The following is a 57671-nucleotide window of genomic DNA, read 5'->3' as shown; positions in this document are numbered from 1 at the left end:
TACGGTTTGCAGGAAAACCTCAAGACCATCGAGACGTTGGAAGCCACGGCGTTCAAGCAAGGTCTCACGCCGCGTCGCATGTCCGTTAGCGAGTTGTTTGTAGACCCGCTGGCCCGCTGATCTGACCTGACCTGAGAGAAAAACAATGATCATCGATTGTCACGGCCATTTTACGACCGTACCCGCATCGTTTCGCGCCTGGCGCGCGAAGCAGGTCGAGTTTGCCGACGACCCGGCCAACGCCCCCTCGCGTGACGGCGCCTTTGTCAGCGACGACGAGATTCGCGAAGCGATCGGCAACGGTCAGCTCAAGCTGCAACGCGAGCGCGGCAGCGACCTCACGCTGTTCTCGCCGATCGCCGGCCTGATGAGCCACCACCTGGGCAACGAGCGCACCAGCCAGGAATGGGCCGAGGTCTCGAACGATCTCGTCTACCGCGTGACGGAACTCTATCCGGACAACTTCGCGCCGGTTTGCCAGTTGCCGCAATCGCCGGGTGCCGCGCCCGCCAATTCCATCCGCGAGTTGCGCCGTTGCGTCGAGCAACTGGGCTTTGTGGGCTGCAACCTGAACCCCGATCCGACCGGCGGCTACTGGACCGGCACACCGGTGACCGATCGCGAGTGGTATCCGCTTTACGAAGCGCTGGTCGATCTGGACGTACCCGCCATGATCCACGTGGCCGCTTCGTGCAATCCGTGCTTCCACGGCACCGGTGCCCACTACCTGAACGCGGATACGTCGGTGTTCATGCAGATTCTGCAATCGGACCTGTTCAAGGACTTCCCGACGCTGCGCCTCGTGATCCCGCACGGCGGCGGCGCGGTGCCGTATCACTGGGGCCGTTATCGCGGCATGTCACTCGAGATGCGCGACCGTCCGCTCGAAGGCCTGCTGGACAACATCTTCTTCGACTCCTGCGTGTACCACAAGCCGGGTGTCGAGTTGCTGACCAAAGTGATTCCCGCAGACAACGTGCTGTTCGGCTCGGAGATGATCGGCGCCGTGCGCGGCAAGGATCCGGCAACCGGCCAGTACTTCGACGACACCAAGCGCTACATCGACGCCTGTACCGCGTTGTCGGACGAGGATCGCTACAAGATTTTCGAGGGCAATGCGCGGCGCGTCTATCCGCGTCTCGATGCGCGCCTGAAAGCGCGCGGCAAATGACATCGGCGCGAGCCGCATGCAACGAACAGGCAGAGAGACAGGCACAGAGGCACTATGACTTCCTCAATTGTTGATATTCACCCGCACATCATCTCGGACGACGAGACCCGCTATCCGCCGGCGCCGCTGTTCGGCAAGCGCTCGGACTGGTCGAAGGAGCGTCCGACGACGGTCGAAACGCTGATCGCGGCAATGGACGAGGCCGGTGTGGCCAGGGCCGCGGTGGTTCACTCTTCCACGACCTACGGTTTCGACAACCGCTATGTCGTCGAAGGATGCGGCAAGTATCCAGGCCGCCTGGTCGCGGTCGGCTCGGTCGACGTTCTGCAGCCGGATGCGCCGGAACGCATTCTCGAATGGGTCAAGATGGGCCTCGCGGGTCTGCGCCTCTTTACAGGCGGCAGCACCAAGGAGTTCGACCCGAGCGAACTCGACGATCCGCGTTCATTCCCGGCGTGGGAGCTATGCGCCGAACTCGGCCTCACCATGTGCATCCAGACCGGCCCGATCGGACTGCCGCAGGTCACGACACTGGCGCGGCGCTTTCCCAAGGTGCGCATCATCCTCGATCACCTGGGACGCCCCGAGGTGGCGGATGGCGCGCCGTATGCAGCGGCACAAAGCCTGTTCGAGCTGGCGCCGCTCGAGAACATCTATCTGAAGCTCACGCCGCGCATCTTCGGCGATGTGAAGAAGGAAAAGGCCAGTGCGGAAACGTTCTTTCCGAAGGTGGTCGAGGCGTTCGGTGCGCAACGGATGGCCTGGGGTTCGAACTATCCAACCTCGCCGGGCAGGCTCTCGGAGATTCTCGCGACCGCTCAGGCAGGGTTGGCAAGCCTGAGCAATGAAGATCGCGCGTGGATCTTCGGCAAGACTGCGCAGCAACTGTATCCGGGCCTCGCCTGAGCGTGCGTCGCATGTGCGCCGGCTACTCGAGGTGCCGCGGCGAATCGGGCGGCCGGCGCGCGGAACTCATCATCATAAAGAGAAACAGGCAGATGGAGACAGGCAAACCTGCACGACCCGGGACCGCGAGCCGCTGGGCCATTCTCACGCTCCTTGCGATCGGTGTTCTGATTTCGTTTGTCGATCGCACCAGCATCTCTTCCACGCTGGCGGACGCAGGCTTCGTTCAGCATTTTGCGCTCACTGACGTCGATCGTGGCTGGATCAACGCGGCCTTCTTCTGGTCGTACGGTCTGTTCCAGGTCCCGATGGGTTGGGTGGCCGACCGCTACGGCGTGAAGTGGCCCTACGCGATCAGCTTCGCGCTATGGTGCCTCGCCACCGCGTTGATGGGGGCGGTGACGGCGCTCGCGAGTCTCGTCGTCATGCGGTTGATCATCGGCATGGCCGAGGCCATTGTGATCCCGGCGAGCTATCGTTGGATTCGCAACCACTTCGGCGAAAGCCAGAACGGTCTTGCCGTCGGCATTCTGGCGATGGGTAACAAGTTCGGGCCCGCACTCGGTGCGCCGGTCGGCGCCTGGTTCCTCGTGAATTACTCGTGGCAGGTGATGTTTGTCGCGACCGGCCTGGTGGGGATGATCTGGCTGGCCCCATGGCTGCTGATGGTGCGCAACGACTTGCCATCGAAAGCCGAACTCACGCTGGCCAATCGAAGCGCACGTACCGTCAGCCTCGGCAGCATCCTGGCCAGCCCGGTTGTCTGGGGCGGCATGATCACCAACTTTTGCTACGGCTATTTCACGTTCTTTTGTATGACGTGGATGCCGGCGTATCTGGTGGAACAACGCAACCTGTCGATTTCACGCTCAGGACTCTTCACCTTCTTCAGCTTCGCCGGCATCGCCATCGTCGCGGCGCTCGCAGGCTGGGCCGCGGACCGCATCATTGCCCGCGGCGGCAACCCGATTCTGGTCCGCAAGATCTTCACCATCGCGGGCTTTGTGGGCGGCTGCACCGTACTGCTCGGCGCCTATGCCCACTCGCTCAATGTGGCGCTGTTCTGGAACGTGCTTTCGCTTTCGCTGCTCGGTCTTGCGACCGCAAACAACCTGGTGTTGTCCCGGCTGACCTTGATCCCCAAGCAGGCGATTGGTCTCGTCACGGGCGTGCAGCAGGTTGCCACCAGTCTTGCCGGCGGCGTGGCGGCGAGTCTGTCGGGCTGGTTGCTCCACGTCAGCGGGAGTTACGACTTGCCGATGCTGGTGATCCTGGTCTTCCTGCTGATCGGCGCGTTGGCCACGGCGACCCTGTTCCGTCCCGAATGGGCGCCCAAGGTGACCGAAACGCATGGCTCGCTGCGGCAAGCCTAGCAATCAAGGCATGGCCGTATAGCAGGACTAGCCGGCTGTGTTGAACATATTAATTTACTGAGAAATCCTAAATGGCGAAGATTGTATTCGGGATGGCGGTGCCGCATAGCGGCATGCTGGGTCAGGCACCGGAAGACTGGCTCAAGAACGGGGAGCGGGACCGCAACAATCCGGAATTGTGGTTTCGCAACCAGACCTGGACTTACCCCGATCTGGAAGCGCACCGCGGCGCAGCGTTCGAGCCATTCCTGACGCTCGAGGAGCGCACTGAGCGCGCCACGCGCTGCCGTACCGCGCTTGACGAGATGGCTGCAGCCTACCGCGCCGCCGACATCGATGTCGCGATCATTCTGGGCAAGGACCAGAAGGAGATCTTCACCGAGTTCTCACCGTCGATCGCCATTTACAGCGGCGCGGAAGTGCACAATGGGCCGCCGCAGCGCGCCGTCTATGCACCCGACCACCACGTCACGCACAAGTGTCATCCGCGGCTGGCCACCTATCTGATCGAGCACTTCCAGGGCGAAGGTTTCGATTTGACCGACCTCTTTGCATGGCCCGACAACGTGTGGATGAAGCCGTTGCCGGAGTATCCGGTGGTGCCGCATGCGTACAGCTTTGTGTATCACCAGATCATGGGCGACAACCCGCCGCCGCATGTGCCGATCATCATGAATTGCTTCTATCCGCCGACACAGCCTTCGATGTCGCGCTGCATCGAATTCGGCCGTGTGCTGCGCGATGCCATCACGGCATGGCCGGAGGATGTGCGAGTGGGCATTTTTGCGTCGGGCGGCCTGTCGCACTTCGTCAACGACGAGGAATTCGACCACAGCATCATGAAGATGCTGGCCGACTACGACTACGACGGTCTGGCCGCAGTGGATAACCGCTCCTACCAGTCGGGCACATCCGAAATCAAGCTCTACGTCAGCGTGATGAAAGCGGTGCAGGAAACCGGCGCCGAGATGACGCTGGTGGACTACGTTCCCTGCTGGCGGACGCCCGCCGGCACCGGCGAGGGTATGGGTTTCATGTATTGGAAAGCGGCCGACTGAACCGGCTTCATGCAGCCCCTCAGTGCGGCCCCTTAAGCACCCCATCAACGAGAGAGAACGACCATGAGCGATACCCGACTCAACAGCATTATTCGCGCTTTCGAATCCGGCAAGCCTGCTTTCGCCGCGTTTTCCAAACTGGACAAGCAGAACGCCATCGAAATGAGCGATGCGCCGTATGACGGCCTCGTCTTCGAAATGGAGCACAACCCGTATGACGTAACGGCATTGGGCGATGCGTTGCAATACATGCTGAGCCGCAAGCAGATTGCCGAGTCCGCATCGGTGGCGCCGCGCGTCACGCCGATTGCGCGTATTCCCGCTAACGGCGCCGAGATGAACCAGTCCTTCGCCAAGCAGGTGCTCGATCGCGGCGCCTATGGCGTGGTCTGGCCGCATGTGTCGACCGTGGAGCAGGCCTATAACGCAGTCGCATCGTGCCGTTACGCACGGCCCAAGGACGCACCGCTGTACGAGCCGAAGGGCATCCGGGGCGATGGTCCCGCCAACGCGGCCCGCTACTGGGGTTTGAGCATGGCGGATTACTACAGGAAGGCCGATGTCTGGCCGCTGGCCCCTGAAGGCGAAATTCTGGTCGGCTTGATGTGCGAAAGCACCGAAGCGATTGAAAACCTCGACGACATTCTGGCGAACGTACCTGGCATTGGCTTCATCCTGATTGGTGAGGGCGATCTCAGCCAGCAGCTCGGCTATCCGCGCCAGTATGAGCACCCGGTCGTGGTCGACGCGATGCGCCAGATCGTCGAGACCTGCCACAAGCACAACGTGGTGGTCGGCAATCCGCACGTCAATGCGAAGAATCACAAGCGGCTGCTCGAAGAGGGTTACCGCTTCCTCATCTCGGCGCCGTTGAAGAGCTATGGCGTAGTCGGCATGGCGCGCGAGATGGCGGGGTACTAAGCAATGAACGGAGCCGAAAGCCTGGTTCAGACGCTTGCCGATCAGGGTGTCGACATCTGCTTTGCGAACCCTGGCACCTCGGAGATGCACTTTCTGAAGGCGCTCGAGAATCCGCTGATGCGTAGCGTCCTGTGCCTGTTCGAAGGTGTCTGCACAGGCGCTGCGGACGGCTACTACCGGATGAAAGAAACGCCGGCATCGACGCTGCTGCATCTCGGTCCGGGCCTCGCGAATGGGCTGGCCAACATCCACAATGCCAAACGGGCGTCGTCGGGCATGGTCAACATCGTGGGCGAGCACTCGGCCGCGCACCTGAAATACGATCCGCCGCTGACCTCCGACATCGAGGGTCTCGCGCGGCCCTTGAGCCATTGGGTGCGCCGCGTCGAGTCGCCGAGTGCGGTGGCGTGGGACGTGGCGACTGCGGTGAGCAAGGCAAGCGAACACCCAGGGCAAATTGCGACGCTCATCCTGCCCGGCGATACCTCGTGGCAGGACGCGGGCGAGCGAGTCGTACTGCCGCGCACGCCTGCCAGGGCGAAGGCGCCGGATGCCGCGCGTATCGAACACATTGCGCAGGTGCTGCGTTCGGGCGAGCCGACGCTGATCGTGCTGGCGGGGCGCTCGACACGCGGTCGTGCGCTCGAATGGGTGGGCAAGGTCAAGGCGGCGACCGGCTGTCGTGTTGCGACGCAGTTCTTCAGTTCGCGAATCGAACGCGGGGCAGGGCGAGTCACGCTCGAACGCATTCCCTATGCGGTTGGCCTCGCTGTCGAGTATCTGAAAGGCTTCAGGCATATCGTTACCGTGGAGACGACCGAGCCGATTGCCTTCTTCAGCTATCCTGACAAACCGAGCCTGCTTAAGTCGCCCGGAACCAGCGTTCATGCGCTGGTCGAAATTGGCGAGGACGGTGCGGCCGGTCTCGAGATGCTGGTCGAGGCGCTCGGCGCGGCCAGCAGCGCGGCCGTGCTCCAGCAGCGTTCGGACGCCCCGCCGCCGAGCGGCGCATTGACGCCCGCCACCATCGCCCAGGCGCTGGCCGCCGCGTTGCCGGAAAACTGCGTCCTCGTCGACGAATCGCTGACCACCGGTCGCGAGACGATGGGACTGACCGTCGGCGCGGCGCCGCATGACCTCATCAATAACATGGGCGGTTCGATCGGCTATGGCACTCCGGTCGCCACCGGCGCCGCGCTCGCCTGTCCGGACCGGCGCGTGTTCTGCATGGTCGGCGACGGCAGCGCCATGTACACGATCCAGTCGCTGTGGACCCAGGCACGCGAAGGCCTGAACATCACGACGATTATCTTTGCCAACAACAGTTACGCCATTCTCAAGGCCGAGTACGCCAACATGGGCGCCGGTGCGCCGGGGGTGCGTGCGCTGGCCATGATCGATATCGATCGGCCTCGCATCGACTGGCTGGCCATGGCGAAAAGCATGGGTGTGCCTGCGCTCGCCGTCGATACCGCCGAAGCGTTCCACAAGGCCATGGCCGACTCGGTGAACGAGCCGGGACCGTGCCTCATCGAGGTCAGGCTGTAAATCTATTCAAGCGTAAGGAGAGACATCAATGACAACGACGCTAAACGAGGTGCCCACCGGGGTGCCCACACTCAGGACCAATCTGGCCGATTACCCCGTCACCCAGGCGATGAAAGACGGGCGCGTAAAGTCCGATCTCGTCGACCTCGACTACTGCGGACCGACGCCAGCGCATAACGGCTTCAAGGCGATGGTCCGCGAGAACAGGTTCGACGCAGGCGAACTGGCGATCGTCACCTTCCTGCAAGCCAGGGCCTACGGCAAGCCCTACGTGCTGTTACCGACGCCGATCTCGGGACGTTTCCAGCATCATTGCGCCGGTTTCAACATCGACTTTGGCGATCTGAAGCCGAAGGACATCGAAGGCAAGAAGGTCGGCGTGCGCACTTATACGCAAACGACTGCGCTGTGGATTCGCGGCATCCTGCGTCACGAATATGGCGTCGATCTCGACAAGGTCACCTGGATGACGCTCGGCGACGGACATCTCGCCGAGTATCGCGATCCGAACAACTGCGAGCGCCTGCCCGCCGGTGCGTCGATTCCGCAGATGATGCTCGACGGTGAGCTGAGCGCGGCCTTGCTCGGTGAAGACATGCCGAAAGATCCGCGCGTGCGTACGCTGGTTCCGGATGCACAGGCCGCCGCGAAAGACTGGTTCGCGCGCGAAGGCGTGGTGCCGATCAATCACATGTTCGTGGTACACGCCGACGTGTCGAAGAAGCACCCGGAGGTGGTTCGCGAACTGTACCGGATGATCGTCGAAAGCCGGGCGCTGACTGAAGGCGGCGTGCCGGCCATCTTCCCGCCCATTGGCCTGGAGGCGAACCGCAAGGGGATCCAGTTGGCGATCGACTGGGCGCTCGATCAGAAGATCATTCCGCATCGCCTGTCGGTTGACGAACTGTTCGACGACGTTACTGGTAATCTGGGTTGATCGACCACGGGGAAAGCGTCGAGGGCCCGGAAACAGCGGTAAGCAACAGAAGCACGATGCGTTGACGAAAAGCGCAACGCGGGAGCAGTTCAGCGGTTGAGCGGTTTCACGCCGTTCACCTACGCATAATTAATGGAGGCATTAGGCTGTGCATCTGACTACATCTTTGAAAAAACTCCTGGCGTGTGTGGCCATCGGGGGAGCCTGGATGCTCATTCCAGGCGGAGCCGGGGCCGCAACGAAAGGCACCTTGTTGCTCGACCGCGTGGGCCCCGTGACATCCGAGCTGTATGTCGCCAATGCGGACGGCAGCGACGAACACCGGCTGCTCCCAACCGACGGTTTCGACTATCACGCCTCGTTCTCGAAAGACGGGCAGTGGATCGTGTTTACGTCGGAACGCGATGGCCTCGGCCAGTCGAACCTCTATCGCGTGAAGGTGGATGGCACGAACCTGCAGCGCCTTACCGATCACCCCGGCGTGTCCGACGCCGCTGTCTTTTCGCCGGCCAACCCGAACCTCATCGCCTTCGTGTCGTCGCGCAGAGGCGAGAAGGATTACGGCACGGTCAACATCTGGACGCTGAACATTGCGACAGGCGCGCTGAAAAACGTCACGGGTGAACTGAAATTCGATCCGAGCAAACCGCATAGCTACTTCCGGCCCTCGTGGTCCCCGGACGGCAAGTGGCTCGCGCTTTCTTCCGATACCGGGTCCGATTGGCGCGGCCACAATCTGCCGGTGGGGTGGGAACGTACACAGGAAAGCAGCATTTACCTCATCAAACCGGATGGTTCGGGCTGGAAGAAAATTGCCAGCAAGCCGGGCTTTGACGAAGGCTCGCCTTCCTGGTCGCCGGACGGCAAGTCGGTGGTCTTCTACGAAACGCCGGTGGAGTCGACGTGGGGGGCGCACCGTCCGGAAGGGATCAACAAGGTGAGCTCGCAACTGGTTTCGGTGGACGTGTCCACGCTTGAGCGGAAGGACCTGACGTCGACGCCCGGTTTCAAGGTGTTCCCGCAATATCTGAGCGATACCAACGTCGCGTATCACGTGAAGGGCGGTGACACCGAAGGGTTCTACACCACCGCCGGTACGTTCCGCTCGACGGCCAACTCGGGTATTCGCTCGCCGCGCTATTCGTCGGACGGCGGCAAGGTGGTCTACGAAAAAATCGCCATGCGTCCGGCCCATACGAACGGCACGCCGCTGTATAGCTTCGACCCGGACTGGAACTATCGTTACATCGACGTCTTCCCGCAACTGTCGCTGGATCGCCAGAAGCTGGTGTACACGGAAAAGGCCATCAATTCTTCCATTGCCATCATGAACCCCGACTTCACGGGCTATCAGCGGATCTACGATCCTGCTAACAGCGGCCTGGATCCGGTCATGATCAAGCAAGGTCTGGCCGGTGCATTTCAGCCGACCTGGTCGCCGGATCGTCAGTGGGTGGCCTTCGGTGTGGGCGACTGGTTCTTCACGCGCGGTGCCGGTCCTGGCCGCATCATGCGTATCAAGACCGACGGCAGCATGAACGGCAAACCGGAAGTGCTGACCGACGGTTCCATCAATGCGGGTTTCCCGAGCTACTCGCCGGATGGGAAGAAGATCGTCTACCGCGTGTGGAGTCCGAAGGTGCAGGGTCTGCGTATTCTCGATCTGGAGACGCACGTTGATACCGTGCTGACCACCGATCCGGACAACCTGCCGGGCTGGTCGCCGGACGGCAGCAAGATCGTGTTCACCCGCAAGGAAGTCAACCCGACGGACCCGAACAGGTTTCATTACGACGTCTACACGATCCATCCGGATGGATCGGGCCTAACCCGTCTGACGACGCCGGGGGCGAATCAGGGCCACGCCGTGTGGACCTACGACGGCCGCATTGCGTATAGCTCGGGTGTGTATGGTTTCCGTGACGAACTCGCGCTGTACGACAACAGCTTCCAGCCCGATGGTCAGAACTGGGTGATGAACGCCGACGGTAGCGACCAGCATCCGATTACGGACACGCTATGGGAAGAGGCAATGCCGCTGTACATTCCCAATCCGTAAGTCTCTTTTTGCGTTGACCATTGCATTGGTTTGACGAGGGCGCTGCGCGAAAGCACAGCGCCTTTTTGTTCATGCTCGCCATCCGGCATGGGGCGGCTCGAGAGCGATCTCGTTGACTTTCGGCGCCCATTTGCGCTGGAGTAGAACCAGGGTGCTGGTTGCGCCGATCAGCAGGAAGGCGAAGATCGCCATCATGGGCAGGGTGTAGCTGCCGCCAAGATGGAGCAGCCAACCCGAAAGACTCGCCGACACACCGCCCGCAAGACTGGTGGCAACCTGCTGCAGGCCCGTGTTCAATCCCACCGCCTGCTTGGGGATCAAGGTCAGTTTGCACAGCGCGAGGTTATTCGCCGTGACGAGGCCGAGGAGCGACAGCGAGAGCACGTTCCAGAACAGCGCCATGTCGAGCGATGGCGCATAGGCGCCGAGCAGAACCGTTGTGCCGCCGATAAAGCCCGCCACGATAAACGCCTTGCGCACCATAACCGCGTCGTGACCCCGGGCGATGATCCGGTCCGCTGCCCAGCCGGCAAGCGCCGCAACGATGGCGATGCCGGCAAAGCTGAAGAAGGTATAGAGGCCCGAGCGCTCGAGAGAAAGGCCGCGCTGCTCGACCAGATAGGCCGGCATCCACGTCATGCAATAGAAGGCGAAATAGCTGTAGCAGAAGTTATTGACCAGCCCACCCCAAACCACAGGGCTCGCGAGCAGGTTTTTGAGCGGCACCGTAGAGGCCCGATGGATGGCGGCCGCAAGTTCCTGCCGTGACGGATAGTCGTTTCTGACCATCAGCAGCCAGGGCACCAGCCAGATCAGTCCGACGAGGCCGGTTGCGATGAACATCACCTTCCAGGAATACGTGACGATCATCCACGCCGCGATAGGCGCGCCGAGCGCGGGCCCCATCTTGCCGCCAATCGAAAAGATACCGAGGGCGGTGCCTTTCCGGGTTTCCTCGAAGTGGTTCGCGAGGTAGCGATAGGTAGCCGGCACCACCACCGCTTCGGCTACGCCGATCAGCAGACGCATGACGATCAGCGCCGAGAGCGTGGTCACCATGCCGGTGGCTGCGGCGGCCATGCACCACAGCGCGAAGCAGATCGTGTAAGGCCATTTCACGCCGTAGCGATCGACCAGCCAGCCCATCGGCATCTGAACGAAACCGTAGGACCAGAACACGGCGGAGTTGAGCCAGCCGCGCTCCACGCTCGTCAGCGCAAACTCTCGAATGAAGCTTGCGTCCGCCAACGCAGACGACAGGCTGGTACGGTCGACAAACGAAATCAGCAGGCCGAGCGAGAGAAGTACGAGAATGCTCCAGGGATTCTCGGTCGCCGGTCGTTTCAATTGATGCGTCTCCATCGCGTTCACTTCGAGAAGACAGGCTGAGCCAAAAATCTCTTCATGTAAAGCGGGTTCCGCCACAACGTTCTTCGCACGGGGGGCGCGCGTGTACTGGGCATGGCGACCCGCCTGCAGGGTCGCCAATGCAATTGTTATCGAAGACGGTCGATCAGAAATGAACCTCGGCCACAAACATCGGTGCCGACGTAATGGTGCCCACCGTTTCGTTAGTCGGCGAGCCGTACATGTGATGCCAATACTCGTAACCTACGCCCGCGTACACCACACGCGGGTGGCCGGCAAACGAGCCAAGATCCGCCAGCAGTGAGCCGCGAGCGAGAAACTCGGTGGTGGTCTCCACGCCGAAGCCATCTCTGCCTTTAGGCCCGGTCATGCTGGCAAAACCTTTGAAGACCAGCGGCAAGGGCCCCACCTGGAACGGAACCAGCCACGAGCTTTCGACGTGCCACGCGGGATTGAAATGCACGTCCACGCCGGTAATGCCGTTGTGGTTACTCTCGGTACGTACCCCGGCCGTGACGTTCCAGAAGCCGCGCGGTACGGCAAATTCGATGGTCGGGCCGAATACCAGCATCCGGGCGCGCTCGCCGTATGCATCGTTCTTGACGCCGAACTCGTAGCCGCCGGTCAAGCCAAAGTCGCGGATGAAGCCGTAACCCATATACCGGCCAAGAATCTTGCCGGCACTCAGTTCGACACGGCCGATGCTATAGATCTCCTGCGCTCCACCATTGGACGGGCCGCCCGCTTCCGGGTTGGCGGAATTCGACACGAGGTAGTCCACGTTGAACGCGTAGCTACCGTACTTGAAACCGCCTATCGTCGAAAGATAACCGATGTTCTGCGCGACCTTGTCGGGTACACCCGGATAGTGGAAGTCGCTGCCATAGCGGTAGCCGACAAACGTATCGTTCCACGACACAGGCGGCGCGCCGAATTGCTCCGCCGATTTCAGATCCGGTGCACTGAGCGGCGCGGCGCCGTTCTTTAGGGTTGGCGGTGTTTGCGGGGTTTTCTGGTTCTGCTGCTGCGTTTGCTGGACTTGCGGCGGCGCGGAGTCGCTCGGTGCAGTGATGATTTCCTCAGCATGGCTGAACTGGCTCAAACAGCAGAAGAGGGCGGCGCCGAGAAGCGGGTTGCGCAAAGCTACTGATATGTTTTGCATGTCTCCTTCCATATGGTTTTTTATCAGCCCGCGGCTGTTCAACCTTCTTCTGGATGAACAGGGAGCCAGATTTTTCTGTCGCGGTGGGGAGGATAGTATTGGATGCCCGAGCGCATGCCTTTACACAAAAACTAGATTCGCTTGCATTTTTTGTTGCGGCGGCGCGGGAATCTACGAGGCGTGTGCGGCACTCAACGCATCGAGCCGAAAAGTGCCAGTGAATCTCAGTTTTGTGTAGGGACGCCCTGGCGGACATCTCATACCCTTGCTCCAGCATGACCATGCGTCCGGCGGCCTGTTTGGTCTGAAACGCCGGGTTCGTCAGCGCTTTGAGCGCATGACATGATCCTGCCCGCTCGCCAGAACAAGACGCATTCCAATAAAAATTAGGCATCCAAAATATGAATGTGAGTGTCCTGAATCGAGCAACTTGCGTGATGAATTTAATAACTAGATTGACTCGGAGACTGCGTGAAAAAACTGATTATTCTTGTCACTGGGGCGGCATCGGTATGCGTCCTCAATTCTGCGTACGCGCAGTCGTCGGTGACGCTGTACGGCGTCATCGACAACGGCGTGGAATACCAAAACCCCGGTTCTTCCCCGGCAACGCTCCGCGCAATCTCCGGTGGACTGTTTGCAAGCCGATATGGTCTGAAGGGTAGCGAGGACATCGGCGGCGGTCTTCACATCAACTTTCAGCTGGAACAAGGCTTCTCCGGCGCGACCGGTGCGGCGTCGAATGCCGCTGAGGCTTTCAGCCGTCAGGCATGGGTTGGAGTATCGGGCAATTTTGGCGAGGCGCGTTTTGGTCTGCAGAACACGCCTCAATACATTTTCATGAACCCCGAGCTCGACCCTGTGGCGGTGATGAGCATGGGTTCGCCGATGAATAACTTCAACAGCCTGACCGTTCGGGTCAATAACGCGATTTCGTATTTTACGCCCACGGTGTACGGCCTGACGGCGCAATTCATGGTCGCCATGCGCGATCAGACGACCAGGCCGACCAATGGATTGCAGTTCTATAACGCGGCACTGCGTTACGTGAACGGACCGTTTCGCGCGGCGGCCGGCTACGAGCAGGCAGCCAATGCGACCGGCACTTCGATCCTGAAGGTGTTCAATGCCGGGGCGTCGTTTGGTGTGGGGGCTGCGCGGTTTTATCTGGCTTATCACACGGAACACCAGACCGATGACAGCGAGAAGCGTGACGTCTACGAAGCATCGGGTTCATATTCGTTCAGTCATGCCGATCAGCTTTCGCTGATGTATGGCTATGAGCACGATCGGACCGGGCAGGGGAACAACGCACAGCAGGTGGGTTTGACGTATGAATACTTCCTCTCCAAGGCGACCACCTTATACGCCGCAACCGGGTTTATCCAGAACCGGAACCAGGCGGACTTCACCCTTAACGGCACGTCGTATGGGGGTGTTGCGGTCGCACCGGGCGCCAATACGCGCGGCGTGACGCTTGGAATGGTGCACATGTTCTGAGGGTGCCGGCGCCTGCATCGCCGGATGCGGCGCCGATCGTCGGGGTAAATCGCAAGTGACGCCCGACGGAAATGTATGGAAAAATACCCCCGGTTTCCGCGACCCATCGAGAGGATTATCATGGTACGCGGTGCAGGGCGGCTCTAATGAGGGAATCCGCTGAAATAGCAGTTAAGCGGCCCTATCAGACGATCTGTTCGACGCTTCGCAGCAGGATGGCAAAGCCTCCAACCGTAGTGCCCCGATCTCCATCGCCGCGATCGCGACCGCCGCGCAACATCGCGATCTCGCGCGGCGGCTCACGGCCCGACGTCGCGCCGACCACGGCAGCGGTTTGGGCCGTTGCCAGATTGAAGAGACAAGGCCCGCGCGACACCCGCGCCAGAGAACTTCTGCGTAAGGCCGGAATATCAAGGACGGCCGCTACCTAGTCGATTCGGCCGCCAAGGAGACTTTATGACACACAGTGCCGTGGCAAAGTACCAGCCCAAATCGATTCCTAAAGCGAAGCAGGCCACCGTTCCCAAGGTCCGCCTGTACGTTGAGCGCCCTGAAGCGGAACACTGGTTTGTGCATGTCGGGCATGTCACCGACCGGGGCCGCTGGCGCACCGAGCCTCATGCGCATCCCGCCTATGGCCAGGTGATCTTTGTCCGCAGCGGGCGCGGCGTCATGAATCTCGAGGGTAGCAGCGTGCCGTTCGAGGGCCCTTGCGCCTTGCTGTTGCCGACCGAGTGCGTGCACGGTCTTGACTACGAGCTTGATGCCGACAGATGGGTCGTCACGATCGAGGTCGCCTATCTGACCCAGGTGAACGCCAAGCTGCATGAATTCATCGCGCTCTGGGCGTTGCCCCGGATGATTTCCCTGGCCTATTCCGCCGAGGCAGGCATCGAGTTCGGCAACCTCATCAAAAGCCTTAAGCACGAGGTGGAGTCGGACGCCGTGGGCCATGTGGTGGGCACGGAAGCGCTCCTCACCAGTCTTCTGCTCATGCTGGTTCGCGAAGCGCATTTGGACCAGGCCGGCAACGAAGCCGCAACACGCAACGACATTCGCCAGGTGGATCGCTTCCGCAAGCTGATTGACGAACACTACCGGGAGAATTTGCCGCTGCAGGACTATGCGTCGATGATGGCGGTGTCTCTGGTACAACTGCGTGCGGCCTGTGCCTCCGCCACCGAGCAAAGCCCGACGAAAATGATTCACGCCCGCATTATCACGGAGGCCAAGCGCAACCTGATTTTCGGCGATATGTCTGTGGAGCAGATCGCCTTTGGGCTTGGTTTTGCGGATGCCGCGTACTTCACGCGTTTCTTCCGGCGAGAAGTCGGCCAGGCGCCAAGCCAGTTTCGCATCGCGGCGCGACAATAGCCGCATCGCAAGGTCCTGTCACAGTAGGCGGATTGGGGGTGGCGACGAAGCGTGCATGATGCCGCTGTCGCGAACCGGTGTCCTCACGGAGCGGCTCAAAAAGTACCAGCGAATCCCACTTTTGTGCAGGGACGCGCGCGTGTGAATCGAATACCCTTAGCCAACCCGTTCACCCCGCTCACGCATGCCGAATGCGTCGCTCGCCTTGCCGAGATTGCACAGCTACCAACAATGACACAGCTGCCCCTCCAGAGAAATGCATTGACGCGGTACGGAGCGATGGCGGCAGCCAGCGTGCTTACGTTGCTAGCCGGTATGCACAGCGTGCGCGGCAATGCCGCGACGCCGCCGGAAAGTGCACAAACGGAACTGGTCTACGTGGGGACGCAGAAAGGTCAGATCGACGCGCTGCGCCTCGACACATCCACCGGCAAACTGACGGCGATCGGCGCTGTTGCGGAGGGGCCGAAATCCACATGGGTGGCCGCGCATCCGCATTTGCCGATGCTTTATGCGGTCGACGACGACAACACCCACGAAGGAAGCGTCACGGCTTATGCCGTGGATCGCGAGACCGGCTCGCTGACCAAGGTGAACGCGGTCGCCACGGGCGGCGCCGGCAGCACGTACCTGGGCTGGGACATCCCCTCGATGACCTTGCTCGACGCCAACTACGCCAGCGGCTCCGTATCGAGCATCGCAGTCAATCGCGACGGCAGTCTGGGTTCACTCGTCTCCACGATCAAGGAGACCGGTTCGGGACCGAACCGGCGGCAGGCAAGTGCCCATGCGCACAGCGCCGTGATCGATCCCTCGGGTCAATACGCACTCGTCCCCGATCTGGGTGCTGACCGCGTGTTCGTATATGGCTTTGACCGCGCAAGTCACGCGGTGACAGCGGGCAACGAGGTCAATCCGCAGTCCTTCGTTACGCCGCCCGGCAGCGGCCCTCGTCGTATCGCATTCGGTCGGAACGGTCAGTTCGCGTATGTGCTGACTGAACTGAGCGCGGAGATCATGGTCCTGCACTGGGATGCCTCGCAAGGGCATTTGACGTTAGTGCAATCCGTGCCGACCAGCACCGAAGAGTTTCAGGGTGTGAAGAGCGGCGCCGAACTGGCGCTCAGTCGTGATGGACGTTTTGTTTATGTGGAAAATCGCGGACAAAATGCACTCGTGGTGTATCGCATTAGCCCCGATTCGGGTGAGCTGTCTCTGGTTCAGCGAACGTCTGCAGGCGGTGTGAAGCCGTGGGGATTTGCCATCGACCCGTCGGGCAGATGGCTGCTGGTCGCGAACCAGCAGAGCGGGACAGTCAACGCATTCAGTATCGATCCTGAATCGGGCATGGTGGCGGACAGTGGCCAGGCGGCCGACATACCGACCGCGGTCAGCGTCGCTTTTGTGAAGTGAGGCGTTGCGATTGCCGGTGCGTACGCTATACGCGGAATTGACCCACCTGGCGCAATACAGTCCACGCCAGCGACAGCGAAAAGGCAGCCAGAATGATCGACGCACAGCGCTGCAGATGGACCGGACTGATCCGCATCAGCCGGCCGCTGCCGAGCGCCGCGCCAAAGGCGATCCATGCCAGCCCGGTTGGGATCAGTGCGGCGGTAAAGATGCCCATCGCTTCAAGATAAGCGGGCAAACGTTCGAACGCAATCGCGGGAAAGATCGTGCCGGCGAACAGGATGGCTTTCGGATTGAGCAGCGTGGCGACGAACAGCGTGCGCAGGCCGATCGCCTTTTGCGTGGACGAAGGAAATTCGCTCGCGGTTTGCCACATCCGAACCGCGAGGACTGCCAGGTACAGACTGCTTGCAATGCGCAATAGCGCGGGTATCCAGGTGAGCGATGTCGCCGCATGCGAGAGAAAGCATCCCAGCACGGTAATCGACACGAAGTAGCCGGCAAATTCGGCGCCAATCAGATGAGCCGAGCGCCGCACGCCGCGCTGCAGACCGGCGGTCGCGAACAAGGTGTTGGTGGGCCCTGGCATGATCAGCAGGATCACAATACCTAACGTCAACAATGCAGCGCTGGAAGTCGATAGCATGAGTTGGTGTCAGTAAGGGATGAGCCGGGTTAGCGGCGGTTGTGAAGACACGGTACAGCGCGGCAGGCGTATGGCAAGCGAAACAACGCCGACGGATCTTACCCGCCGCGAGCGAGATACTGATGCACTGCCTGAATGGCTGCCGCCCCCTCGCCGACCGCCGCCGCCACGCGCTTGACGGAGCCGCTGCGCGCATCGCCGGCTGAAAAGATGCCGGGCCGGCTCGTCTCGAGATCGTGCGGCGGCCGCTCCGCAGTCCACGCGTCGCCGGTATCGGCACCTGTCAGAACAAAACCGTCCTTGTCGAGCACCACACAATCGCCCAGCCAACGGGTGTTGGGCTCGGCCCCGAGAAAGAGAAACACGTGCCGAATAGGCTTCTGTTCGATCTGCCCTTGCCGGTCCCAACGTATCGCCTCAAGTTTCGATTCGCCGCATAGCTCGACGACCTGTGTCTTCGTATGCAGCGTGATATTGGCTGCCGCGTTGATTCGTCTGATCAGATAAGCCGACATGCTGGCGCTGAGTCCGTCGCCGCGAATCACGACGTGGACATGACGCGCGAACCTCGCGAGAAATACCGCAGCCTGTCCCGCCGAGTTGCCGCCGCCCACTACGATCAACTCTTCGTTGCTGCAGAATGCGCCCTCCATGAAGGTCGCGCTGTAGTAGACGCCGCGGCCCTCGAAATGCTCAAGACGCGCAAGGTTCGGCTTTCGATAGCGCGCACCCGTGGCAATCACGACCGCACGGGCGTAAACGGACTCATCCTGACTGAGGCCAATGTGAAACGATTGAGAATCCGTACAGTCGATGGTCAGCGCTTCAATCGGCACGCCGACTTCGGCGCCGAACTTGCGGCATTGCGACAGGCCGCGGCCAGCCAACGCCTGCCCCGAGATGCCGGTCGGAAAACCAAAGTAATTCTCGATCTTCGAACTGGTGCCGGCCTGGCCTCCCGGTGCTTTGGCGTCCAGTACCGCCACCTTCAATCCTTCCGAGGCCGCATACACTGCGGCCGCGAGTCCCGCGGGTCCTGCGCCCACCACCACGAGGTCGAAGTGCTCGCCATTGAGCCGGTCCGGACTCAGGCCGATTGCATCCGCGACGGCTCGGTGGCCAGGTTGCTTCAGCACGGCCCCCTGCAAGGTGATCACTACCGGAATGTCGGCTTCCGTTGCGCCGTAGTGCGTCAGGAGGTCTTTGGCCTCGGGGTGTTGGACGATATCGAAGTAGGCCGAGGGCTGCGCGTTGCGGCTGAGGAAGTGACGCAGGCGTAGCGTAGCGCCCGAGGACGTACTTCCAATCACCACCATGCTCACATGTTGACCCTGGATGAAAGCGACCCGGCGCAGGATATAGGCGCGCATGATCGTTTCGCTGAGTTCGGCTTCGGCGATCACGAGCGCGCGGAGCGATTCCTCGTCGATGACGATGACCTCGCAGTCGGTGAGGGCGCGTGTCGTTGCGACCGCAGCCCGGCCGGCGAGCGTGGCGACCTCGCCGGTGAAACTGCCGGGCCCGTGGGTGCCCAGCAATTGGGGGCCCTGAACCGACGCCCGGATCGCCTCGATCGTGCCGGAGAGAATGGCGAACATGCCGGTGTGGCGGTCGCCTTCGGAATAGAGGATGTCGTTGGCCTTCAGCTTGCGTCGCTCGCCGTATCCTTCCAGGATCGCCAGTTGCTTCTCGCCGAGCGTGGGATACACCTGATGGTAGCGGCTGCCACCTGACGACAGATCGTGGGGATTGCCTGAAGTATCTTTGCCCATGGCGGTTTCCGAAGTGATGCTTGTGGTGAAACTGCTGCATTCAGAGTGGCTATGATATCTCCGTTTGCGGTCCATAGAATCGCGCGGTTTGCCGGCGTGAGCGGATCGACCTGATCGACCATCGCGTAGGGTCCCGCTGCGCGTCTGCGCCCGGACTCCGCATCTTTGAACCTTCGTTTCATCGCCACCTGCCTGGTTATCCATCCACGGTCGAAGAGACCACGTCAACAGCAGCGCGAGTCTAAAGGGGCTGGCCTGTCGCCACACATGCTCCGGGCGGAAAGTGATTGTTGTCGCTTCGGATAACTATCAGTGGGTTTGCCGTAAGAGTGCCTGAACATGGGCTTTTGCCGGGGGCGGCGCGTTCCAGGCGCGACGTCGACGCGCCTGCGTGGCCGAGATACAGAAGTGTTTGTCCGAACGCCTCCTGGTACGCCAAATACACTCCGGTCGCTGATTCAACCTCTTTTTCAAGTGACCGGATGCCATGTGGATCGTCAATATCGCACTACGGAGGCCGCTGACATTTATCGTCGCGGCCATCCTCATTCTGTTAGCTACACCATTCGTGCTGCTGCGGATGCCTACGGATATTTTTCCGGAAATCGACATACCTGTTGTCAGCATCATCTGGAGTTACAACGGACTCGATGCGACCGATATGGCGCAGCGAATCGTGACCGTCAGTGAGCGCAGCCTCACCACCACGGTCAACGACATCGACCACATCGAGTCGTCGTCGCTCGCCGGCGTGGGCGTGATCAAGCTTTATCTGCGCCCTGGTGCCAGCGTACCAATGGCCGTGGCTCAGGCTGTCGCCAATGTGCAGCAAACGCTGCGCGTATTGCCGCCTGGCATTACCGCGCCGCTCGTCATCAAATATTCGGCGTCGAGCGTACCGATCATCCAGTTGGGCTTGTCCAGCGACACGCTGTCGGAACAGCAGTTGAACGACCTCGGGATGAACTTCCTGCGACCCCAGCTCGTGACCATTCCTGGAACGGCGGTCCCGTATCCATATGGCGGGAAATCGCGCGTCATCGCGGTTGACCTCGATACGCAGGCCTTGCTGGCGAAGGGCATGACACCGACCGACGTCGTGAACGCCGTGACTGCACAGAACCTGATCCTGCCGTCGGGAACCGCGAAGCTCGGCGCCACCGAGTACCAGGTTGACGTGAATGGGGCGCCCGAGGCCATTTCCGAGTTGAACGCCATTCCGGTTAGCACGAAGAACGGCTCGACCACTTACCTCAGCGAAGTGGCTCACGTACGGGACGGCTTCTCGCCGCAAACCAACGTGGTTCGCCAGGATGGACACCGCGGCGTGCTTCAGCCGATCCTGAAGAATGGCGGTTCGTCGACACTGCAGATCGTCAGCGACCTCAGAAAGATGTTGCCGTTGGCGGCCGCTTCCCTGCCGAAGGATCTGCGCATCACGCCGCTCTTCGACCAGTCCGTGTTCGTCAAAAGTGCGATTACAGGCGTGATCCGCGAAGCGGCGATTGCCGCCGCGCTGACCGCCGCCATGATCCTGATGTTCCTCGGGAGTTGGCGCAGCACGGTCATCATTGCCGTGTCGATTCCATTGTCGATACTGTCGTCCATCATCATGCTCAGCATCTGTGGACAGACCATCAACCTGATGACGCTCGGCGGCCTGGCGCTGGCGGTGGGTATTCTCGTCGACGATGCGACCGTGACGATCGAAAACATCGAGCGTCACCTGCATCTCGGCACACCGCTCGAAGACGCCATCCTGACGGGTGCGGGCGAGATCGCGGTGCCGGCGCTTGTTTCGACACTGTGTATCTGCATCGTTTTCGTGCCGATGTTCTTTCTGAGCGGCGTCGCGAAGTTCCTCTTCGTGCCGCTGGCCGAGGCAGTCGTGTTCGCGATGATCGCCTCCTACGTGCTCTCACGAACGCTCGTGCCGACGCTGGTCAAGTATCTGATGGCCAACGTATCGCACCACGCCGCCAATCCCACGCCTAACCTGTTCCACCGGGTGCAGGGCCGCTTCGAAGCGGGCTTCGAGCGCCTGCGTGCCGGTTATGTCGAGGTGCTTGAGGTGGTGTTGTCCAACCGTACGCTTTTTGTCTCGATCTTCCTCGGTATCTGTATCGCCTCTTGTGGGCTGTTCCTGACCTTGGGGCGCGATTTCTTCCCGAGCGTCGACTCCGGTCAGATCCGCTTGCACATGCGCGGTCCCACGGGCATGCGTATCGAGGAGACAGCCAGGCTTGCTGACGAAGTCGAAGGGACCATCCGTCAGGTTATTCCCGCCGGCGATCTCGACACGATCCTGGACAACATCGGCTTGCCGGTCAGCGGGATCAATCTGGCATATAGCAACGGCGGCACGATCGGTAATTCGGATGCCGAAATTCTGATTGCCCTGAAAGAAGGCAAACACGGCAACACGCGCGACTACGTTCGAACCTTGCGAACCGAGCTGGCCAAAAAGTATCCCGGCGCCGAGTTCTTCTTTCAACCGGCCGACATGGTGACGCAGATTCTCAACTTCGGCTCGCCTGCAGCAATCGACGTTCAGTTTGCCGGCAACGACCCGGAGAAATTGCGCAGTATTGCCAATAACCTGTCCTATCAGATGCGCAAGATTCCCGGGGCGGTCGACGTTCACGTCTATCAGCTGGACAACAACCCCGGTCTCGGCTTGCGCATGAACCGCACCGAAATCCAGCAGGTCGGGCTCAACGCGACCGACGTCGCCGAGAACATGCTCGATTCCCTCAGCGGCAGCTTCCAGACCTCGCCGTCGTTCTGGTTGAGCAAGAACGGGGTGGTCTACAACGTCGCCGTGCAGTCGCCGCAATATCGCATCAACACGCTGGATGACCTGCTGCGCACACCGGTGGCGCACGTCGGCTCGGGGTATCCGTCCCAATTGCTCGGCAATCTGGTGCAGGTCAAGCCGGAGATCCAGCCTGCCGTCGTGACGCATTACAACATCATGCCGACAGTCGACATCTACGCGGACGTCGACGGACGGGATCTGGGCTCAGTCAGCGGCCAGATCCAGACATTGATCAAACAGGTTCAGCCCACGTTGCCGCGCGGCGCCCGGGTCACGCTGCGTGGCCAGGTGCAGACCATGAACTCGTCGTTCCTCGCGCTTGGCGTGGGACTGGTCATGGCGATCCTGCTCGTCTATCTGCTCATCGTGATCAACTTTCAGACCTGGGTGGATGCTTTCATCATCATCACCGCGCTGCCCGCTGCACTGGCCGGTATCGCATGGATGCTGTTCTTCACTGAGACCACGCTGAGCGTCCCCGCATTGATGGGAGCCATCATGACCATGGGCGTGGCGACCGCCAACAGCATCCTGCTCGTCTCGTTTGCGCGCGAACGCATGGCTGCAGGTTGCGATGCGCTGACGGCCGCATACGAAGCGGGCGCAACGCGGATTCGCCCGGTTCTGATGACCGCGCTTGCCATGATCATCGGGATGATTCCGATGGCGCTCGGGATGGGCGATGGTGGCGAGCAGAACGCACCTCTGGGACGTGCCGTGATTGGCGGCCTGCTGTTCGCGACGTTCTCGACCCTGCTATTCGTTCCTTCTGTCTTTGCGCTCCTGCACAGGAAGCGTCCTCAACACATTGCCGAAGCTCCGGCGCTTGGAGAATAACCATGTCCAGTTCCCACGATTCTGTTGTACCGGCATCCAGTCGTGATGCTGAATCAGGCAAGGCCGATTCGACGGCCGTCAAGCGGGCCTCAAAAATTGCAGTGATGGTGGCTATTGCGTTTGCAGTGCTAGGGGCGAGAGCAATCTGGGATCGTTCGGCGCACGCCAATGCACTCGAGAAGACAGCTAGCGAGAGCGCGCAACAATACGTGACGGCGGTCAAGCCCAAAGCCGGGCCCGCCGATCAGACGGTCAAGCTGCCGGGCACACTCATGGGCGTGACGGAATCGCCGATTTATGCCAGAAGCACAGGGTATATCGCGCATTGGTACAAGGACATCGGCGATACGGTCAAGCAAGGGGATCTGCTGGCGACCGTGGACACGCCTGAGATCGACCGGGAACTGAGTGCGGCCGAAGCCACGCGTGAGCAGGTCAAGGCCCGTCTCGATCTCGCGGGCATCTCGGCGAAGCGCTGGCAGAAGTTACGCTCGGACGACGCGGTGTCGCAGCAGGAGCTCGACGAACGGCAGAGCGCACTCACTCAAAGCCAGGCCGATCTCGACGCTGCGAATGCGGAGGTCGGCCGGCTCCAGGAGCTCGAGCGCTTCAAGAGCATCGTGGCCCCGTTCGCCGGTGTGATCACGCGACGCAACATCGACATAGGGGCATTGGTCGACGCAGGCTCAGAAGGGGCGGGCAAGGAACTGTTCATGCTGGCCAAAACGGACGTGCTGAAAACCTATGTGTACGTGCCCGAGGCCTATTCGCAGCGGGTCAAGAACGGCGATAGGGTGCGCGTCACGCTCAACGAACTTCCCGGCAAGAACTTCTACGGCACCGTTGTGCGTACCGCCGACGCGATCGATACCGTGACCCGCTCGATGCAGATCGAGGTCGATCTGCCCAACCCGGACGGCGTGCTGAAGCCCGGCGCGTACGCCGACGTGCAACTGGATCTGCCGTCGAGCGATGCAGTCGTGATCCCGGCCAATACGTTGCTGTTCCGCGCCGAAGGCCTGCGCGTGGCGGTGATTGATCCCAATGGTCAGGTTCATCTGAAACCCGTGACGGTCGGAGAAGACTATGGCACCACGCTGCAGATTACTCAGGGTGTGAATGCCACGGACCGTCTGGTACTCAATCCGCCCGACTCGCTCGAGGATGGCCAGCATGTCTCCGTCCGCTAAGGGTGCCGCTATGAAACGCTCTGTCAAACACGCGGTGTCGCTGGCATTGGTCAGTGCATGCATGGGCTGTGCAGTGGGTCCCAACTATGTCAAACCTGTCGTCGCCACGCCTGCAGGGTGGCATCCGGAGGCGCCGTGGCAGACCGCCCAACCTCAGGACGACGCGCTCAGGGGAGACTGGTGGACGCTCTTCAACGATCCCGCGCTCGACGGCCTGGAACAGAAGGCCGCTGGAGCCAATCCGACGCTGAAGGCGGCCTTCGAGCACTACACGCAATCGGAGGCCGAACTCGGCGAGGTCAAATCGGCGGAGATGCCGTCTGTCGGTCTGGGGGCCGCGGCATCGCGCTCGCGGATTTCCGGGAACCGGCCGCTGCAGAGCTACGCCATTCCCAATACCTCAATCGTTCAGAACGATATCCAGGTTGGCATTCAGGCGAGCTATGAAGTCGATCTGTTTGGCCGGGTACGACGCGAAGTTGAGGCATCGAAAGCCGACAGCGAGCAGTCAAAAGCGGATTTCGAGAATATGGAGCTGGTGATTGCCGCAGAGGTGGCCACGACCTATTTCAATGTCCGCGAACTGGACGAAGAGACGGCTGTGGTGGATTCGATGGTGACCTACGAGCAGGCGGCGCTCAAATTCGTTGCCAGCCGGTATCGCGATGGCGATGCATCGGGTCTTGACTTGTCGCAGCAACAAGCCGAACTGGAGGCAACGACGACGCAACGCGAATTGCTCGCCGAGCAAAGGGCGCGCGCAGAACATGCACTCGCGACGTTGACGGGCACGCCCGCCCCCGACTTCCAGTTGGCGGCGGGCGCTATGCCGACCCGCATTCCAGCCGTACCGGTCGGCATTCCTTCCGGGTTGCTGCAGCGGCGTCCGGACATCGCCGCAGCGGAACGCGCCGTGGCCGCGGCGAATGCCAGGATTGGCGTGGCCCGCAGCGCCTACTACCCGAACATCGTGCTGAGCCCCTCTGTCGCATTCGAGTCCGTCGCCGGCGGGTCGCTGTTTACCGCGTCGAGCCTGCTGTGGTCGTTGGGCGGATCGGCCTTCGAGAACGTGTTTGAAGGCGGCAAGATTGTCGCCATGAACCGCTTCGCCGAAGCAGGGTATCGGGCGTCGGTCGACGACTATTCGGCCACTGTCCTGAAGGCCTTTCAGGAAGTTCAGGATGGCATGTCGAGCATGAGCTATCTGGGCAAGGCGGCTGACGAGTCGGTTGCGGCCACCCGTAGCGCGGATCACGTGTTGTCGATCGCGACGGAGCGCTATCAGGATGGACTTGCCAACTACCTCGACGTGATCGACGCCCAGCAGGCGTTGCTGACGCAGCGGCGATTGAACACCACCATCCGTGGCGAGCAACTGGCCCAGAGCGTGTTTCTCATCAAGGCGTTGGGAGGCGGCTGGGGTGCCTCCTCGTCTATGGCGAAGACACCGGATGCGGGTCACAACCCGGCGTCGTAAGCGCTCAGATGGACTCGAGGAAACCCTGGGATGGCCGAAACTCGAAAGCGGTTGTCCGCCGCGCGTTCCCCGGGTGGCTAGCATCCAGACATGGCCTCGCGAAATTCGCCGGGGCTCATTCAAGTGCTTTATCAACGCCGTCGTGAGGCTAGCGCAATGCGTTCGCACCTCCGATGGCTGGGCATCTAGGAGACTCGTATGACTGATTTATCTCATCTGGACAGTATCGTGGACGATGCGGATTCGATTACCGAAGTGGTGCAGGCTGCCATGAGCCGAACCGACGATGTCCGGCTCAAACAGATTGTCGATGCACTCGTGCGACACGCCCACGCGTTTTTCCGCGAAGTCAGATTGACCGACCAGGAGTTTGAGCAGGGCATCGAGTTTGTCAAGGCCATTGGTCAGGCCACGACAGACGATCACAACGAGGTGGTGTTGTGCGCGGACGTGCTGGGTTTTTCGACGCTGGTCACACTGCTCAATACCATCGACAAGACCGACCGCACGCCCGGCGCATTGCTCGGTCCGTTCTATCGCGGCCATTCCCCTGAATACCGCAACGGCGAATGCATTGTGGCCGACGGTTCGCCCGGCGCGCCGCTGTTCGTGCGTGGCCGCGTGGTCGATCGGGCACGGCGGCCGGTCGCGAATGCCATGGTGGATGTGTGGCAAGCATCGCCGGTGGGGCTTTATGAAAACCAGGACCCGGACCAGCCCGACATGAATCTGCGCGGCCGCTTCCGGACGGATGCCGAGGGCTACTTCCGCTTTCGTTCGGTCAGACCCGCCGGCTATCCGATTCCCACGCACGGTCCGGTGGGTGGGTTGCTGGAGAAGCAGCACCGGCATCCGTATCGACCTGCTCATATTCACTTCCTCGTCATCGCTGAAGGGTACGAGACGCTGGTCAGTCAGGTTTTTGCCGACGACTCGGGCTATCTCGGCTCGGATGTCGTGTTCGGCGTGATCCGCGATCTGGTCGGCCGATTCGAACTGCATGAGGACGGCAAGGCGCCTGACGCGGACGTGACCGGGCCGTACTACACGCTGGGATACGAGTTTGTGCTGGCCGAAGGTACGCCGACGTACCCGACGCCCCCCATCAAGTAACACGGAGACTCAAGTGTCCAAGGATCTCGAAGGAAAAGTAGCCGTCATTCTGGGCGGCACGGGCGGCATCGGCGCCGCTACGGCGACCCGGCTTGCCCATGCCGGCGCCACTGTCGTCGTCACCGGCCAGTCGGGTGTCGAAAAGGCGCAGCGGGTGGTCGATGCATTGCCGGGAAGCGGTCATCTGGCCGCGGTGGCGTCGCTTACGGACAGCGCATCGCTCGCCGCTCTCGCCAGTTGCGTCAAGGCGCAGTTGGGGCGCGCCGACATCCTCGTGAATACAGCCGGGTTTACCAAGCCGGTCAAACATGGCGACCTAGACGCGCTCACCGACGAGCTCATCGACGAAATCATGAAGGTCAACTGGCGCGCGCAGTTTGCGGCCATCCGGGCCTTTCGCCCGCTGCTCGACGAGTCCGGCGACGGTCTGGTGGTGAACGTGTCGTCGATTTCCGCCAGCACGGGCGTGGGCAGCAACATTGCCTACTGCGCGGCGAAGGCCGGGCTCGATGTGATGGCGGCCTCGCTGGCGCGGGCGCTGGCTCCGCGCATCCGGGTTTTGAACGTTTCGCCGGGTGTGGTCGATACGAGCTTTGTGCCAGGGCGCGGCGCGGACTTCAACGACAAGGTTGCCGCGACGACGCCGCTCGGACGCATTGGGACTCCTGACGATATCGCCGCAGCCGTCGAAGCATGCGCCACCCATTTGACATTCAGCACCGGCGTCACGATCGTGGTCGACGGCGGCCGCCGTCTGAACTGAACTGAGCTTAAGCGAGACCTCTCATGCATGTACGCAAAACCATCATCACCTGTGCGGTGACCGGCAACCTGACGAAGCCGGAGCAGCATCCCGGACTGCCGATTACGCCGCAGCAGATTGCGACCTCGGCGCTGGAAGCCGCCCAGGCCGGCGCCGCGGTCGTTCATATTCATGTGCGCGATCCGCAAACCGGCCGGCCGTCGATGGAGATCGATCTGTACCGGCAGGTGATCGAGCGCATCCGTGCCGTCGATCCCGAACTGATCATCAATCTGACCACAGGCCCCGGAGGACGCTTCATTCCGAGCGACGACGATCCCAAGGTGGCGGCGCCCGGCACCACACTGCTGCCGCCGGAACGACGCGTCGAACACATCGCGGCGCTGAAACCCGATATCTGCAGCCTCGACCTGAATACGATGAATTCAGGCGGCGACGTGGTGATCAACACCCCGAAGAACGTTCGCCGCATGGCTAGTGTGATACGTGAAGCGGGCGTCAAGCCGGAGCTCGAGATCTTCGATTCCGGCGACTTGCACCTCGCACTGGATCTGATCAAGGAAGGCGTGCTCGACGGGCCTGGACTCTGGACGTTCGTCCTGGGCGTGAAGTATGGCTTCGCCGCGACGCCCGAAACGCTGTTCTACGCCCGCAATTTTCTCCCGCCGGGCGCGGCGTGGTCGGCTTTCGGCATTGGCCGCACCGAGTTTCCCATCGTCGCCCAGGCGTGGCTCGCGGGTGGTCATGTGCGGGTCGGCCTCGAAGACAATATCTATCTCTCCAAAGGTGTGCTGGCCGAAACCAATGCGGTGCTGGTGGCCCGTGCGCGGGACATCGTATTGTCGCTCGGCGGTGAGATTGCGACCGCACGCGAAGCGCGCGAGCAACTGGGGTTGGTGAAATGAGCGAGGATCAGGATGCCCGGCAGTTCGGAACACCGTCGGTACACCGAACCGTATTCGTTGCTCATGGAACGTCGATTATCGGCGACGTGAAGATTGGCGAGCACGCGTCGATCTGGTTCAACTGCGTTTTGCGCGGTGACGTGCAGCGCATTGTGGTCGGCGCGCGAAGCAACATCCAGGACGGTTCGATCCTGCATGGCACGACCCATGGATCGCCGACGCTGATCGGCAGTCAGGTCACTGTGGGACATGGCGCGATTCTGCACGCCTGCACCATTGAGGACCTCGCCTTCGTCGGCTTCGGCGCCCGCGTTCTCGATAACGCGGTGGTGCGCACCGGCGGCATGCTGGCGGCGGGCGCGGTGCTGACACCTGGGAAAGTGGTCGGAGCCGGGGAGTTGTGGGCTGGTAATCCGGCCAAACTTCTGCGCCCGCTCACCGAGCAGGAACGCGCAGGAATGGTCACGTCGGCAGACCGTTATGTGGCGCTCGCGCAGCGCTACCTGTTTTCCAAACCGGTTGTTCTGCACTTCTGAGTCTTGCGTAAGCCATGAACGTAACGCGATTTAACGAAGCCCCCGAGTACCTGCCCGCGCATCACTATCAGATGCGTTGTGTGCGGCTTCAGGGGCACGAGGCCGGCCCTGCCGACGCATTGTGGATGGGGGTCTCGACGATCGAGCCCGGGGGGCACACGTCGCTGGCGGCGTCGCCGCTGGAGAAGCACTACGTGGTGCTGCGAGGCGAGGTGGTGGTCAGCACTGGGGACCACGAAGCAACGCTGTACCGCTACGACTCGTGCCGTCTGGCGCCAGGTGAAACACGCGCATTGAGAAACGATTCCGCCGAGGTCGCCATGATTTTATTGGCCATGCCGGTAGCGGGTTCGACACCCTGACCCGTCGCGAGGTTCCAGCCGCAGCGTTGCAGTTTGGTTAACGGTCTATTGATAAATGACGGCTCCTCCTGCGCGCGCATTGCCTCTACCATTGCTGCGGCGCTGCATGGGCAGCCAGTCATCAAGGAGTCTCATGAATCTCGCTTCGATCCGCAAAGACGCCTTTGCGATGCCCGTTCACAATCCCGCGTATCCCCGGCCGCCGTACCGCTTTATCAACCGGGAATACTTCATCATTTCCTACGAGACCGATTTCGATGCGCTGCGCGCCATCGTGCCGGAGCCGTTGCATCCGGAAAACGATCTCGTGCATTACGAATTCATTCGCATGCCGGACTCGTCGGGCTTCGGTAATTACACCGAGAGCGGTCAGGTTATCTCGGTGCGCGACCAGCAAGGGCGCCTTGGCAACTACACGCATTCGATGTACCTCGATGACGAAGGTCCGATTGCCGGGGGCCGCGAAATATGGGGCTTTCCGAAGAAACTGGCTAAACCCACCCTGGGTGTCGACGGTAACGACACGCTGCTCGGCACGCTCGACTACGGTACCCAGCGTATCGCCACCGGCACGATGGGCTTCAAGCATGTGGCGCTCGATATCGAGGCTGAACGCAAGAAGCTGGCGGACACACCGAATTACCTGTTGAAAGTGATTCCGCACGTCGACGGTTCGCCGCGCGTCTGCGAGCTCGTGCGCTTCTATCTGCGCGACGTGAGCGTGCTGGGCGCGTGGTCGGGTCCCGCCGCGCTCGAACTGCATCCGCACGCGCTGGCGCCGGTCGCCGATCTGCCGGTGAAGCGGGTGGTCGGCGCGCGGCATGTGATTGCCAATCTCACGCTGGATATCGGCGAGGTCGCACTCGATTATCTCGCTTCGACCGAGAGCATGAAGCTCGCGGTCAATCAATAACGAATCGTGAACCGATTAGAAAGGAACGCAACATGTCGTTGAACAATAAAGTCGCGCTTGTAACCGGCGCAGCAAGCGGTATCGGCGAGCAATGCGCACGCAAGCTCGCGAGTCTCGGCGCCGCAGTGGTGATCGCCGACCTGAATCTCGAGAACGCGCAGAAGGTCGCGAGCAGCATCGTCGCCGCGGGCGGCAAGGCGCTGGCCGTCGCGATGGATGTCACGAACGAAGAAGCGGTGAATAGCGGGATTGAGCGCGCGGTGCAGGAGCTGGGCAGCCTCGACGTGCTCGTCTCGAACGCGGGGATCCAGATCGTCGCGCCCATCGAGGAGTATGCGTTTTCCGACTGGAAGAAGATGCTGGCGATCCATCTGGATGGCGCCTTCCTCACCACCAAGGCGGCGATCAAGCATATGTACGCGGGCGGCAAGGGCGGCTCGATCGTCTATATGGGTTCGGTCCATTCGCATGAGGCGTCGAAGCTGAAGTCCGCCTATGTGACGGCCAAGCATGGCTTGCTCGGACTGGCCCGCGTGGTCGCCAAGGAAGGCGGCCCGCGAGGCGTGCGCGCGAACGTGGTGTGTCCGGGCTATGTGCGCACCCCGCTCGTCGACAAGCAGATTCCCGAGCAGGCCAAGGAGCTCGGCATTTCCGAAGCCGAAGTCGTGAAGAACGTGATGCTCAAGGAAACCGTCGACGGTGAATTCACCACGGTCGAGGACGTCGCCAATACGGTTGCGTTCCTTGCCGGTTTCGAATCGAATGCGCTCACCGGGCAGTCGGTGGTCGTCAGCCACGGCTGGTTCATGCAATAAGGGGTTACGTATGCGCAGCAGCACAACAAAAACTAACCGGCAGCCGGATGCGTTCGTGCTGCCGCGCTACGATGAAATTGCCCTCGTGCTTCAGGGCGGCGGCGCGCTGGGATCCTACCAGGCCGGCGTCTACGAAGGTCTGGCCGAGGCCGGTGTGCAACCGCACTGGATCGCCGGCGTCTCGATCGGCGCATTGAATACCGCGATCATTGCCGGTAATGCGCCGGAGAAGCGCGTGGAAGCGTTACGCGGCTTCTGGAATGCGATCTGCCATCCACGCGACTGGCTCGGCGGCCTGGGCGCCCTGGCGCTACCGGTCATGGGGCTGCAAGACCTGTCGCGCAAGTGGGCCAGCATGTGGGCCGCGGGGCGCGCGTTGACGGAGGGCCAACCAGGCTTCTTTGCCCCGCGCGTGCCGTTGCCGATGGCCGGCTTCGGCAAGCAAAGCCCCAACGTGGTCAGCTATTACGACACGGCCGCGCTAAAAGAAACGCTGTTGAAGTTCGCCGATTTCGACCGCATCAACGATGGCGACATTCGCGTGTCGGTCGGCGCGGTGAATGTGCGCACCGGCAACCTGGTGTACTTCGACAACACGAAGATGCGTCTGGAACCGGAGCACTTCATGGCGTCGGGCGCTTTGCCGCCGGGTTTTCCGGCGGTTGAGATAGACGGCGAATACTACTGGGACGGCGGCCTCGTTTCCAACACGCCGTTGACCGAGGTGCTGCGCGACGCCGACCACAAGGATGCACTGGTTTTTCAGGTGGATCTGTGGAGCGCGAGCGGCAAGGCGCCGGGGGATTTCCTCGACGTGTCGGAGCGTGCCAAAGACATCCAGTACTCGAGCCGTACGCGAGCGATTACCAGCATGCTGGCGGATCGCCAGAAGCACGCACGTTTCATCAAGGAACTGCTCGCGCATGTTCCGGCCGATGTGCGCAAAACCGATCCGCTATTCCGTCTCGCCGAAGAGGCCGCCGACGGCAGCGCAATCAATGTGGTGCATCTCATCTACAAGAACAAGCCGTATGAGGGGCATTACAAGGACTACGAGTTCAGCAGCGACACGATGCACGAGCATTGGGAAAGCGGTCTCGAAGACATTCGCGATTCGTTTGCTCATCGGGATTGGTTCGACGTGCCGAGCCGCGAACAGGGTTTCGTGACGCACGACGTGCATCGCCGGCCGGGTTCCGTACCGCAGTCCGATCGCGACATGCCTGAATTGCCCCTCGGCGTGGAGCGCAAGGTCGCCGCATGAACCGAGGCTTGCGTCTGCTGCAGACGACTTCGTAAGCGTTGGTAAGTCTTCGGCGCAAGGCTATCCGCGCCGCGTTGCCGCACTCAGGTAAGGCGCGGTAAGACTCCCGCCATCCCAATCCCTCCGCATCCCTCCCTATAGCGTCGCACTGCGTGCGACGCCTTCAATCACCGCGCCGCATCGCGTCTTTCGCCCCTGCGAGGGCCCTCCGTAGCCACGCTGTTGGCGAACGCCCGACGCTTTCACTGTTGCGCGGCGCAGACGGTTTACCCGACAAAAAGTTTTTATGTTGATCAAATAAATTTTGATCAATGTATTGTTGCCGCGTGATGACGAGTCACTCTTTGTAGCAAGCATCCTGGTCATGGACCTAACCGGCGGTGCCTGCTGGAACTCATGGCCGCGCGTTGCTTGACGCGCAACCCATCTTCTCTCGAAACATGCACAAGGTGCAGGCAGAGGTCATGCCTGCGCCGGCCGCGTCGCAGGGAAAGGGCTTAAAAATCCTTACCGGAAATATTATCTGGTAACTGTTTGAAATGAAATTTAGTAATCCGTAATAGAAATAAATATTAAGCGGCATTTTCGTTGCTTCGAGCGCGCGCTGACTTGTGCCAGAAGACGCGCCGGAGCAGCGCTTACCGGGATGCGGCGTCGCGACGTTGCGACGCCGTGAATCGCGGAGAGAGGTCCAAAAAGCATCTCTCCGCATAACAACGTATGACCTTACTGACAAGTGTGAGGAGTGAGATGAAGCAACGGGCATTGGCAATCGCCATTAGAAGAACAATCTGGGCCGAACTGGCACTGTCGACAGTGATCGCGGTTCCGGCATTCGCGCAGAGTCAACCTGCTGCGCCTGCAACCGCGGCGTCGGGTACGGCCGCCGCAGCCGCACCGGCCGCGGCTTCGGGAGCGGCGGCGACTTCGACCGCCACGAGCAGCGGCAAGAACGTCAAGCAGCTCCAGACGTTCCAGGTGACGGGCTCGCTGATCCGCCAGGCGGATAAGACCGGCTTCAACCAGGTTCAGGTGATTTCGAACAAGGATATCCAGGAATCGGGCGAACAGAGCGTGGCCGATTACATGCGCGCCATCTCGGCCAATTCGGCCAATAGCTGGGGTGAGGCGAATGCCGACAGCTTTGCCGCCGGCGGTTCCGGTATCGCGCTGCGCGGCCTGAGCGAAAAGTACACGCTGGTGCTCGTCGACGGCCAACGGGTTGCGCCGTTCGCATTTGCCGTCAACGGCACGGATCAGTTCTTCGACCTGAATACCCTGCCGCTGAGCGCGATCGATCGCATCGAAGTCGTCAAGACCGGTGCGGTGTCGCAATACGGCTCGGACGCGATTGCCGGTGTCGTGAACATCATCACGAAGCATGATTTCCAGGGCCTGCAGCTCGACGGCAGCTATGGCGGCGCCACGCAAGGAGGCGCCGGCACCACCAAGTTCAGCGTCCTCGGGGGCTTCGGCAACCTGACGTCCGATGGCTACAACATCACCGCGACCGCCAGCTACTACAAGGACAACGGCTTCACGCTTGCCGACCGCGATACAACCGAGAATCAGGACTACACCGGCAAGGCGTATGGCGGCAATGTGCAGACGCCGACGTATTTCCTGAATCCGACCACGGGTGTGGCGTCGGTGCCCTTCGGTTGCGGCGGCGGCTCGCTTGTTCCGTATTCGAGCAGCCTGACCGTGACGCAAGCGGGCGCGGCAACGGGCGGTAACGTGTGTCTGCGAAACACAGCCGAAGACTATTCGGTCGATCCGATGACCGAGCGTTTTAACGCCAAGGTCCACGCGGACTTCAAGATCAACGACCAGGTGACGGCCTACGCCGACCTGTGGGAAAGCAACAATACGACGACTACGAGCGACGGCCCCGTCGTCCTCGGCGACTCGCTCTCGTACAACCCGGTCACCAAGACCGTGACTCCTTACACGGTGACTGTGCCGGCTAACAATCCGTACAACACGACCGGCGTGGCGCAGGAACTGTTTGGTACCCTGCCGGCGACGTATAACTCGGTGACCGATTCGAACTACTGGCGTGCGGCAATGGGCGTGAAGGGGACCTTCTCCACGGGTGCGGAGGACTGGGACTGGAATACGGGCTACACCCATTCGATGAGCACGGTGAGCAACACGCTCAATGGTGTGATCAACGAGAATGCCCTGACCACCGCGCTGAATAACGGCACGTTTAACTTCGTTAATCCGTCCGCCACGCCGGCTGCCCTGAGCAGCATTCTGACCTCGGCGGACAACCTGGGCATTTCCAAGCTCGACGCGCTGGACGCAACCCTGTCGACGCCGAACCTGTTCCATATCCCGACCGGTGATGTCGGCTTCGGTGTGGGTGCGCAGTTCCTGCACGAAAGCGAGCTGATCGAAGAGGGCGGCGCCTACACGACCGGTGAGGTGTTGAACCCGAACCTCCAGGAAGTAGCCGGCGAGCGCAATGTTGCCGCCGTGTATTACCAGGTCGACGTGCCGCTGATCAACAAGATGCTGACGTTCAGCCAGTCGGGCCGCTATGACCACTACAGCGACTTCGGCGGCGCGTTCTCGCCGCGTTTCGCGTTGCGGTTCCAGCCGATCCAGCAGTTGACCGCCTATGCTTCGTACACCCGTGGCTTCCGCGCACCGGAATTCCTCGAGAATACGAACTCGTCGAACCTCGGCATCCAGCCGGTCGGTCCTGGTGGCGCGGAGGAAAACGTCATCACCAAGGGCAACCCGGATCTGCAGCCGGAACGCACGAAGAACTACAACGTGGGCTTTGAACTGTCGCCGACGCGTACGACCGACGTGGGTGTCGACTGGTACAAGATTCACGTCGACAACGCCATTGGCACAGTGCTCGATCCGTCGGGCACCGTCTACAACTCGGACGGCTCGATTGCCTACGAGGTCAACGAGTACGAAAACCTCGGCTCGTTCGATACGGACGGCTTCGAAATGACGTTCTCGCAGTCGCTGCCGACCAAGATCGGTACGTTCAAGCTGTCGGCAGACTGGGCCTATGTGTGGCACTTCACGATCGACGGGCTCGGCGGCGTGACCTCGGTTGACGGCGCGGGTAACAACCTGACCTATGCGCAACCGTTTGGCGGCTCGTTCCCGCGCTGGAAGGGCAACACGGACCTGTCGTGGAATTTCCACCAATGGACGGCCGATCTGGCATGGCAGTACACCGGTCCGTACTCGAACGCGCTGGGTCTCGACTATTCCACCGCGTCGTTTAGCCAGTTCAACCTGAATGTGGCGTACACGGGCTTCAAGCACTGGACCATCTACGGCGGCGTGAACAACATCTTCAACAAGGCGCCTCCGTACGATCCGGAATGGCTCAACGCCAGTTCCGCCACGCTGACCGGTTACGACGAGTCGCTGTACACGTACCTGGGCCGTTACCTGCAAGTGGGGGCAACGTACAAGTTCTAAGCCGCAGTGTGTTGAATCGAATCATGCAGTAGTCTTCTCCTCTCGCGGTCGCTCCGGATTTCATGGTCTGGAGCGACCGTTTCTTTTGTCGACGTATCGGCGTGAAGACCGCATGCGCAACGTGCGCGCGGTGTCCCGGTTGCGCCAAAAGTCCTCCTCTCGGTCACCCCATTCCTCGCGCTTCGGCGGCTTCCACCTCGCTAGCGTGTAAACTGCTGACTTTTTTGAATCTGGTGGTATGTTGCAAGCCCCACAGCGCACAGCCTTCAGCGGCCCGGCGCTCATTCGCGTCCTTGCCCGCCTGACGGACCTCGATGTCCCCGAATCCAGCCAATCGCTCTCGGACCGGCTTAGCCAGTGGCTCGGCTGGACCGACGCCATTGGGCTGTCGACGGCGCTGGGCGGCACGCCGCTGAACGGCCATCCGGCGGGCGGTGCGCCGCGGGGCGGCCAGCCGTCCGCCGCAGCGGCCGGCGCGCGAGCCGACGGCCACGCGGAGGAGGCCGAGTGCGCCCGCGTGCGCGCTTCGCTCGCGAAGGCCATCGCCGGCGATAGCACGTTTGCCGCTGCGAAGCGGCGTGCGCTCGCGCAAGCGCCCGTCCAGGATGTCGCGGCGGATGCGGCGCTCGACTATGCGGTGTTTCGGCAGCGCTATCAGTCCATCCAGCAGACCATGGAGACCACCATCGGCAACCTGCGCGGCCGCTTGCGAACCATGCTGGCGGCCCGCACCCCTGCCATGGCGCGGCTCGCGGTGGTGGATGCGGTCATGGAGCGTGCCTTGGGTGCCCGCGAGCACAACCTGCTCGCCACCGTGCCCGGCCTGCTCGCAGGGCACTTCGAGCGCCTGCGCGGCGCCGAGCGGGAGGCGCTGGCCGCCGCCGAATCCGCCGCCGCCGTCGCGGCTGGCGATGCGGCAGGGGTCAGAGCCGGCGCATGGCTCGACGTGTTTCGCAAGGATATGCAGAGCGTATTGCTTGCCGAACTGGATGTTCGTTTTCAACCGGTCGAAGGGTTGCTCGCGGCCCTTCTTACCCGCTAACTGGGACACTATGTCCAGATATCTCAATCTCGTTGTTTTCCTCGCCGGTCTCGTGGCTGTTTGCTGGATCGGCGCCGGTTATGTCGTCTCCAACCCGCTTGCGCTGGCCGTCACGCTGCTGATCGGCGCCTGCTATGTAGCCGGCGCGCTCGAACTGCAACGCTACAGCCAGGCCACGGCCACGCTGACGCGCGCCGTGACGAGCCTGTCCGAACCGCCGCGCAGCCTCGGCGCGTGGCTCGAGCCTTTGCATCCCAGTCTGCGCAATGCCGTGCGTCTGCGCGTCGAAGGAGAGCGCGTGGCGCTGCCGGGGCCGGCGCTCACGCCCTATCTGGTCGGCCTGCTCGTGTTGCTGGGCATGTTCGGCACGCTGCTGGGCATGGTGGCGACCCTGAGGGGCACCGGCATGGCGCTGGAGAGCGCGACGGACCTGCAGGCCATCCGCGCGTCGCTGGCGGCGCCGGTCAAGGGCCTGGGCTTTGCCTTCGGCACCTCGATTGCGGGCGTGGCCGCCTCCGCGATGCTGGGGCTGCTTTCGGCCTTGTGCCGGCGCGAGCGGATCGGCGCGGGGCAAACGCTCGACGTCAAGATTGGATCGGCATTGCGCATCTACTCGCAGAGCCATCAGCGCGAGGAAAGCTTCAAGCTCCTGCAGCGCCAGGCCGAGGTGATGCCCACACTGGTGGACCGTCTGCAGACGATGATGGCGACCATCGAGCGCCAGAGCCTCGCCCTGAACGAGCGGCAGATCGCCGCCCAGGATGCTTTTCACGGCAAGACCGAGGCGGCCTACGCGCGCCTCGCTGCCAATGTGGAGCAGTCGTTGAAGTCGAGCGTGGCCGACAGCGCCCGCGCCGCCAGCGCGGCGCTCAAGCCGGTCATGGAGGCCACCATGGCGGGTCTCGCGCGCGAGACGGCCGGATTGCACGACACCGTCACCCACGCCGTGCAGCGGCAACTGGATGGACTGTCGTCCGGCTTCGCGGCCACCACCACAACCGTAGCGGACATCTGGAATCAGGCACTGGCCGGGCAGCAGCGCTCGAACGAGGCGCTTGCCGAGCAGTTGCGCGGCTCGCTGGAGCGCTTCACCTCAACCTTCGAGCAACGCTCCGCGGGCCTGCTGGAGGGCGTCTCCGCGCGTCTGGACGCGACCGCGGGCAAGGTGTCGGAAGCCTGGAACGAGGCGTTGGTGCGCCAGGAACGCGTCAGCGAAAAGCTGTCGAGCCACAACGAGCAAGCCCTGGCGGCAGCCGCGGCGACCTTCGAGCAACATTCGGCGTCGTTGCTGCGCACGGTGGGTCAGTCGCATGCGGACTTGCAGACGGAACTGGCTTCGCGCGACCAGCAGCGCCTCGCCGTCTGGACCGAGTCGCTCGGTTCGCTGGCCGCGACCTTGAGCCGCGAGTGGGAACAGACGGGCACGCGTACCGCGAGCCGCCAGCAGGAGATTTGCGACACACTGGCGCAGACCGCGCGCGATATCTCGGCGCAGACCCAGGCGCACGCCAGCAGCACCATCGCCGAGATCTCCCAGCTTGTGCAGGTGGCCTCGGAAGCGCCGAAGGCCGCTGCCGAAGTCGTCGCCGAACTGCGTCAGAAGCTCTCCGAGAGCATGGCCCGCGACACCGCGATGCTGGAAGAGCGCAGCCGCCTGCTCGCCACGGTGGAGACCCTGCTCGATGCCGTGAACCACGCCTCGACCGAACAACGCTCGGCAGTCGATGCGCTCGTCACCACGACGGCGGATCTGCTGGACCGCGTCGGCACGCAGTTCGCGGACAAGGTCGAGCTCGAGACCGGCAAGCTGGGCTCGGTCGCGGCCCAGGTCACCGGCAGCGCAGTCGAAGTGGCGAGCCTCGGCGATGCGTTCGGGGCGGCCGTCCACGTGTTCGGCGAGTCGAACGGCAAGCTGGTGGACCACCTGCAACGTATCGAAGCTGCGCTGGACAAGTCCCTCGCGCGCAGCGACGAACAGTTGGCCTATTACGTGGCGCAGGCGCGCGAAGTCATCGACCTGAGCATGATGTCGCAGAAGCAGATCGTCGAAGACCTGCAGCAGCTCGCCGGCCGGCGGGCATCCGCCGGAGTTGAAGCGGCATGAGCGAGGATATTGACGGCGGCATCGAAACGGCGGCGCCGATCTGGCCTGTCTTCGCCGACCTGATGTCGGTGCTGCTGGGCGCCTTCGTGCTGATCCTGGTGGCTGTCATCGGCGTGCAACTGGAGCTTTCGACGCGGCTCGACCAGGAGGTCAGGCAGCGGCAGATGGAGACGCAGCGCCGCAAGACCCTGGAACAGGCGCTCGCGGTGCCGCTGGCGGCGGGCCGGGTGACGCTCGTCAACGGGCGTATCGGCATCAGCGGCAGCGTGCTGTTTGCGCTGAACTCCGATCAGTTGCAGCCCGAAGGCCGGGAGGTGTTGAAGAGCCTCGCGGGACCGCTGTCCGCCTATCTCCAGGCGCGTGGCGAGATCCTGATGGTGAGCGGCTTCACCGACGACCGCCAGGTGGGCGAGGCGAACCGTCGCTTTGCCGACAACTGGGAACTGTCGGCGCAGCGCGCGTTGACGGTGACGCGTGCCTTGATCGACGCGGGCATTCCGGCTTCCTCGGTGTTTGCGGCGGCGTTCGGTTCGCAGGAGCCCGTGAGTTCGAATGCCGACGAGCCTGGCCGGGCCAGGAACCGGCGGGTGGAATTGGCGCCGATTCCAAAGCCGTCAAATGCGACGGTGAAATCCGGTGAGTAGCGGCGTGAAGGGTGCGAGCGCTGTGAGTGCTGCAAGCGGCGCTGCGGCAAGCGAGGCTCGCGCCACGCTCGACGCGTGGCGCGAGCGCGGCGCCGAGCGCATGGATCCCGTACGCTTTCATTTCATCGAGGCGCTGGATCGGCGGGCGGCCGGCTATAGCGGCGAGGCGCGGCGCATCCTCGACGCAAGGGTAGCTGGCCTGCTCGCGGCGTATGCCGAGGATCTCGGGAAGACCGCATTCGTGGCCGATGCTGCGGGCAGTGCGAGTGGCGCGCGCAACGCGGCCAGCGCACCGCAGTCAGGTGGCCCCACTCGCGCAGCCTTGGGTGTTCTGCTCGATCACATTGCAAGCCGTGCGTCGACGGCGGAGGCACCTGCTTTCGCAGCGGGCCAGCTCACACCCCAGCCGGCCCCTTGGCCGGAGCTCGAGATACTCGAGTATTTCAGGGAAGTCTGGTCCAGGCTCGGTACGGAAAGACAGTTGCGGCAGTCGTTGCAACAAGTGCCCGGCAATGCCGGTCCGCTCAATTCGAGCAGTCTCGTGCACCGGTCGCTTTCGCTGATGCGCGAGCTGTCACCGGGGTATCTGCAGCAGTTCCTCTCGTACGTCGACGCCTTGTCGTGGATGGAGCAGATCAACAGCGGCGGCGCGCCGGCGGGTAAAGAGGCGCCTCGCGCTGCAAGCCCGCGGAAGAGCACGCGCAGCACGCCACGCTAGCGGGGCGAGCCCACGGGCACGCGCGCTCAGATCGAATACGGCTCCTTCACGAGGCTGCCCGCCATGGAGAGCAATTCTCCATCCTGTTCGGCCAGCGCGAGCGGCACCTCGTCCCGCAAGAACTCGACGAAGGTCCTGATCTTCGCGTCGAGGTAGCGGCGCGACGCGTACATCGCATAGATGTTGTTGGCCCGCAGGCGGTGGCCCGGCAACACGCGAACCAGGCTGCCGTCGCGCAAGCCCGGCAGCGCCACCGAGATCGGCAACGGTCCGATTCCCATGCCCGCGCGAATGACCTCGCCGAGTGCCTCTGCAACGTTGACCGTGAGCGGCGCGGGCCGCACATGACGAAACACCGTCTCGTCCTCGCCCTCGAAATGCCATTGCCCGAGCGGCACATCGGGCAGGATCAGTTGCAGGCAGGTGTGTTTGTTCAGGTCGACGAGCCGCAGCGGCGTGCCATGCTTCGACAGGTAGCGCGGGGACGCGCACAGAATCGTATACACGCTGCCGATGCGTTGCGACACCAACGCCGAGTCGGCCAGTTCGCGCGCCACGACAACCGAAACGTCGAACCCTTCGTCGATGATGTCGGGCACGCGCTGGGCAAGCACGAGATCGATCATGACCTCGGGAAACCGCTTGCGGTACCGTGCGATCAGCGGCGCCAGATGATGCTGGCCGAAACTGGTGGTCGCATGAACCCGCAATTTGCCGGAAGGCTGGGCGCCGGCGCCGGCTGCTTCGGCCTCGGCCAGATCGATCTGGGCCAGAATCTGTTCGCAGTGTTGCAGATAGCGCTCGCCCGCTTCCGTGAGCGACAAATGCCGCGTGGTTCTGTGCAGCAGCCGTGTATGCAGTCGCGACTCCAGATCCGTGATCGCGCGCGATGCCTGCGGTGTGGTCACCGATGCAAGGGACGCGGCCTTTGTGAAGCTGCCGGCCTCTACGACGCGGGCGAACATTCGCATGCTTTCCAAGGTGTCCATCGGAATCCTGACTACGAGTAGAAGGTTAGGCACAGGCCCACGTCATGGCGATGGGCTTCGGGCCGTTTCCGGTTGGAGGCTGTCCACGGCTGCGCGCGCAACTGCAAGTGCATTGAGCCGGTGAATGGGTTGAACAGTAGGGCGCCGGCACTGACTTCGCCGGCAAGAGGGACGTGGGATAAACCGCCAGGCCGCCCATTCGGAAACGCCATTATTGTATCTTGATGGCGATTTTCCTTATTGCTGCGATATCCGGCAAAACAGTTTTGCCGCCCCCGGAAATAATATCGCCTGAATGCCCATGCGGCTCGTGGCTCATCGCTTGACACCCGATTTGAATGCGCCTAAATAAAACTACGCAACGGCTTATCAAGCTTCCCACGTGTGGGTTCATGCCAATTATTGATGCGATTAGATCGATGAAACTGTTAACTTTCGAAAATGACCCGGATAATTCGTGGTCGTTGAACAATACGCTTCGGCAGGCTGGTTATCACTGCCGGGGTTATTGCAGTATTGATGTCCTGCTCGAAAGCCCTTGGGCCGGCGAGTCCGATATGTCGATTATCGACAGCGACGGACTCGATGACGAACGGCTTGGCTATCTGGCGCAGGCGCTCTCGCCCGACCGGCCGATGCTGTTCGTCGGCACTGACGAGCACCGGCTAGCGGGACTGAGCCGGGATGCGGACGGTTATCTCGTCAAGCCCGTGTCCGCGCGCGGACTGGTGGCGTGCGTCAAGAGCACGCTCAGCCGGGCATGGGACCGGTACGCGACGTCGGGCCCGATGGCATTCGGCCGATACGTCTTCGAGCCGCACGGGCGAAGCGTCCTGGTGGGCGGCAGGCGCGTCTCGCTGACGCAGAAGGAGTTCCAGCTTGCCTTGCTGCTGTTCAGGAACGTCGCGAGACCGGTGTCGCGGGTCTACATCGCAGGAACGGTCTGGCGTCACGACGAGCGTATCAACGTGCGCACCATGACGGCGCACATCTCTGCGATCCGCTCGAAGCTCCAGTTGCGCGCCGACGCCGATTACGCCCTGAGCCCGATCTACAACTACGGCTACCGGCTCGACCCTGTGCGCCGCAACCGGCTGCCCGCCGCGCGGCAAGCCATGCCTCTGGTACCGGTGGGCGTGCCTGGCTGATCAGGTTCGCAGATCAGAAACGCGGTATTCCTCCGGTTACCTTCAGAACACGAAAATATCTATTCCTGAATTGGAAATAAAATTCGTGTTGTGGTGTCGCTTTACTCGATTGTTATCGAATTCGATAATCCACTTTTCTTCGATTCCTGTCTAATCGCCACGATGCGAAAAATTTCGGGCGCTTTTCCCGGAAGACGCTGTGTTTCAGCGCCATTTCGGTGAATGGAGCCGATATCTGCATTCAATTCGGTCATGTTGCGGGATTGGAACATCGGTCACAGCTGTTGTTGATTCTTGTGTCCGAAAAAGCGTGTTTTGGTAGACTGGTAATCAAAGTAGTAAATGAATCCCAAATAAATGTAGTTTCGCTCCACGTTGGGCGGAGTACAGACAGGAGACCGGATGCGGGTGCAATGCCTGTGTCATCCGTGACGAATGCTGTGTCGCCCCTGCATGAGCGCCCGTTAAAGAATTGATGCCTGTCCGGCGCTGCCGGCGCAGGCAGAATCCCGCGCAGTTGGTGTTCCATTTAACAGGGTATGGAGGAGATGATGAAGTCGAAGAGGACTTTGCTGGCCGTCGCATTGATGTCGGCCGGCGCTGTTGCACAGGCTCAGACCAGCGTCACGCTATATGGCCGTCTGGATGCCGGTATCGAGTACATGAGTGGCTTGCCGAACAATAACGGCACGGGTTCCACTTCGCGCTGGCGGCAGGAAAGCGGGGACTGGGGTACCAGTCTGTGGGGTTTGAAAGGGGTCGAGGATCTGGGTGGCGGCAACAAGGCGATTTTTCAGCTGGAAGGAGCATTCAGTACTGCTACGGGCTCTTTGGGCCTGTCCGGTTCGTTGTTCGACCGGATTGCGAACGTAGGCTTGTCGAATGATGCCTTCGGTACGATGCTGTTGGGGCGGCAACTGCAGATCGCCAACGGCGACTGGGACTTCGATCCGTTCGGCCAGTCCAACTGGTCGTCGGCTTCGCTGGTTCGCGGCCGCAACTGGGAACACACCAGCAACAACATTTCGTACCAGTCGCCCAAGTTCGACGGTTTCGACGTGTACGGTCAGTATGGGCTGTCGAACTCGACGGACTTCAACGCCGGCGTGCCGGGCGCGGCAACCGGGCGTACGGACGGCATGCAGTTGACGTATACGAATTCGTTGTTCCAGTTGCGCGGCATCTACGACGAAATTCGCGACCCGCTCAATGGTCAGTTGGACAATCCGTTCACGGCATCGCGTGAATACTTTGTCGGCGCCAACCTGTTTCTCGGCAACATCAAGGTGCAAGCCGCTTACACGGCTGAGCGGACCTCGGGAGGCGTAGTCACGCCGGCGGGCTCACCGACCGCGCCGACCACGGCGGACATGGAGTGGGGCGGTGTGACGTATCAAGCCACGCCGGCTGCCGCGCTCATCGCGGCGGTCTACCACGTGAATACGAACAACGGTGGCGGCAATGCGACCATCTATACGGTCGGCGGCACGTATAACCTGTCCAAGCGGACGCTGTTCGATATCCAGATCGCGACGGTGCGCAACAGCCAGACGGCGAACTTCGGTCTTGATGCCAATAACGAAGGCGCTGGCGGCCTGAGCGACGGTTCGTTCAATGAGAATCCGGTGCCGGGTCACAGCCAGACCGGCGTGTACGCGGGGATTCAACACTCGTTCTAATCTCGAACCGGCAGCCTGGCTGCCGATGCTTTTCACGCAGCCACGAGAGGCGCGTCTCGGCGCATTGCTACGCAGCAATGCGCCGTTTTTTTATTTTGAACCCGACGAGGCGGCGTAAAGCATACGACCGCACACGTCCGCCTGTCGGGTCGGGTGCAGCGTCAGAAAATATTGCGCAGGCCGACTGCGACGCCGGTCTGGTTATTGCGGCCCGGGTAGTCGGCCAGGAACGCGCCGGTACCACGGGTGAAGTCGACCGTGCCGTACACTTCCGTGCGCTTGGACAGCGAGTACTCGGCCAGCACCGTAGCGGAGTAGTTGATACCTACGCCGAGCGCGCCGTCGAGCGTGGCCGCGTTACGGGCGTGATCGTAGTAGCCCGCCAGCGTCAACGCGAGCGGCGACGTCACTTGCCAGGTCGAACCGACGTAGAAGCTGTCGTCGATGCGGTTCGGGCTCACGCGCGGCAGCACCGGTGCGCCGGCTTGCTGCATGTCGAGATCGGCGAGGCCGGTGTTGTCCTGCGAGTGCAGCCAGCCGGCGAGGAATTTCACGTCCGAGGTAAACGCGTAGACGGCGCTTACGTTCACGATGTTGAACTTCTTGCCCGAGACGTCGTTTTGCTGGAAGCCCACGTCGGCCGACAGCGGACCGACGGCGTACGACGCGGTGAGGCCATACATGCTGTTCTCGCCCGTGCTGCCCGGCACGCCGCCAAAACCATACATGCCTTCGACATTCAGGCCACCGAAATGACCGTTGTATTTGACCGAACTGTTCGTGAACAGGAACGGGCCTACCGGGTTATACACCCAGTTATCCTGCCAGTAATCGCCGACCGTCATCGGGTCGTAGATGTTGCCCATCATGTCGAAGAACGGTGTCTGCTGGCGACCGACCGTGACTGCGCCGTACTGGTTGCTCGACAGTCCGACATACGCGTTGCGCTGGAACAGCGTGTTGTTGGTGTTGTCGAGCTTGCCCGACCAGAGCTGGAACTGGTTTTCCAACTTGAAAATCGCCGACAGACCGCCGCCCAGATCTTCGCTGCCCTTCAAGCCCCAACGACTCGGCGTTTCGACGCCTTCGCCCATTGAGATCTGATTGTTATTCGCCGAGTCTGCATTCGTCAGATAACGGACGCTCGTATCGACGATGCCGTACAGCGTGACCGAACTCTGTGCGAATACATTGGGGGCGAACAGGATGAGTGCGGCTGCACCCGTGCATGTCATGAGATGGGTTTTCTTCATCTGTCTCTCCACGTAATTTTTTGTTGAAGAATTGATTTCTTTGAATGGCGTTCGAGACGCAGGCGATGGCCCTCTGGGCGAAACGGGGAGGCCGTTATCACCCGTCATTGCGCGCGCTTAATGCGGACATGGTCCGCTTAATCTCTCTTCCGCCGCGGGGAGATTTTACGATAAAGCCGTACTAATGGTTGCGCACGCAATGAGTTCTATTGACGAGTGTCGTTTTTTTGACGAAACCGGCGAGCGCCGGCTACGCTGGAAATCAGGGTTTATTCCACTATATTGACTCGCGATTAAAGGCGTGATTAAAGATATGCGCATCAACTGCACACACCGTGCCGGATCACACTGCCGGATCGCGCCGAGCGGATCGCTGTGGAATCAGCACGACGCAAACTACGATTACCGCCAGCAGGATTGCGGATGCATATAACCGGCTAATCTGCAGGCCACCCTGTGCCGCGGGTTTATCGAGGAAGTCGCCCAACGTCGCGCCGAGCGGACGCGTCAGAACGAACGCTGACCAGAAGAGCGCCGTGCGGGACACGCGCGTCCAGAAATATAGCGCGGCCACGACGACGAGGCCTGCGCCGAAAAGCATGGCGCCGTATTCGTAGCCGATGCCGAGACCGCCGCGGTCCTCACCCGCCACCCAGTCTCCAAGCGCCGTTCCGAGCGTCTGCGAGAACAGGATGGTGATCCAGTAAAACCATTCGGCCTTGCCTGTGACGATGCTTTCGACCGACACCGTCCCCTCCGATCGATACCATATCGCCAGACTGACGATCAACAACGCCATGACGATGGCGGCGCCGCCAGGATAGCCGACACCTAGCGAGCGATCGGCGAAGTCAGCCAGGGTCGTGCCCAGCGTCGTCGTGGCGACAATGGTGGCCCAGTACAGGAAGCGATGAAACGCTCGTGCCTGCACCTGTGCGCAAACGAGGCCGATGAACAATACGAGGAAGATTGCCGAGCCGACCAGGTAGCCAAGGTTCAGCGACATCGAGACCCAGTCGCCGCCGGTTTCGCCCAGCGTGGTGGCCGCCACCTTGATGGCCCAGAAGCCGAGCGTGACTTCGGGGACTTTGCTGACAGCGTGCCTGACCAGGCTTGCCGTGTGTGGTTTCATATCGCACTCCTCTATGGAAGGGGGATGATATTGAACGAACGCTTAGGCGAGGCTTAAGGGACGGTTAAGCCCGAATGCGCGACAATGGCATCCGGCGACAACGCGGGGGGCGCAATGCGTCTGCTTCTGGTAGAAGACGATGAAATGATTGCGGAGACCGTGCTCGAATCGATGCGGCGCGAAGGCTATGCAATCGACTGGGCACAAGACGGACGGGCCGCGGAGCTATCGCTCGGCAACGGCGTCTATGACCTTGTCCTGCTGGACCTTGGCCTGCCCGGCAAAGACGGCGTCGATTTGCTCAGTGGCTATCGCAGGCAAGGCGGTGCGGCTCCGGTCATCATCCTGACCGCGCGCGACGCGGTGAACGACCGGGTTCGCGGTCTGGATGCCGGCGCGGACGACTACCTGATCAAGCCGTTCGATCTCGACGAACTCGCAGCCCGAGCACGCGCCCTGTTGCGGCGGCGCACCGGACAGAAGCAGCCGGTCTATACGCATGGCAAACTGTCGCTCGATCCCGCGGCCCATGAAGTGACCAAAGACAGCGTGCTGATCGCGCTCGTGCCGCGCGAGTTCGCCTTGCTGCAGGCGCTGATCGAAGAACCTGCGCGCGTGTTCACCCGGGCTGAGCTGGAGGACAAGTTGTACGGATGGGGCGAGGAAGTGGGCAGCAATACGATCGAGGTACACGTGCACAGCCTGCGGCGCAAGATCGGCGCAGACCAGATCGCGACGGTGCGCGGCGTCGGCTATCGTCTGAAGAGGCTTGGATGAAGTCCATCCGCCGCTGGCTGCTCGGCTGGCTCATTTGCGGTCTCGCCGCCGCCTCCGGCATTGCCGCCCTGGCGATCTTTCATACGGCTCGCGAAGAAGCGGGTGAACTGTTCGACTACGAACTGCGTACCGTCGCCTTGTCGCTGCCTCTGAATGTCGAAGCGGCGGAAACGGTCGAAAGGGAGGACGAACGGGTCGGCGGCATTTCGGACGACCGGATCCTCATCGAGATCTGGGACAAGACGGGGACGCTCGTTTATCACTCACGGCAGTCGGCTGTACTCGGACGTTTGCCGGCCGGCATCCGCACCATCGAACGGAGTGAGGATCATTGGCGCGTATTCGGCCTGCAGCAGTCGGATCGCTTCGTCCAGGTCGCGCAGCCGGTATCGGTACGGGAAGACCTGGCCATACAACTGGCGTTGCACACGTTGTGGCCGCTGGGCGTGTTCGTGCCCGTGACGATCCTGCTGGTGCTGCTCGTGGTGGCGCGCGGCCTTGCGCCGGTCGGCGGGTTGTCGCGTTTGCTCGCCACGCGTTCGCTCGAGTCGCTCGACGCGCTGCGTCTGGATGGCAACGTGCCCATCGAGATCCGGCCGCTGGTTGTGGCAGTGAACGATCTGCTGGCCCGTCTGAGCGTCGCCACGCACACACAGCGCACGTTTATCGCCGACGCGGCTCACGAACTTCGTTCGCCGCTGGCCGCGCTGAAACTGCAGTTGCAGGCGGCTGCAAAAAACGGCACGTTAAAGGACGATGGCCAGACGCTTGAGCGGATCGACATGCGGCTCAACCGCATCATCCGGCTCGTCCAGCAACTCCTGACCCTTGCACGCGAGGATGCGCAACCTGCCATCGAAGCGACCTTCGTCAGTTTGCGGAGACTGGGCGAGCAGGCCGTCAGCGATTTCTCGCTGCTCGCGGACGAGAAGCAGATTGACCTGGGCCTCGAGTTCCGGCAACCGGTCACGCAAGAGGACACCTGCAACGTGCTGGCGGATCCGCACGGGCTGGACGTGCTGCTGAATAACCTGATCGACAACGCGATCCGCTACACGCCGCAAGGCGGCAAGGTCGACGTGGTGCTGACCCGCACGGCAGGCCGCCTCGGCTTCGAAGTGGTGGACAACGGACCGGGCATTCCTGAGGCCGAGCTCGAACGGGTCCTCGACCGCTTCTATCGCGGCGAACATACCAAGGGGACGGGGAGCGGACTGGGGCTCGCCATTGCCGCGCGCATTGCGCAGCGGCAACGACTGGCCCTCTCGTTGCGCAATAACGCCGACGCGAGAGGCCTGACCGTTTCAGTGAGCGGATTTGGCTCGCACTAGTCTCTCGTTCCGTTGACGCTACCCATCTCCATCCCCATTCAGCGTAGCGGGAAGTGCAGATGGAACTGCGTGGCTGCCGTGTCGCTCTCGACGGTTGCGCTGCCGCCGTGCAGCTCCATGATGGTTCGCACGATGGCAAGACCAAGTCCGGTCGAGCCGGACGAATTGCTGCGCGATTCGTCGACGCGGTAGAAGCGGTCGAAGAGCCGGCCAAGATGTTCCGGCGCAATCGGCGTGCCGGGATTGGCGACCGTGATGGTCATTCCCGTTGGCGTCTCGCTTGCCGTGAGCGTTACCGTGTCGCCGCGCGGCGTATAACGCAGCGCGTTCGCCAGCAGATTGCTGACGGCGCGGCGGAACAGATCGAGATCGGCGTGCAACTCGCCGCTCGCCGTCACCTGCAGCGCAATGCCGGCATCGTCTGCGATGCCTTCGAAATAATCGGCCACGCGCAACAGTTCGTCGCGCACCGGGAAATCCACAGCCGTTGTCATGTACTGCGGATTGTCGGCGCGGGCGAGAAACAGCACGTTTTCCACCATGCGCGAGAGCCGCTCGCACTCTTCGACGTTCGACACCAGCAGGGCCTGATATTCGTCGGTCGAGCGCAGGCGGGCGAGCGCCACCTCGCTCGCCCCGCGCATGTTGCCGAGCGGCGTGCGCAGGTCGTGTGCGAGGTCGGCGGTGAATTGCGAGAGCCGCTGGAAGCCGAGGTCGAGGCGCGCGAGCATCGAATTCAGCGCGTCGATCAGCGCCTCCAGTTCGCGCGGCACGTTGCCCGAGGGCAGACGGGTATCGAGTTTCCCTACCGTCACGCGCGCGGCGCCTCGGGCAATATCATGCAATGGGCGAAGCGAGGCGCGTACCGCCAGATAGCCAAGCGTAGCCGCCGCGATCAGCGCCGCCAGCGTGGTCAGCATGACGGTGTAGCGGTAGCGCGCGAGCATGGCCTCACGGTCGCTCATCTCCCGTCCGACCACCGCGTCGACCACCGAACCATCGGCCAGCGCAATATCCGTGGAGATACCGCGCATCGTCAGGCCGTTGGCGGTATGCCATTCCTGGACGTCGTGCGGGAAGATCCGGTTTGTCGGCTTCACTTTCTGCAGATCGCCAATCGCAAAGTGCGAAGGATTGCGCTCGAGCAGGACGTGACCGTTCGAATCCTGCACTCTCAGAAAGAAGGCCTGATTGCCGATCACAAGGCTATCGAGCCGGGACTCATGAAGCGTAATGCCTTGCGGCGAATCCAGCTCGCTTGTCAGGCGCCTCAACCGCTGGGCCGTCAGCACCATGTCGAAGTCGTCCTGGGTGCGGATCTGCTGGGCCAGCGCCCGGTACAACACGCCTCCGCCGACCCCGAACACCAGCACCGTGATCAGCGCAAACGAGGCAGCGAGCCGGGCTGTCAACGAGATACGTTTCATCACGCGTCCTTCACTTCGAGCACGTAACCGACGCCGCGCACGGTATGCACCAGCTTCACCGCATAGTTGTCGTCGATCTTCGAGCGCAGCCGCCGGATCGCCACGTCGACGACGTTGGTGTCGCTATCGAAGTTCATGTCCCACACATACGAGGCGATTTGCGTGCGGCTCAGTACTTCGCCGCTGCGCCGCGCCAGCAGATGCAGCAGCGCGAACTCGCGCGGCGTGAGGTCGATGCGTTGGCCCGCGCGCCGCACTTTCCGCTGGCTTGCGTTGATCTCGAGGTCGCCGATCGTCAGCGTGTCGCTTTCCCGGGACTGCCCGCGCCGCGCCAGCGTACGCACCCGGGCGAGCAACTCGACGAAGGCGAACGGTTTGATCAGATAGTCGTCGGCACCCAGTTCGAGGCCGCGCACGCGGTCTTCGATCTCGTCGCGCGCCGTCAGAAACAGCACTGGCGTGTCCTTGCGTCCGCGTAGCTGCTGCAGCACCTGCCAGCCGTCCATGCCCGGCAGCATCACGTCGAGCACGATCACGTCGTGAGATTCTTCCAGCGCGAGGTGCAGGCCGTCGACACCGTTACGCGCCACGTCCACTACAAAGCCCGACTCCTCGAGCCCCTTCTTGAGGTAGTCGCCGGCCTTCGGTTCGTCTTCGATTACGAGCACCTTCATCGCAGTCGCCTTTCGGATTGATTTGCCATGGATTCGTCCTGGGTTTGCCCTGCGCGTGTACCCCGCAGACGCCTTCGATGATACCCGCGCAACGCCCCGCGGTTCATTACGGCTTTGTCATCCAGGGGCAATCTCGACGCAAACGGGGACTCCCTAGACTGCGGCTATTGCATCCCTTCAGGCGCCGCTTTCATCATGTGGATCGTCAAAGTCGCTCTTCGCCGCCCCTACACGTTTATCGTGCTGGCGCTGCTGCTTGTGATCATCGGCCCGCTGATGATCATGCGTACACCTGTCGATATCTTCCCGAATATCAACATCCCCGTCATCAGCGTGGTGTGGAGTTACAACGGGATGTCGTCGGAGGATATGGCGCACCGCATCATCGCGCCTTATGAACGCGCGCTGACCTCGGACGTCGGCGATATCGAGCACATCGAATCGCAGTCGCTCAATGGCGTCGCCGTCGTCAAGGTCTTCTTTCACCCTGGCGCGGACATCACGCGGGCGGAGACGGAAGCGTCGGTGAGCGCCCAGTCGTTGCTACGCATCATGCCCCCAGGCACGCTGCCGCCGATGGTGCTGACGTTCAACGCGTCGACCGTGCCGATCATGGAACTGGCGCTGTCGAGCAAGACGCTGCCGGAACAGACGCTTTACGACCTCGGCAACAACTTTATCCGCACGCAGCTGGCGACGGTGCAGGGCGCGGCCGTGCCGATTCCATACGGCGGCAAGGTCCGGCAGATCATGGTCGACATCGATCCGCAGGCCATGCAGGCCAAGCACCTGACGCCGACCGACGTGGTCAACGCCGTCAACGCGCAGAATCTGGTGCTGCCGGGCGGTACGGCGAAGATCGGTACCTTCGAATACAACGTGAACATGAACGGCGCGGCAACGTCGGTGGCGGAACTCAACGCGCTGCCGATCCGCACGCAACCCGACGGCACCGTGACCTATGTGCACGACGTCGCAACCGTGCGCGACGGCTTTGCGCCCCAGACCAACATCGTGCGCCATGACGGCCAGCGTGCCGCCCTGCTCGAGGTGGAAAAGAGCGGCAACGTCTCGACGCTCGACATCATCGCCAACATCAAGGCGCTGTTGCCGCGGATTCGTTCGCAGATGCCGACCGCGCTCAATATCCAGACCGTCACGGACGAGTCGGTCTTCGTCAAGTCGGCGGTGCAGGGCGTGGTGCGGGAAGGTTTGATCGCGGCGGGCCTGACGGCGGCGATGATCCTGCTGTTTCTCGGCAGCTGGCGCGCGACGCTGATCATCGCGATCTCGATTCCGCTCGCGATGATCTCGTCGCTGATCCTGCTGTCGGTGCTCGGCCAGACGATCAATATCATGACGCTCGGCGGTTTGGCGCTCGCGGTTGGGATTCTGGTGGACGACGCAACCGTTGCGATCGAAAACATGACGCATCACATCGAGCAGGGGCAGCCGTTATTGCAGGCGATCCTCGAAGGCTCCGGCGAGATCGCCGTGCCGACCTTGATCTCGACGCTTTCTATCTGCATTGTCTTCGTGCCGATGATGTTGCTGTCCGGCGTTGCCCGCTATCTGTTCACGCCGCTTGCCGAAGCCGTGGTGTTCGCGATGCTCGCGTCGTATTTCCTGTCGCGTACGCTTGTACCGACGCTGGCGATGTATCTGCTGCGCGGCGCGCACAAGACGGGTGAAGAGGGCGGCGAGGACGCACGGCCGCTGAACCGCTTCCAGCGTTTCCAGCAGGGCTTCGAGCGTGGCTTCGAAGGGCTGCGCAGCCGTTACCAGCGGGTGCTTGAAGCGGCGTTGGCCGCGCCGCGCCGTTTCGCGGCCGGCTTCCTGATTGTCTGCATCGGCTCGTTGACGCTGGTGCCGTTCCTTGGCCGCGACTTCTTCCCGCAGATCGATTCGGGGCAGATCCGTCTGCATATGCGCGCCAAGACCGGCACGCGAATCGAACAGACCGCGCGCCTTGCCGACGAAATCGAGAACAGCATCCGTACAGTGATTCCGGCCGACCAGTTGATGACCATCGTCGACAACATCGGTCTGCCGACCAGCGGTATCAACCTGTCGTATAGCAGTTCCGCTCCGATCGGGACCGCCGATGCAGACATCCTGATCACGCTGAACGCGAAACACAGCCCGACCGTGCAGTACGTGAAGAAGCTGCGTCAGATGCTCGGCGAGAAATTCCCGGCGGTGACGTTCTCGTTCCTGCCCGCGGACATGGTGAGCCAGATTCTCAATTTCGGCCTGCCGGCGCCGATCGACATCCAGGTGGTCGGCAATAACCTGGACGACGACCGCACGTTCGCGGACAACCTGCAGGCAAAACTGCACGGCGTCGAGGGTCTCGTCGACCTGCGCATCCAGCAGCCGGCCGATCAACCGGAGATTGCGATCAACGTGGACCGCACCAAAGCGCTGCTGGCGGGCCTGCGGCAGCAGGACGTCGCGCAAAGCCTGCTGATCGCACTGTCCGGCAGTTCGCAAACGTCGCCGAACTTCTGGCTCAATCCGCAGAACGGCGTGAGCTATCCGGTGATGACGGAGGTTCCGCAGTACGACATCAATTCGCTGCAGACGTTGGCCAATATTCCGCTCTCCGCGACGTTCACGCCGGGCACCGGCGGCTCGGGCAGCAACGCAGGCGGCGTCAACGGGATTCTCGGCGCGATGGGCACATTTACGCGCACGACGCAGCAGGCGGTCGTCACGCACTACAACGTGCAGCCGGTGATCGATATCTACGGCTCGGTGCAAGGACGCGATCTGGGCGGCGTCGCGACGGACGTGACGCGCATCGTCGATGCCGCGAAGGCTAACTTGCCGCGTGGCGCACGGGTAGTGATCCGCGGCCAGGTCGACACCATGCAGAGTTCGTTCAACGGCCTCGCGATGGGCATTGGCTTCGCCGTGCTGCTCGTGTACCTGCTGATGGTGATCAATTTCCAGTCGTGGATCGATCCGCTCGTGATCATCTGCGGTCTGCCGGGCGCGATGGCCGGCATCGCGTGGATGCTGTTCGTAACCAACACGACACTGAGCGTGCCCGCTTTGACCGGCGCCATGATGTGTATCGGCGTGGCGACGGCCAACAGCATTCTCGTCGTGAGCTTTGCGCGCGAACGGCTGGCGCAAGGCATGGAGCCGCTGCAGGCCGCGCTGGCGGCGGGCGTGGGCCGCTTCCGTCCGGTGCTGATGACGGCGCTCGCGATGATGATCGGCATGGTGCCGATGGCGCTCGGCATGGGCGACGGCGGCGAGCAGAACGCGCCGCTGGGACGAGCGGTGATCGGTGGTCTGATGATCGGCACGGTCGCGACGCTGATGTTCCTGCCGGTGGTGTTCTCGGTGGTGCATGCGTGGCTGGCCAAACGTAGTCCGCACGGTATGACGCAGGCCGAACTCGACATTCTGAAGTGAACGGCGCCGCGCCTCGCCCGGTCCCGGAGCGGGGCCGCCTTGTGCCTGGCAACCCTAACCTGATCTGATTCGAATTGACCGGAGTACGCCGCATGTCCAACCAACCTCCCAAGTCCGCGCCGGAGCATCCGTCGCAGACCGCGCCACAGACTCAACCGCCCGCGCAACGCCCGCGCGGCGTTCTGCGGGTTGCCCTGATCGTAGCGGTTGTCGCGGCGGCGCTTGGCGCCGGTATCGTGCCGCGGCTCGACGCGCGTGCCGCGCTGCTGCAGCAGACCGAGGCACTGGCCGTGCCGACCGTGCAGGTCACGCTACCCACGGTCGCGCCGCCCGACCAGGCGCTGGTGTTGCCGGGCAATATCGAGGCGTATCAGCAGACGCCGATTTTCGCGCGTACCAACGGCTATCTGAAGGCCTGGTACGCCGATATCGGCACGCATGTGAAAGCCGGGCAATTGCTGGCCATCATCGACGCGCCCGAAGTGGACGCCGCGCTGCGTCAGGCGCGTGCAGATGCGCAGCAGGCGCAGGCGAACGATCAGTTAGCCCAGGTGACGTCGACACGCTGGCAGCAACTGGTGCAGACACACGCGGTCTCGCAGCAGGACACCGACATGAAACAGAGCGACGCGCAGGCGAAACATGCGGCGCTTCTCGCGGCGCAAGCGAATGTGGCGCGCCTTGCGCAGATGCAGTCGTATGAGAAGGTCTATGCGCCGTTCGAGGGTGTGGTCACGGCGCGAAACATCGACGTCGGCGCGTTGATCGATGCGGGCAGCGCGGGTGGTCCGGCCAAAGAGATGTTCGATCTGGCCCAGACCAGCGTGTTGCGCGTATACGCCGATGTGCCGCAGAACTACGCCGGCACGCAACTGGACGGCACGTCGGCGTGCCTCGAGGTTGCGCAGGTCCCCGGACGCTGCCTGCCGGGAACCGTCGCGCGCAACACGGGCGCGATCAATCCGACGACGCGCACGCTGCGCATCGAAGTCGACGTGCCGAACGCGGCCGACGCGGTGCTGCCGGGATCGTATGGACAGGTGCGTCTGTCGCTGAAAACCGCTCAACCGGGCTTGTCGTTGCCGGTGAATGCGCTGCTGTACCGGCCTGAAGGGGTGCAGGTTGCCACCGTCGATGCGCAACAGAAGGTGCTGCTCAAAACGATCAAGCTGGGCCGGGACTTCGGTACGCGCATCGAAGTGGCCGCGGGCCTCGTCGCGACCGACAAGGTGATCCTCAATCCGTCCGACTCGATTACCAATGGACAGCCCGTGCGGGTTTCGTCCCCTGGCAGCGCCTCGGCGACAAAAGCGAACGGAGCAGGGGGCCAGTCATGAAGCTGCGGCTTGTTCACGTGACGCCGCTGCGCAGCGCGCGCGCGCGGCTGCTTGGTGCGCTTTGCGCGGCGAGTGTGTTCGGTCTCGCGGGCTGCTCGATCGGTCCGGACTATGTGCGGCCCTCGGTGGCCGTGCCCGCGGCTTACAAGGAGAACGGCGGCCTGTCCTCGACAGATAGCGGCGCGCTGTCGACAACGGCGGGCAAAGCGGCCGTGTCGTCTTCGCCTGCTACACCTGGCTGGACCCACGCCGCGCCTGCCGACACCGAATCGCGCGGCGCATGGTGGACGCGCTTTAACGACCCGCAACTGACGGCACTCGAAGCGCGCGTCAGCGTCTCGAACCAGACGATCCAGAAGGCCGTCGCTCAGCTTCAGGAGGCGCGTGCGATGGTCGAGTCCGCCCACGCCGCGTATCTGCCGACCGTCGGCGTGACGACCGATGCGACCAGCCTGCACGATTCGGCGAACGTGATCGGTCATCAGCAGACGGCCGGCAAGTCGTTCGGCGATTATGCGGTCGCACTCGACGCGAGCTGGGAGCCGGATCTGTGGGGCAGAATCGCGCACGAAAACGACGCCGCACGCGCCGGCGCACAGGCGAGCGCGGCCGATCTCGAGAGCGTGCGCCTTGGCGTGCATGCCGAGCTGGCGGTCGACTACTTCAATCTGCGCGGACTCGATGCGTCCAAACGCTTGCTTGATCAAACGATTACAGATTACCGACAGTCGCTCGATCTCACCAAAAGCCGTTTCGCGGTCGGCGTGTCGTCGCAGGCGGACGTGAGCCAGGCCGAGACGCAACTGCAGGTCACCGAAGCGCAGGATATCGACCTGGGCGTGGCCCGTGCGCAATACGAGCACGCGATTGCCACGCTGACCGGCGTGCCCGCGTCGACGTTCAGCTTGCCGCCGGCCACGGCGGATTTCGTACCGCCCGCGATTCCAGTGGGGTTGCCTTCCGAACTCTTGCAACGCCGGCCCGATATCGCCGCCGCGGAGCGACGCGTGGCAGCGGCCAATGACCAGATCGGCATTGCCCAGTCCGCGTTTTTCCCCGACCTTGTTTTGTCTGCCACCGGTGGGTTCGAAAGTTCGACCTTGACGAACTGGCTCACTGCACCGTCGCGCATGTGGGCGGTAGGACCGGCATTGGTGGGCACTCTGTTCGACGGCGGCCGCCGCCGCGCGATGACCGAGAAGGCTCAGGCGCAATACGATGCCAGCGCGGCCGATTATCGCGAAACCGTGCTGACGGCCTTTCAGGAAGTGGAAGACAACCTGGCGTCGCTGCGTATCTTGCGTGAGGAGGCCAGCAAGCAGAATGAAGCGGTGGCGTCAGCGCAAAAGACCCTGCAGCTTGCATTGGACCAGTACCGGATCGGCACCGTGGACTACCTGGAGGTGGTCACCGCACAAAGCACGGCATTGACGGACGAGCGCACTGCCGTCGACCTGGAGCGCAGGCAGATCGACGCAAGCGTTTTGCTCGTCAAGGCACTGGGAGGTGTGTGGTGATTCGGGGCTGTCGCCAGTCAGATCGTCATCTTTGCCAGGGACAATTCGCACTGTACTGCATGGGTGTTATGTCGTTGAAAGTATGGCGCCTTTTCGCTTAAGGTTCCCATCAGGTTTCGCCGCTACTATCGACTCACAACGCATGGACGTATAGACGCGCTTTAAAACCAGAAGACGTGCATCGGCTTATCGATCGCTACAAGGAAAATGAAAGCGCGTTCGATATTTCCGCCCATCCGTATCGACGAACCGCGCCATGAAACCATCCACAATCAACATGCTACGGGCCTATCTCCTGACAGCGTCGCTTGCTGCCATCGTGATAGACGTAGCGGCGCTTTTGGCAATCGGCCTGTTCGGTGTGCCTGAAGATGTGTTTACGTCGACGACCTTCCGGCTAGTCGCTGTGGCGGTCATCGTGTGCTTCGTACTGGTCACGAGACACGTGGCCCGCGCCGCATTTGTCTCAGCCCTGTCCCAACGCTACGCCACCTTCAGCGCAGCACATGCCAATGCCATCGAGATATCGCCAGTGTGTCCGGTGCGCATGCTTGTGGTTCTCCATCTCCGGTTCAATCGCACGGCCATCGAGTGGGCCGCGTGCTGACGGCAGCAGGTTTTGCGCCGGCCGCGCGGAATGCCGCGCGAAGTCCGGCGCGCTGTCACGTCATCGCAAACCCATTCTTTCGATTACCTGATTATCAGATTTCAAGCATCTTGCCGGAGCATTCATGAAAACGCTGTTTTTGCAGGCCCCGTCGTATGACGGTTTCGATGGCGGCGCGGGTTCGCGCTATCAGGCGAAGCGCGAGATCC

45 protein-coding genes (1 of these 45 running past the window's edge) are annotated in these 57671 nt (G+C 62.0%); 36 read left to right on the top strand and 9 right to left on the bottom strand.

The genetic code is table 11. The annotated features are described in order from the left end of the window. The 9 genes from P3T42_RS34495 to P3T42_RS34455 all read left to right on the top strand — a co-directional run. Window positions 1-120: the end of an ABC transporter substrate-binding protein gene (locus P3T42_RS34495; protein ID WP_429308516.1), read on the top strand. Its footprint begins 855 nt before the window's first position; only the last 120 of its 975 coding nucleotides appear in the window; its start codon lies beyond the left edge, outside the window; the stop codon is at window positions 118-120. 25 nt (window positions 121-145) lie between these two features. After that, window positions 146-1171, top strand: a complete 1026-nt coding sequence (locus tag P3T42_RS34490) for an amidohydrolase family protein (RefSeq protein WP_429308515.1) — start codon at window positions 146-148, stop codon at window positions 1169-1171. A 54-nt stretch (window positions 1172-1225) separates the two neighbouring features. Further along, a complete protein-coding gene (locus tag P3T42_RS34485) occupies window positions 1226-2077 on the top strand; it encodes an amidohydrolase family protein (protein ID WP_074296816.1) in 852 nt (283 codons plus the stop codon). 92 nt (window positions 2078-2169) lie between these two features. Continuing rightward, window positions 2170-3450 (top strand): MFS transporter, encoded by a 1281-nt coding sequence (locus P3T42_RS34480; protein ID WP_074296813.1) that lies wholly within the window; start codon window positions 2170-2172, stop codon window positions 3448-3450. Between the two features lie 71 nt (window positions 3451-3521). Beyond that, a complete protein-coding gene (locus tag P3T42_RS34475) occupies window positions 3522-4508 on the top strand; it encodes a protocatechuate 3,4-dioxygenase (RefSeq protein WP_429308514.1) in 987 nt (328 codons plus the stop codon). A 63-nt stretch (window positions 4509-4571) separates the two neighbouring features. Next, window positions 4572-5429 carry an HpcH/HpaI aldolase family protein gene (locus tag P3T42_RS34470; RefSeq protein ID WP_074296808.1) on the top strand — a complete coding sequence of 286 codons (858 nt, stop codon included), beginning with the start codon at window positions 4572-4574 and terminating at the stop codon, window positions 5427-5429. A gap of 3 nt (window positions 5430-5432) precedes the next feature. Beyond that, a complete protein-coding gene (locus P3T42_RS34465) occupies window positions 5433-6977 on the top strand; it encodes an acetolactate synthase large subunit (protein ID WP_429308513.1) in 1545 nt (514 codons plus the stop codon). 28 nt (window positions 6978-7005) lie between these two features. Beyond that, window positions 7006-7914: a phosphate ABC transporter substrate-binding protein gene (locus P3T42_RS34460; RefSeq protein WP_429308512.1), complete on the top strand. Its 909-nt coding sequence runs from the start codon at window positions 7006-7008 to the stop codon at window positions 7912-7914. A 208-nt stretch (window positions 7915-8122) separates the two neighbouring features. Then, window positions 8123-9973: a hypothetical protein gene (locus P3T42_RS34455; RefSeq protein WP_429308511.1), complete on the top strand. Its 1851-nt coding sequence runs from the start codon at window positions 8123-8125 to the stop codon at window positions 9971-9973. 69 nt (window positions 9974-10042) lie between these two features. Here the strand turns inward: P3T42_RS34455 and P3T42_RS34450 are convergent, their stop codons facing one another. Together P3T42_RS34450 and P3T42_RS34445 are read right to left on the bottom strand one after the other, a co-directional pair. Continuing rightward, a complete protein-coding gene (locus P3T42_RS34450; RefSeq protein WP_429308510.1) occupies window positions 10043-11335 on the bottom strand; it encodes an MFS transporter in 1293 nt (430 codons plus the stop codon). A 151-nt stretch (window positions 11336-11486) separates the two neighbouring features. Then, complete coding sequence (locus P3T42_RS34445) at window positions 11487-12503, bottom strand: hypothetical protein (RefSeq protein ID WP_253190098.1); 1017 nt, start codon at window positions 12501-12503, stop codon at window positions 11487-11489. Between the two features lie 471 nt (window positions 12504-12974). On the opposite strand from P3T42_RS34445, the gene P3T42_RS34440 reads away from it, so the two are divergent. From P3T42_RS34440 to P3T42_RS34430, 3 genes are all read left to right on the top strand, one after another. Next, entirely contained in the window at window positions 12975-14003 is a 1029-nt protein-coding gene (locus tag P3T42_RS34440; protein ID WP_074296799.1) for a porin, read from the top strand. 456 nt (window positions 14004-14459) lie between these two features. Continuing rightward, window positions 14460-15377, top strand: coding sequence for a helix-turn-helix domain-containing protein (locus P3T42_RS34435; protein WP_074296795.1), 918 nt, complete (start codon window positions 14460-14462; stop codon window positions 15375-15377). Window positions 15378-15656: 279 nt separating this feature from the next. Further along, window positions 15657-16790 carry a lactonase family protein gene (locus tag P3T42_RS34430; protein ID WP_429308509.1) on the top strand — a complete coding sequence of 378 codons (1134 nt, stop codon included), beginning with the start codon at window positions 15657-15659 and terminating at the stop codon, window positions 16788-16790. Window positions 16791-16815: 25 nt separating this feature from the next. On the opposite strand, the gene P3T42_RS34425 is transcribed toward P3T42_RS34430, so the two are convergent. Both P3T42_RS34425 and P3T42_RS34420 read right to left on the bottom strand, forming a co-directional pair. Further along, a complete protein-coding gene (locus tag P3T42_RS34425) occupies window positions 16816-17436 on the bottom strand; it encodes a LysE family translocator (RefSeq protein WP_429308508.1) in 621 nt (206 codons plus the stop codon). 98 nt (window positions 17437-17534) lie between these two features. Then, window positions 17535-19208, bottom strand: coding sequence for an FAD-dependent oxidoreductase (locus P3T42_RS34420; RefSeq protein WP_074296788.1), 1674 nt, complete (start codon window positions 19206-19208; stop codon window positions 17535-17537). Between the two features lie 487 nt (window positions 19209-19695). On the opposite strand from P3T42_RS34420, the gene P3T42_RS34415 reads away from it, so the two are divergent. From P3T42_RS34415 to P3T42_RS34340, 16 genes are all read left to right on the top strand, one after another. Continuing rightward, the gene (locus tag P3T42_RS34415; protein ID WP_429308507.1) at window positions 19696-22863 is read left to right on the top strand and encodes an efflux RND transporter permease subunit; all 3168 of its coding nucleotides are present in this window, start codon (window positions 19696-19698) and stop codon (window positions 22861-22863) included. A 2-nt stretch (window positions 22864-22865) separates the two neighbouring features. Beyond that, the gene (locus tag P3T42_RS34410) at window positions 22866-24053 is read left to right on the top strand and encodes an efflux RND transporter periplasmic adaptor subunit (RefSeq protein ID WP_429308506.1); all 1188 of its coding nucleotides are present in this window, start codon (window positions 22866-22868) and stop codon (window positions 24051-24053) included. A gap of 10 nt (window positions 24054-24063) precedes the next feature. Beyond that, window positions 24064-25530, top strand: coding sequence for an efflux transporter outer membrane subunit (locus P3T42_RS34405; protein WP_429308505.1), 1467 nt, complete (start codon window positions 24064-24066; stop codon window positions 25528-25530). 198 nt (window positions 25531-25728) lie between these two features. Then, the gene (locus P3T42_RS34400) at window positions 25729-26643 is read left to right on the top strand and encodes a dioxygenase (protein WP_074296779.1); all 915 of its coding nucleotides are present in this window, start codon (window positions 25729-25731) and stop codon (window positions 26641-26643) included. A 13-nt stretch (window positions 26644-26656) separates the two neighbouring features. Then, entirely contained in the window at window positions 26657-27406 is a 750-nt protein-coding gene (locus P3T42_RS34395; protein WP_074296777.1) for an SDR family NAD(P)-dependent oxidoreductase, read from the top strand. A 23-nt stretch (window positions 27407-27429) separates the two neighbouring features. Next, on the top strand, window positions 27430-28311 hold the full coding sequence (locus P3T42_RS34390) for a 3-keto-5-aminohexanoate cleavage protein (protein WP_074296775.1): 882 nt from the start codon (window positions 27430-27432) through the stop codon (window positions 28309-28311). Further along, window positions 28308-28847 (top strand): gamma carbonic anhydrase family protein, encoded by a 540-nt coding sequence (locus P3T42_RS34385; RefSeq protein ID WP_074296773.1) that lies wholly within the window; start codon window positions 28308-28310, stop codon window positions 28845-28847. The genes P3T42_RS34390 and P3T42_RS34385 overlap by 4 nt, the downstream gene beginning before the upstream one ends. Window positions 28848-28861: 14 nt before the next feature. Next, window positions 28862-29209 carry a cupin domain-containing protein gene (locus tag P3T42_RS34380; RefSeq protein ID WP_429308504.1) on the top strand — a complete coding sequence of 116 codons (348 nt, stop codon included), beginning with the start codon at window positions 28862-28864 and terminating at the stop codon, window positions 29207-29209. Between the two features lie 133 nt (window positions 29210-29342). After that, a complete protein-coding gene (locus P3T42_RS34375) occupies window positions 29343-30122 on the top strand; it encodes an acetoacetate decarboxylase (RefSeq protein WP_429308503.1) in 780 nt (259 codons plus the stop codon). Window positions 30123-30154: 32 nt separating this feature from the next. Next, a complete protein-coding gene (locus P3T42_RS34370) occupies window positions 30155-30937 on the top strand; it encodes a 3-hydroxybutyrate dehydrogenase (RefSeq protein WP_429308502.1) in 783 nt (260 codons plus the stop codon). 10 nt (window positions 30938-30947) lie between these two features. Then, a complete protein-coding gene (locus tag P3T42_RS34365; protein WP_074296764.1) occupies window positions 30948-32201 on the top strand; it encodes a DUF3734 domain-containing protein in 1254 nt (417 codons plus the stop codon). Between the two features lie 750 nt (window positions 32202-32951). Further along, window positions 32952-35657, top strand: coding sequence for a TonB-dependent receptor (locus tag P3T42_RS34360; protein ID WP_429308501.1), 2706 nt, complete (start codon window positions 32952-32954; stop codon window positions 35655-35657). A gap of 238 nt (window positions 35658-35895) precedes the next feature. Then, window positions 35896-36699 carry a DUF3348 domain-containing protein gene (locus P3T42_RS34355; RefSeq protein ID WP_429308500.1) on the top strand — a complete coding sequence of 268 codons (804 nt, stop codon included), beginning with the start codon at window positions 35896-35898 and terminating at the stop codon, window positions 36697-36699. Window positions 36700-36709: 10 nt separating this feature from the next. Continuing rightward, window positions 36710-38803 (top strand): DUF802 domain-containing protein, encoded by a 2094-nt coding sequence (locus P3T42_RS34350; RefSeq protein ID WP_429308499.1) that lies wholly within the window; start codon window positions 36710-36712, stop codon window positions 38801-38803. After that, the gene (locus tag P3T42_RS34345; protein ID WP_429308498.1) at window positions 38800-39447 is read left to right on the top strand and encodes an OmpA family protein; all 648 of its coding nucleotides are present in this window, start codon (window positions 38800-38802) and stop codon (window positions 39445-39447) included. The genes P3T42_RS34350 and P3T42_RS34345 overlap by 4 nt, the downstream gene beginning before the upstream one ends. Before the next feature lie 22 nt (window positions 39448-39469). Further along, the gene (locus tag P3T42_RS34340) at window positions 39470-40165 is read left to right on the top strand and encodes a DUF2894 domain-containing protein (protein WP_429308497.1); all 696 of its coding nucleotides are present in this window, start codon (window positions 39470-39472) and stop codon (window positions 40163-40165) included. A 26-nt stretch (window positions 40166-40191) separates the two neighbouring features. Here the strand turns inward: P3T42_RS34340 and P3T42_RS34335 are convergent, their stop codons facing one another. Further along, window positions 40192-41154: a LysR family transcriptional regulator gene (locus P3T42_RS34335; protein ID WP_074296752.1), complete on the bottom strand. Its 963-nt coding sequence runs from the start codon at window positions 41152-41154 to the stop codon at window positions 40192-40194. A 557-nt stretch (window positions 41155-41711) separates the two neighbouring features. Between P3T42_RS34335 and P3T42_RS34330 the strand changes: the two genes are divergently transcribed. Then, window positions 41712-42302, top strand: a complete 591-nt coding sequence (locus tag P3T42_RS34330; protein ID WP_429308496.1) for a response regulator transcription factor — start codon at window positions 41712-41714, stop codon at window positions 42300-42302. Between the two features lie 539 nt (window positions 42303-42841). After that, window positions 42842-43981 carry a porin gene (locus P3T42_RS34325; protein WP_074296748.1) on the top strand — a complete coding sequence of 380 codons (1140 nt, stop codon included), beginning with the start codon at window positions 42842-42844 and terminating at the stop codon, window positions 43979-43981. Window positions 43982-44142: 161 nt separating this feature from the next. Here P3T42_RS34325 and P3T42_RS34320 read toward each other — a convergent pair whose 3' ends face one another. Both P3T42_RS34320 and P3T42_RS34315 read right to left on the bottom strand, forming a co-directional pair. After that, entirely contained in the window at window positions 44143-45234 is a 1092-nt protein-coding gene (locus P3T42_RS34320) for a porin (RefSeq protein ID WP_074296746.1), read from the bottom strand. 343 nt (window positions 45235-45577) lie between these two features. Next, on the bottom strand, window positions 45578-46366 hold the full coding sequence (locus P3T42_RS34315; RefSeq protein ID WP_074296744.1) for a COG4705 family protein: 789 nt from the start codon (window positions 46364-46366) through the stop codon (window positions 45578-45580). 114 nt (window positions 46367-46480) lie between these two features. On the opposite strand from P3T42_RS34315, the gene P3T42_RS34310 reads away from it, so the two are divergent. Then, window positions 46481-47143, top strand: coding sequence for a response regulator (locus P3T42_RS34310; RefSeq protein ID WP_074297609.1), 663 nt, complete (start codon window positions 46481-46483; stop codon window positions 47141-47143). Further along, window positions 47140-48474, top strand: a complete 1335-nt coding sequence (locus P3T42_RS34305) for an ATP-binding protein (protein ID WP_429308495.1) — start codon at window positions 47140-47142, stop codon at window positions 48472-48474. Before P3T42_RS34310 ends, P3T42_RS34305 begins: the two co-directional genes overlap by 4 nt. 38 nt (window positions 48475-48512) lie before the next feature. On the opposite strand, the gene P3T42_RS34300 is transcribed toward P3T42_RS34305, so the two are convergent. Both P3T42_RS34300 and P3T42_RS34295 read right to left on the bottom strand, forming a co-directional pair. Next, the gene (locus P3T42_RS34300; protein WP_429308494.1) at window positions 48513-49901 is read right to left on the bottom strand and encodes a heavy metal sensor histidine kinase; all 1389 of its coding nucleotides are present in this window, start codon (window positions 49899-49901) and stop codon (window positions 48513-48515) included. After that, window positions 49901-50575, bottom strand: a complete 675-nt coding sequence (locus P3T42_RS34295; RefSeq protein WP_074296738.1) for a heavy metal response regulator transcription factor — start codon at window positions 50573-50575, stop codon at window positions 49901-49903. The genes P3T42_RS34300 and P3T42_RS34295 overlap by 1 nt, the downstream gene beginning before the upstream one ends. 195 nt (window positions 50576-50770) lie before the next feature. On the opposite strand from P3T42_RS34295, the gene P3T42_RS34290 reads away from it, so the two are divergent. The 4 genes from P3T42_RS34290 (at window position 50771) to P3T42_RS34275 (ending at window position 57462) form a co-directional block, all read left to right on the top strand. Beyond that, window positions 50771-54001 (top strand): efflux RND transporter permease subunit, encoded by a 3231-nt coding sequence (locus tag P3T42_RS34290; protein ID WP_074296737.1) that lies wholly within the window; start codon window positions 50771-50773, stop codon window positions 53999-54001. Window positions 54002-54093: 92 nt separating this feature from the next. Then, on the top strand, window positions 54094-55338 hold the full coding sequence (locus P3T42_RS34285) for an efflux RND transporter periplasmic adaptor subunit (protein ID WP_429308493.1): 1245 nt from the start codon (window positions 54094-54096) through the stop codon (window positions 55336-55338). Continuing rightward, window positions 55335-56855: an efflux transporter outer membrane subunit gene (locus tag P3T42_RS34280; protein WP_429308492.1), complete on the top strand. Its 1521-nt coding sequence runs from the start codon at window positions 55335-55337 to the stop codon at window positions 56853-56855. Before P3T42_RS34285 ends, P3T42_RS34280 begins: the two co-directional genes overlap by 4 nt. Window positions 56856-57111: 256 nt before the next feature. Further along, on the top strand, window positions 57112-57462 hold the full coding sequence (locus P3T42_RS34275) for a hypothetical protein (RefSeq protein WP_074296735.1): 351 nt from the start codon (window positions 57112-57114) through the stop codon (window positions 57460-57462). Window positions 57463-57671: the final 209 nt, after the last annotated feature.

It is taken from the genome of Paraburkholderia sp. GAS38 (assembly GCF_050434965.1).
Classification (GTDB): domain Bacteria; phylum Pseudomonadota; class Gammaproteobacteria; order Burkholderiales; family Burkholderiaceae; genus Paraburkholderia; species Paraburkholderia phenazinium_A.
This window is presented reverse-complemented; position numbering and strand designations above follow the sequence as displayed.

Coding starts and splice junctions, on each gene's coding strand:
- P3T42_RS34315 (WP_074296744.1), bottom strand. CDS start 46,366: ATGAAACCACACACGGCAAGCCTGGTCAGGCACGCTGTCAGCAAAGTC.
- P3T42_RS34470 (WP_074296808.1), top strand. CDS start 4,572: ATGAGCGATACCCGACTCAACAGCATTATTCGCGCTTTCGAATCCGGC.
- P3T42_RS34370 (WP_429308502.1), top strand. CDS start 30,155: ATGTCGTTGAACAATAAAGTCGCGCTTGTAACCGGCGCAGCAAGCGGT.
- P3T42_RS34275 (WP_074296735.1), top strand. CDS start 57,112: ATGAAACCATCCACAATCAACATGCTACGGGCCTATCTCCTGACAGCG.
- P3T42_RS34325 (WP_074296748.1), top strand. CDS start 42,842: ATGGAGGAGATGATGAAGTCGAAGAGGACTTTGCTGGCCGTCGCATTG.
- P3T42_RS34415 (WP_429308507.1), top strand. CDS start 19,696: ATGTGGATCGTCAATATCGCACTACGGAGGCCGCTGACATTTATCGTC.
- P3T42_RS34345 (WP_429308498.1), top strand. CDS start 38,800: ATGAGCGAGGATATTGACGGCGGCATCGAAACGGCGGCGCCGATCTGG.
- P3T42_RS34475 (WP_429308514.1), top strand. CDS start 3,522: ATGGCGAAGATTGTATTCGGGATGGCGGTGCCGCATAGCGGCATGCTG.
- P3T42_RS34445 (WP_253190098.1), bottom strand. CDS start 12,503: ATGCAAAACATATCAGTAGCTTTGCGCAACCCGCTTCTCGGCGCCGCC.
- P3T42_RS34305 (WP_429308495.1), top strand. CDS start 47,140: ATGAAGTCCATCCGCCGCTGGCTGCTCGGCTGGCTCATTTGCGGTCTC.
- P3T42_RS34380 (WP_429308504.1), top strand. CDS start 28,862: ATGAACGTAACGCGATTTAACGAAGCCCCCGAGTACCTGCCCGCGCAT.
- P3T42_RS34455 (WP_429308511.1), top strand. CDS start 8,123: ATGCTCATTCCAGGCGGAGCCGGGGCCGCAACGAAAGGCACCTTGTTG.
- P3T42_RS34460 (WP_429308512.1), top strand. CDS start 7,006: ATGACAACGACGCTAAACGAGGTGCCCACCGGGGTGCCCACACTCAGG.
- P3T42_RS34480 (WP_074296813.1), top strand. CDS start 2,170: ATGGAGACAGGCAAACCTGCACGACCCGGGACCGCGAGCCGCTGGGCC.
- P3T42_RS34465 (WP_429308513.1), top strand. CDS start 5,433: ATGAACGGAGCCGAAAGCCTGGTTCAGACGCTTGCCGATCAGGGTGTC.
- P3T42_RS34400 (WP_074296779.1), top strand. CDS start 25,729: ATGACTGATTTATCTCATCTGGACAGTATCGTGGACGATGCGGATTCG.
- P3T42_RS34405 (WP_429308505.1), top strand. CDS start 24,064: ATGAAACGCTCTGTCAAACACGCGGTGTCGCTGGCATTGGTCAGTGCA.
- P3T42_RS34320 (WP_074296746.1), bottom strand. CDS start 45,234: ATGAAGAAAACCCATCTCATGACATGCACGGGTGCAGCCGCACTCATC.
- P3T42_RS34385 (WP_074296773.1), top strand. CDS start 28,308: ATGAGCGAGGATCAGGATGCCCGGCAGTTCGGAACACCGTCGGTACAC.
- P3T42_RS34450 (WP_429308510.1), bottom strand. CDS start 11,335: ATGGAGACGCATCAATTGAAACGACCGGCGACCGAGAATCCCTGGAGC.
- P3T42_RS34425 (WP_429308508.1), bottom strand. CDS start 17,436: ATGCTATCGACTTCCAGCGCTGCATTGTTGACGTTAGGTATTGTGATC.
- P3T42_RS34365 (WP_074296764.1), top strand. CDS start 30,948: ATGCGCAGCAGCACAACAAAAACTAACCGGCAGCCGGATGCGTTCGTG.
- P3T42_RS34430 (WP_429308509.1), top strand. CDS start 15,657: ATGGCGGCAGCCAGCGTGCTTACGTTGCTAGCCGGTATGCACAGCGTG.
- P3T42_RS34295 (WP_074296738.1), bottom strand. CDS start 50,575: ATGAAGGTGCTCGTAATCGAAGACGAACCGAAGGCCGGCGACTACCTC.
- P3T42_RS34490 (WP_429308515.1), top strand. CDS start 146: ATGATCATCGATTGTCACGGCCATTTTACGACCGTACCCGCATCGTTT.
- P3T42_RS34375 (WP_429308503.1), top strand. CDS start 29,343: ATGAATCTCGCTTCGATCCGCAAAGACGCCTTTGCGATGCCCGTTCAC.
- P3T42_RS34310 (WP_074297609.1), top strand. CDS start 46,481: ATGCGTCTGCTTCTGGTAGAAGACGATGAAATGATTGCGGAGACCGTG.
- P3T42_RS34420 (WP_074296788.1), bottom strand. CDS start 19,208: ATGGGCAAAGATACTTCAGGCAATCCCCACGATCTGTCGTCAGGTGGC.
- P3T42_RS34285 (WP_429308493.1), top strand. CDS start 54,094: ATGTCCAACCAACCTCCCAAGTCCGCGCCGGAGCATCCGTCGCAGACC.
- P3T42_RS34360 (WP_429308501.1), top strand. CDS start 32,952: ATGAAGCAACGGGCATTGGCAATCGCCATTAGAAGAACAATCTGGGCC.
- P3T42_RS34355 (WP_429308500.1), top strand. CDS start 35,896: ATGTTGCAAGCCCCACAGCGCACAGCCTTCAGCGGCCCGGCGCTCATT.
- P3T42_RS34485 (WP_074296816.1), top strand. CDS start 1,226: ATGACTTCCTCAATTGTTGATATTCACCCGCACATCATCTCGGACGAC.
- P3T42_RS34290 (WP_074296737.1), top strand. CDS start 50,771: ATGTGGATCGTCAAAGTCGCTCTTCGCCGCCCCTACACGTTTATCGTG.
- P3T42_RS34390 (WP_074296775.1), top strand. CDS start 27,430: ATGCATGTACGCAAAACCATCATCACCTGTGCGGTGACCGGCAACCTG.
- P3T42_RS34335 (WP_074296752.1), bottom strand. CDS start 41,154: ATGGACACCTTGGAAAGCATGCGAATGTTCGCCCGCGTCGTAGAGGCC.
- P3T42_RS34330 (WP_429308496.1), top strand. CDS start 41,712: ATGTCGATTATCGACAGCGACGGACTCGATGACGAACGGCTTGGCTAT.
- P3T42_RS34280 (WP_429308492.1), top strand. CDS start 55,335: ATGAAGCTGCGGCTTGTTCACGTGACGCCGCTGCGCAGCGCGCGCGCG.
- P3T42_RS34410 (WP_429308506.1), top strand. CDS start 22,866: ATGTCCAGTTCCCACGATTCTGTTGTACCGGCATCCAGTCGTGATGCT.
- P3T42_RS34435 (WP_074296795.1), top strand. CDS start 14,460: ATGACACACAGTGCCGTGGCAAAGTACCAGCCCAAATCGATTCCTAAA.
- P3T42_RS34300 (WP_429308494.1), bottom strand. CDS start 49,901: ATGAAACGTATCTCGTTGACAGCCCGGCTCGCTGCCTCGTTTGCGCTG.
- P3T42_RS34350 (WP_429308499.1), top strand. CDS start 36,710: ATGTCCAGATATCTCAATCTCGTTGTTTTCCTCGCCGGTCTCGTGGCT.